The organism is Pseudomonas sp. HMSC065H01, assembly GCF_001815235.1.
GTDB lineage: Bacteria > Pseudomonadota > Gammaproteobacteria > Pseudomonadales > Pseudomonadaceae > Pseudomonas > Pseudomonas aeruginosa.
Genome location: NZ_KV819937.1, coordinates 113,848 through 169,065, shown reverse-complemented (window position 1 = coordinate 169,065; position 55,218 = coordinate 113,848). Strand labels below are relative to the sequence as shown.

Below are 55,218 nucleotides of genomic sequence, written 5' to 3'. Positions count from 1 at the left end.
GACAACGGCCCGGGCATTCCGGCCGAGCTCCAGGAAACCATCTTCTACCCCATGGTCAGCGGCCGTCCGGACGGTACCGGACTCGGCCTGGCCATCGCCCAGAACATCATCAGCCAGCACCAGGGGCTGATTGAATGCGAGAGCCACCCCGGCCATACCGTGTTCAGTCTGTTCCTGCCCCTGGAACAAGGAGTGCATTGACCATGAGCCGATCAGAGACCGTCTGGATCGTCGACGACGACCGCTCCATCCGCTGGGTACTGGAAAAGGCCCTGCAACAGGAAGGCATGACCACGGTGAGCTTCGACAGCGCCGACAGCGTCATCGGCCGCCTCGGCCGGCAGCAGCCGGACGTGATCATCTCCGATATCCGCATGCCCGGCGCCAGCGGCCTCGACCTGCTGGCGCAGATCCGCGAACTGCATCCGCGCCTGCCGGTGATCATCATGACCGCGCATTCCGACCTCGACAGCGCGGTGGCCTCCTACCAGGGCGGCGCCTTCGAATACCTGCCCAAGCCGTTCGACGTCGACGAGGCGGTCTCCCTGGTCAAGCGCGCCAACCAGCACGCCCAGGAGCAGCAGGGCCTGGAGCTGCCGGCGAACCAGGCGCGCACGCCGGAGATCATCGGCGAGGCGCCGGCGATGCAGGAGGTATTCCGCGCCATCGGCCGCCTCAGCCATTCCAACATCACCGTGCTGATCAACGGCGAATCGGGTACCGGCAAGGAGCTGGTCGCCCATGCCCTGCATCGCCACAGCCCGCGCGCAGCCTCGCCATTCATCGCGCTGAACATGGCGGCGATCCCCAAGGACCTGATGGAATCCGAGCTGTTCGGCCATGAGAAGGGCGCCTTCACCGGGGCCGCCGCCCAGCGCCGCGGACGCTTCGAGCAGGCCGATGGCGGCACCCTGTTCCTCGACGAGATCGGCGACATGCCGGCCGACACCCAGACCCGCCTGCTGCGCGTCCTGGCCGACGGCGAGTTCTACCGGGTCGGCGGGCACACGCCGGTGAAGGTCGACGTGCGGATCATCGCCGCCACCCACCAGAACCTGGAAAGCCTGGTGCGCGACGGCAAGTTCCGCGAGGACCTGTTCCATCGCCTGAACGTGATCCGCATCCACATCCCGCGGCTGGCCGACCGCCGCGAGGACATCCCGGCGCTGGCCCGGCACTTCCTCAGCCGCGCCGCCCAGGAGCTGGCGGTGGAACCCAAGCTGCTGAAGGCGGAAACCGAGGAGTACCTGAAGAACCTCGGCTGGCCGGGCAACGTCCGCCAACTGGAGAACACCTGTCGCTGGATCACCGTGATGGCCTCCGGCCGCGAGGTGCACATCGACGACCTGCCGCCGGAGCTGCTGACCCAGCCGCAGGACAGCGCGCCGGCGGCGAACTGGGAACAGGCCCTTCGCCAGTGGGCCGACCAGGCGCTGGGCCGCGGCCAGTCGAACCTGCTGGACAGCGCCGTGCCGGCCTTCGAACGGATCATGATAGAAACCGCCCTCAAGCACACCGCCGGCCGCCGCCGCGATGCCGCCGTGCTGCTCGGCTGGGGCCGCAATACCCTGACCCGCAAGATCAAGGAGCTGGGGATGAACGTCGATGGAGCCGACGACGAAGGCGACGACTGAAGCGCCACTGCTCCCATGAGCGACCCAACGGGGCCTTCGGGCCCCGTTTTTCATGGTCCGTCGCGCGCCCGTGCCAAGCGAGACGCCGCCCCAGCCTCGGCAGGGCGCCCGCCCGGAACCACCGGTCAAATCGTAGCGTAGGGCGAATAACCGCATCGCGGTTATCCGCCGATTGTGCAGGGCCGCGGCGGATAACGCCTATGGCGTTATTCGCCCTACCGTCCGCGGCACAGCCCCAGCCTCGGCAGGGCGCCCGCCCGGCACCACCGGTCAAACCATGGCGTAGGGCGAATAACCGCATCGCGGTTATCCGCCGGTTGTGCAGGGCAGCGGCCCTTGCCCGGATTTTGGGCAGCGTGCACCAGCAGGCGACAAATCGGCATCAATCGCTGGCGGAAAAGCCCGCTCCGTCATTTTTTCGCAATCGACTTCCCACAAACCCCTGGGATGCCGCCAAGCCCTTGATCCACGGGCTTCCAGAGGCATTCATCACCAGCTCGCCCACAGACTTATCCACAATCCTTCAGGAAAGCGAGCGCGCCGCCAGCGCGCTCATGAGAATTGGCACAGCCCCTGCATTGGAGCAGATAACGAAGATTTCGGGGGCCTCGGTACAGGCAGGCTGGGGAATCCCCTCTTTTACACCCGGCGGCAGACGCAGCATCCGCGCGCAACCACCACACCCGTTTCGGGGACCTCGGTACAGGCAGGCTGAGAACTCCCCTCTTTTATGCCCGGCGGTAGCGCAGCGATCCGCGCCTCCGCCCTCCCGTTTGGGGACCTCGGTACAGGCAGGCTGAGAATTCCCCCTTTTATTCCCGGCCGTCGCGCTCCTGCAGTTCGACGACCAGGCGCCAGCCCTCGCCATCCTCCGACCACTGCCAGCGCCCCTGCAAGGGGCGGGTCGAGACCAGGCTCAACAGCAGCGCCTTTCCCTCCTCGCGGACGCGCCAGCGCAACGGCTGGCCCAGCCATCGCCCGTCTCCATGCTGCGCCGCGCCCCGGGCGACGATGCGCAACGTCAGGGCACCCTCCACCCGTGCCGCCGTAACCGCAGCCTGGCGATCGAAGCGCAGGACCAGGCCCTGCTCGCTCTCCCCGACCGCCAGCAGTTGCGGCGCAGACGTCGGCAGCGAAGCGGGACCGAACAACCTGCCGAGCATCAGCCCGAACAACAACCCGGCAAGCACCAGCGCACCCCAGACTTTCCAGCGCTGGCGCCGCAGATCGTCGATGGCGGAGGTAGAATGCCGCCCGTTATCTGCTCCGGAGCCCTGCATGTTCCACGTCATCCTGTTTCAACCGGAGATACCTCCGAATACCGGCAACATTATCAGGCTCTGCGCCAACGCCGGATGCAGTCTGCACCTGATCGAGCCGCTCGGTTTCGAACTGGACGACAAGCGCTTGCGCCGTGCCGGCCTCGACTACCACGAATACGCCAGCGTACGCCGCTACCCGGATCTGCAGAGCTGCCTCGAGGCCCTCGGCCAGCCACGCCTGTTCGCCTTCACCACCAAGGGGTCGCGGGCCTTCCACGAAGTGGCCTACCAGCGCGACGATGCCTTCCTCTTCGGCCCGGAAAGCCGCGGACTGCCGGAGGACGTGCGCAACGCCCTGCCAACCGATCGGCGCCTGCGCCTGCCGATGCGCGAAGGCTGCCGTAGCCTGAACCTGTCCAACACGGTGGCGGTGACCGTCTACGAAGCCTGGCGCCAGCTCGGCTTCGCCATGGACTGAGCCGGCCGACAGGCATGAAAAAGCCCGCGCAAGGCGGGCTTCTTCGCAAGCGCTGGGCTTACTGGACCGACGGCGTCGGGATCTCGCCGGAGGCCTGCATGCGGGCGATTTCCTGGGCGTAGAGGGCGTCGAAGTTCACCGGCGACAGCATCAGCGCCGGGAACGAACCGCGTACCACCAGGTTGTCCAGGGCTTCGCGAGCGTACGGGAAGAGGATGTTCGGGCAGAACGCGCCGAGGGTATGGCTCATGCTCGACGGATCGAGGTTCTTGATCAGGAAGATGCCGGCCTGCTGCACTTCGGCGATGAAGGCAGTGGTGTCCTCGCCGTTCTTCACGGTCACCGATACGGTCAGGACCACTTCGTAGAAGTCGCCGTCCAGCTGCTTCTGGCGAGTGTTCAGGTCCAGGCTGATGGACGGGTTCCATTCCTGGCGGAAGATTTCCGGTGACTTCGGCGACTCGAACGACAGGTCGCGCAGGTAGATGCGCTGCAGGGAGAACTGGGGTTGCTGCTCGTCGGCAGCGCCGTTGGTAGCTTGCTCGGTCATTTTCGGGCCTTCCCTTGGGTCAATTCATGAATGGTTTCAGGCAGACAGCAGCGCGTCCAGCTTGCCGGCGCGCTCCAGTGCATGAAGGTCGTCGCAGCCGCCGACATGGTTCTCGCCGATCCAGATCTGCGGCACGGTGGTCGATCGCGCCTTGCGTGCCAGCTCGGCGCGCAGTTCGGGCTTGCCGTCGCAGGCGATCTCCTGGAAGTCCACGCCCTTGCGTTGCAGCAACTGCTTGGCGCGGATGCAGTACGGACACCAGGCGGTGGTGTAGATCACGACGGGCGGCATGTCACTTCACCAGCGGCAGGTTGTCGCCGCGCCAGCTGCCGATCCCGCCGGACAGCTTGGCGGCGTTGAAGCCGGCCTTCTTCAGGACGCCGCCCCAGGTACCGGAGTGCTGGCCCATGGCGTCGACCAGGATGATGGTCTTGCCCTTGTACTTTTCCAGCTCGGTCATGCGGCTGTTCAGCTTGTCGGCCGGGATGTTCAGCGCGTCGACGATGTGCCCGCTGGCGAACTCCTTGGCCGGACGGATATCCAGGACCACCGCCTGGTCGGCATTGACCAGCGCGGTCAGCTCGCGGGTCGACAGGCTCTTGCCGCCCTTGCGCAGCTCGTGCAGCAACAGCAGGACCAGCAGGACCAGCAGCGCCGCGACCAGCAGGTAGTGGTTGGTGGCGAACTCGATCAGACGGGAAACGAATTGCATGGTGACGGATATCCAGGGCGTAAAAATGCCGGCCAGTATACAGACCGCGCCGGCCAGGGGGGAACCCGCCGGGCGGCGCCCCGCTCGGCTCCAGGAAATGGCGTCGCGGGAAACTTCACGGTTAGAATGCCGGTCCTTTTCTGTGAAGCTGGCCAGTTCCGGCCCGGGCACGGTTCGGGCGGGACAGAGGGAGCGAGGATAGCGGCATTCGGTTGCGGATCGGCGTCATCGGTTTAATCAATCAGCCTCTTCCTACGTCTTGAACGACAATGTTCCCACTAAATTTGGTCAGTTTCTGAACCCCGCGGAAATAGAGCCGGACATATGACTGCCACGCCCAAACCCCTGGTCCTGATCATCCTGGACGGCTTCGGCCACAGCGAAAGCCCTGACTACAACGCCATCTACGCCGCGAAGAAGCCGGTCTGGGATCGCCTCCTGGCAACCCAGCCGCACGGCCTGATCTCAGGCTCCGGCATGGACGTCGGCCTGCCCGACGGCCAGATGGGCAATTCCGAGGTCGGCCACATGAACCTCGGCGCAGGCCGCGTGGTGTACCAGGACTTCACCCGCGTCACCAAGGCCATCCGCGACGGCGAATTCTTCGAAAACCCGGTGATCGCCGCGGCGGTCGACAAGGCCGTCGCCGCCGACAAGGCGGTGCACATCCTCGGCCTGCTCTCCCCGGGCGGCGTACACAGCCATGAAGACCACCTGGTGGCAATGGCGCAGATGGCCGCCAGGCGCGGCGCCGGCAAGATCTACCTGCATGCCTTCCTGGATGGCCGCGATACCCCGCCGAAAAGCGCGCAGCCGTCGCTGGAGCGTCTCGACGCCACCTTCGCCGGGCTCGGCAAGGGCCGCATCGCCTCGATCATCGGCCGCTATTTCGCGATGGACCGCGACAACCGCTGGGACCGCGTCCAGGCCGCCTATGAACTGATCGTCGACGGCAAGGCCGAGTTCACCGCCGACTCCTCGGTGGCAGCCCTCGAGGCCGCCTACGCCCGCGGCGAGAGCGACGAATTCGTCAAGGCCACCGCGGTGGTCCCGGCCGGCGCCGAAGCGGTGCGGGTCGAGGATGGCGACGCGGTGATCTTCATGAACTTCCGCGCCGACCGCGCCCGCGAGCTGAGCCGCGCCTTCGTCGAGCCGGCATTCAATGAGTTCCCCCGCGAACGAGCCCCGCAACTGGCAGGTTTCGTCATGCTGACCCAGTACGCGGCGAGCATCCCGGCGCCCTGTGCCTTCCCGCCGGAGCCGCTGACCAACGTCCTCGGCGAATACCTGGCCAAGCATGGCAAGACCCAGCTGCGCATCGCCGAGACCGAGAAGTACGCCCATGTGACCTTCTTCTTCTCCGGCGGCCGCGAGGAACCCTACGAGGGCGAGGAGCGCATCCTGATCCCCTCGCCGAAGGTCGCCACCTACGACCTGCAACCCGAGATGAGCGCGCCGGAAGTCACCGACCGTATCGTCGAGGCCATCGAGCAACAGCGCTACGACGTGATCGTGGTCAACTACGCCAACGGCGACATGGTCGGCCACACCGGCGTGTTCGAGGCCGCGGTCAAGGCCGTGGAGTGCCTGGACACCTGCATGGGCCGTATCGTCGAGGCGCTGGACAAGGTCGGCGGCGAAGCCCTGATCACCGCCGACCACGGCAATGTCGAGCAGATGGAAGACGAGTCCACCGGCCAGGCGCACACCGCGCACACCTGCGAACCGGTGCCCTTCGTCTACGTCGGCAAGCGCAAGCTGAGCATCCGCGAAGGCGGCGTGCTGGCCGACGTGGCGCCGACCATGCTGACCCTCATGGGGCTGGAGCAGCCGGCGGAAATGACCGGTCGCAGCATCGTCACCCTCGGCTGATCCGCGAACGACGAACTCCCGCGCAGGGCGGATAACCGCGTCGCGGTTATCCGCCGCTTCTGCAGGCCATCGACGGATAACGCCTGCGACGTTATCCGCCGTAGCGGGCCGGGCGCCGCGCCCTGTTTCCTCGACGCCACCTTCCCCGCTTTAACGCTGCCGATCGGCCGACAGGCCTGGCCACGCGGCGTCGAGACGTGTGCCGCGGTTTTCATTTTCCGCGTCTTCCCCCTGCCTCCCGCTACGTCGCCGAGGCCCGTGCTAGCCTTGCCCGCGCTGTCTTTTCCATCTGCCCTACAAGGATTTCCGCCGATGTGGTTCCTCCTCGCCACCTCGCTCCTCGCCCTGTCCTTCCAGCGCCTGCTGGCCCTCGTCTTGCTGCTCGCGACCTGCTGCCTCGCCTTCTACGACGGGGTTCTCGCTCCGCCTGCGGTCGCCGCCCTGGCTGCACTGGGCGTCCTCGCCCTGTTGCGCCGGCGCCTGGCGGCACGCCGCGCCTGGGCCCTGGGCCTGGAGCTGCTGCTGGTCGCCGGCGCGGTGGGCCTGTTCCTGCACCTGCTACCCGGCTTCGCCAACCCCAGGATCCTGGACAAGGCGGTGGTCGGCCCGCAGAGCCTGCCGTTCACCATGTACTTCAACTTCGACAAGGCACTGGTGCCGTTCCTGCTACTGGCCTGCCTGCCGAGCCTGTTCCGCGACGAAGCCCGCGCTCCCGGCCGCCCCTGGTACTGGCTGCTGCTCGTGGCGGCGGTGCCGGCGCTGCTTCTGCTGGCTGTCGGCGTCGGCCTGCTGCGGCCGGAACTCCACGCGCCGGCCTGGCTCTGGCAGTTCGTCCTGGCCAACCTGTTCTTCGTTTCCCTTGCCGAGGAAGCGCTGTTCCGCGGCTACCTGCAGCAACGCCTGGGCCAATGGCTGGGCCCCTGGCCCGCCCTGGCGCTGGCCTCGGCGCTGTTCGGCCTGGCGCACTTCGCCGGCGGCCCGCTGCTGATGCTGTTCGCCGGCCTCGCCGGGCTGATCTACGGGTTGGCCTGGCTGTGGAGCGGCCGCCTGTGGGTGGCGACGCTGTTCCACTTCGGGCTGAACCTGACGCATCTGCTGCTGTTCACCTACCCGCTCTACAGACCCGCCTGATGCCCGTGGCCTTCGTAGTCGACGACATCCGCCGCTGCCATCCGGCTGAAATACGTGGAAGCGCCCCACAGCGCGCGGTGCGGGGCGTTTTTTTTAACGGCGGCCACGGGCATACTAGGCCGGTCCAATTCCCAGGTGCCCGCCACCCCATGCTCCGCCTCCTTCCTCTCCTGCTATCCCTCGCCTGTCTCGCTCCGGCCTTCGCCGACGAGCGCGCCGACACCCAACGCCAGCTGGAACAGACGCAGAAGGACATCGGCGAGCTGAAGAAGCTGCTGGACGGCATCCAGCAGGAAAAGAGCGGCGTGCAGAAGCAGCTGAAGTCCACCGAGACCGAGATGGGCGACCTGGAAAAACAGATCAAGGCCCTGCAGGACGAGCTGGACAAGAGCGAAGCCGAGCTGAAACGGCTGGATGGGGAGAAAAAAAAACTCCAGGACGCGCGCATTGAGCAGCAGCGCCTCCTCGCCATCCAGGCCCGCGCGGCCTACCAGAGTGGACGCGAGGAATACCTGAAGCTGCTGCTGAACCAGGAACACCCGGAAAAATTCAGCCGCACCCTCACCTACTACGACTACATCAACAAAGCCCGTCTCGAACAGCTCGCCAGCTTCAACGAAACCCTCCGCCAGCTGGCCAACGTCGAGCAGGACATCTCTGCGCAGAAAGCCGAACAACTGAGCAAGCAAGGCGAGCTGGACAGCCGCCGCGAGGCGCTGGCAGCGACCCGCAAGGAGCGCCAGCAAGCCCTGGCCAAGCTGAACAGCGACTACCGCGAACGCGACCAGAAGCTCAAGTCCCGCCAACAGGACCAGGCCGAGCTGGCCAAGGTACTGCGGACCATCGAGGAAACCCTGGCCCGCCAGGCCCGCGAAGCCGCCGCCGCGGCGGAGCGCGAGCGCCAGCGCGCGCTGGCCGCCGAACGCGAGCGTGCGCGCCAGCAGCAGGCCGCCCCCGGACGAGTCACCAGCCCACCGCGCGAACCTGCGCCGGGCCCGCTGGTCTCAAGCACTGGCGCGGTCTACGGCGGCGCGTTCGGCTCGGCCCGCGGCAAGCTGCCGTGGCCGGTGAATGGCCGCGTCGTGGCGCGCTTCGGCAGCCAGCGCGGCGACGATCCGCGGGCGAAATGGGACGGCGTACTGATTTCGGCGAGCGCCGGCAGCACCGTCCGCGCGGTGCACGGCGGACGCGTGGTATTCGCCGACTGGTTGCGCGGAGCCGGCCTGTTGGTCATCCTCGACCACGGTGGCGGCTACCTCAGCCTTTATGGCCATAATCAAAGCCTGCTGAAAGACGCCGGCGACACCGTGAAGGCCGGAGACCCGATCGCCACCGTTGGAACCAGCGGCGGCCAGAGTAGCCCGGCCGTGTACTTCGCCATTCGCCATCAGGGCCGCCCGGCGGACCCTACTACCTGGTGCCGCGCACAGGGATAGGCGCCGAACTCGTGATTAGGAGCTGAACATGCTGCATTGCTTCCGTCCCACCACCCTGGCGCTGGCCCTGCTGCTCGGCGCGGGCGCGGCCCAGGCTGCCGACGCCCCGGCCGACGCCGCGCCACTGGCCAACGGTAGCAGTGCCCCGCTGCCCCTCGACGAGCTGCGTACCTTCGCCGAGGTTCTCGACCGGGTGAAGGCCGCCTATGTCGAGCCAGTGGACGACAAGACCCTGCTGGAAAACGCCATCAAGGGCATGCTCAGCAACCTCGACCCGCACTCCGCCTACCTCGGCCCGGAGGACTTCGCCGAGCTGCAGGAAAGCACCAGCGGCGAGTTCGGCGGTCTGGGCATCGAGGTCGGCAGCGAAGACGGCTTCATCAAGGTGGTCTCGCCGATCGACGACACCCCCGCGGCCCGCGCCGGCATCCAGCCCGGCGACCTGATCGTGCAGATCGACGGCAAGCCGACCAAGGGCCAGTCGATGACCGAAGCGGTCGACAGCATGCGCGGCAAGGCCGGCTCCGCGATCACCCTGACCATCGTCCGCGATGGCGGCAGACCGTTCGACGTCGAACTCAAGCGCGCCATCATCAAGGTCAAGAGTGTCAAGAGCCAGGTCCTCGAACCCGGCTACGCCTACCTGCGCATCACCCAGTTCCAGGTCAACACCGGCGAGGAAGTGGTCAAGGCGCTGAACCAGCTGCGCAAGGACAACAAGGGCCGTCTCAAGGGCCTGGTCCTGGACCTGCGCAACAACCCCGGCGGCGTGCTGCAGTCCGCCGTCGAGGTAGCCGACGCCTTCCTCACCAAGGGCCTGATCGTCTACACCAAGGGCCGCATCGCCAACTCCGAGCTGCGCTTCAGCGCCGACCCGGCCGATCCCAGCGACAAGGTTCCGCTGGTGGTGCTGATCAACGGTGGCAGCGCCTCGGCGGCGGAAATCGTCGCCGGTGCCCTGCAGGACCAGAAGCGCGCGATCCTGATGGGCACCGACAGCTTCGGCAAGGGCTCGGTGCAGACCGTGCTGCCGCTGAACAACGACCGCGCCCTGAAGCTCACCACCGCGCTCTACTACACCCCCAACGGGCGCTCCATCCAGGCCCAGGGCATCGTTCCGGACATCGAAGTCGGACGCGCCAAGGTGACCCAGGAGCGGAGCAGCTTCGAGGGCTTCAAGGAAGCCGACCTGCAGGGCCACCTGGCCAACGGCAACGGCGGCGCCGACCGCCCCACCGGCAAGCGTGCCGCGCCGAGCGAGCGCCCGCAGGATTCCGACTACCAGCTCAGCCAGGCCCTTAGCCTGCTGAAAGGCCTGAGCGTCACCCGCGGCAACTGATGTCGGCGTTTCGCGTTGCCCTGCTGGGCCTGTGCCTGCTGTTCAACCAGGCCCAGGCCCGCCAGGACCCCGTCCCCTACCAGCGCCCGCCGCTGCTGACCGTGGTCATCGATGACCTCGGGCAGAACCTGGCACGCGACCGCCGGGTTCTCGACCTGCCCCCCGGCGTAACCCTGGCGATCATCCCGGAAACCCCGCATGCCGCCGAACTGGCCCGCGAGGCGCACCAGCGCGGGCGCACGGTGATCCTGCACATGCCGATGGACCCGGCCGGCGGTCCCTACGCCTGGCGGCCGGAGCTGACCCAGGAAGAGCGTGCGCGGCGGCTGGACGCGGCGCTGGCCAAGGTGCCGTTCGTGCAAGGCCTGAACAACCACGAGGGCAGCCGCATGACCGCGGTGCGCCCGGCGATGGCCTGGCTCGCCGAGGAACTCCAGCGTCGCGGCCTGTACCTGGTCGACAGCCGCACCAGCGCCGCCACCGTGGCCGCCAGCGAGGCGCAGCGGATCGGCCTGGCGAGCGTCTCGCGCGATGTGTTCCTCGACAACGAAGCCACACCGGAAGCGGTCTCCGCACAACTGCAGGCCGGCGTCGCCCTGGCCCGCAAGCAGGGTTCGGCGTTGCTCATCGGCCACCCGCACAAGGCCACCCTCGACGTGCTGGCGCGGGAGCTGCCGAAGCTGCGCGCCCAGGGCATCGAGCTGGTACCGCCGCAGATGCTCATCGGCGAGCGCGGCAACCGCAACGTCAACCCACGCCAGGCGCCGCACTGAAGCCGGGTTTACCGGCGTCGCGGCAGCGGTTAAGGTGACGTCCTCGTCATTCCTGCACGGACGCACCGATGGCCCGCCCTTCCCCTCCCATGCCCCTGCTCGCCGCCGCCCTGCTGGTCGCAGGCGCGATTCCCCTCGGTTTCATCTGGATCCTCACCAGCGCCAAGTTCGAGATAGGCGGCGCCAGCCCCGGCGAGAGCACCGTCGGCAAGGTCGAGAACATCGACCAGCGCGCCATGGAGCAATTCTGCACCGGCGTGCGGGCGACGCCCGCCGGCACCTGGCTGGTAGGCCGGCGCGAGGTCGGCCGCGACGAGCAGGCTCTGCCCGAGGGCGTCATCGACCTGGACCTGGTGGCGGCCGCCCAGCCCAGGGAAGAAGAGTCCGAACCCCACCTCTTCAACTTCCTCAACGGCATGCTGCTATCCGGCGGCGATCCGGAAACCACCTATGTCTCGCGCCTGGGCGCGGACGGCGTGTTCCACGAAGTGGCGCGGCTCGGCGAGACCGCCTGCCTGGAAGTCACGCCGGACGGTTCCAGCGTCTTCCTGCTCACCGGCCTGCGGCGCCCGGGCAAGGACAACGGTCAGCGCGAGCAGACAGTGGTGCTGCGCAGCGACGACCAGGGCAAGAGCTGGCGGCGGCTCGAGGAAGGCTTCATGGCCGAGGCGAATCGACTGGGCTGGGCTCTCGCACCGCGCTTCCACGGCAAGGACGAAGTCTGGGTCTGGGGTGATTTCGAATACGGCGGTGCCGATGGCGGCCAGGAACCCGGCCAGCCGAGCGGGCTGTTCTATTCGCCCGACCGCGGCGCCAGTGTCGAGTCGATCGCCACCTCCGCGCCGCTGCTGGTCGACCTCGCCTACGCCCGCGAGTTGGCGCCGAACGGCGTCAGCTGGGGCGACTACAACGGCAAGCACGGGCAGATCAAGGCACACGTCGCCCAACTGGACGCGGAGCGCGCCGCGATCTGGGTAAGCCAGACCTTCCGCTATGGCCCACCCGAGGGGCGCTACCTGACCAGCTCGATATTGGTCACCACCCAGGCCGAACTGCGCCGCGAGGGCGGACGCTGGCAGATGGGCGCGATCCGGCGCACCGACGGCGTGGCCGTCGAGCGCCTGGAACAGAACATGGACGGTCGGGTGATCGCAGTGCTCGACCACCCCGACGAATCGCGCTCGCTGATCGCCGAGCTCGATCGCGACGCGCTCGAATGGAAGATCACCGGCAAGCTGCCCAGCCCGTTCTGGCCCCTGCCGTCCAGTTCCGGGCTGCGCGAGTTCTACATGGGCAGGAATGTGCTGCTGGCCAACACCATGAGCCACTACGAAGTGCCGCTGTGGCTGTATCCCGACGAAGAGCCGGCGAGCGTCTCCGCCAACGCGGTGTACTACTCGGACGACTGGGGCTCATCCTGGCGCCGCCTGGACATCGCCGGCTACCTCGGCGTGCTCGGTTTCGACGAGGCGCACGACCGGGTGTTCTGGGCCCGCGGCAACTGGTACGACAGCCGCGACCTCGGCGTCCAGGCCTACGACCTGAACTGAGCCCCCTCGCCGCGCCGGCGGAGGGGCGCCCGCCAGTCAGAGGTAGTTGGCGACGGCTTCGTCGACGAAGCCTTCCTGGCGCATCTGCTCCAGGGCCTTTTGCAGGCGCTCCACCACCTCGTCCGGAGTGTCCTTGTTCAACGCCAGGTAGAGCTTGGCCTCGTTGAAACGCAGCACCGTCTGCAGGCCGGACACGCCTTCCTGCTTGGCCAGGTAGCGGCCGACCGGATCGGTGGTGGCCCACAGGTCGATCTGCCCGCCGGTAAGCTTCTTCACGTTTTCCTGGTCGCGCAGGGCGTTGATCACCGGGATGCCCTGGGCCTCCAGGTGCTGGCTGACCGCGTCGTTCTTGTAGGCGCCGAGCTTGTAGCGGGCGGCGTCCTTGAGATTCTTCACGGCGATCTTGCTGCCGGCCGGCGCCAGCAACACCCAACTGGTGTCGGCCAGCGGGCCGACCCATTTGAACTGCGGCACCCGCTCGGGGGTGTAGGTCATGGAGAAGAGCCCGTAGCCGGGCTTGTCCAGGGTCAACCGGTACAGGCGGTCCCAGGGGAAGCGCAGGCTCAGGGAATAGCCGATGCCGGCGCGCCTGAACATCTCCCGGACGATGTCGGCACTGATGCCGTCGATGCCGTCGTCGCGGGCGAAGTTCTTGTCGTCCACCGCCATGTTGAAGGGCGGGAAGTTCTCGGTCAGCAGCACCACCTTGTAGTCGGCGGGCAATTCGGCACGGGCCGCGGAGGCCCCCAGCAACACCCCCAGGATCAGGGTCTGGATCAGGACTTTCAGCATGGTCACACCGCTCGCTTGGTTATCGTTATTGGCTAGCGGCATCCCTGCGTCAGGACGAAATACCTGGCTCGTCGGCCTTCCATGGCATTGCCGGCGGGGCCGGCAAAGGCGTTTCCCCGCCCGGCCCCCTGTTGGCCGGACGGAGCGAATCAGAGATAGCTGTTGAGGATGTCCTCGACGAAGCCTTCCTTGCGCATGCCGTCCAGGGCTGCCTGGAGCTTCTGCACCACTTCGTCGGGAGTCTCGCGGTTGAGCGCCAGGTACAGCTGGTCGCTGTTGAAGCGCAGCACCGTCTTCAGGCCGGTCACGCCTTCCTGCTTGGCCAGGTAGCGCCCGGCGGGATCGCCGCTGGCCCAGAGGTCGATCTGGCCCTTGACCAGCTTCTGCGCGTTTTCCTGGTCGCGTAGCGCCAGGTCGGCCTCGAAACCGTTCTTGCCGAGGAACTCGGCGATGGCATCGCCCTTGTAGGCGCCGATCCGGTATTTCTTCGCCTCGTCCAGGCTGCCCAGGGTGATCGGGCTGTCGCCCTTGGCCAGCAGCACCCAGTCGTCCGGGCCGATCGGACCGACCCACTTGAACTTGTCCTCGCGCTCGGCCAGGCGGGCGGTGACGAACACCCCGTAGCCGGGCTTCTCCAGCGCCAGCTTGTAGATGCGGTCCCAGGGGAAACGCAGGGTCAGGCTGTACTTGATGCCGGCGCGCTTGAACATCTCGCGGACGATATCCACGGCGATGCCGTCGATGTTGTCTTCCTGGGCGAAGTTCTTGCCGTTGATCGCCATGTTGTACGGCGGGAAGTTCTCCGTGAGCAGGACCATGCTGTAGTCGGGATCGGTTTCGGCGCGCGCGCCGCCGACCAGCAGCAGGGTTGCGAGCAGCGCGAAGAGCAGGCTTCTTTGCATTGTTGTCATCCTGTCAGGGGCCTGGAGCGAGGCAGAATAACCAGCGCCGCGCCGCCAGGCCAGCCTTTTGCCAGCATCGCCGGCGAGGCGTCAGTAGCGCTCGCGGATCTGCTTCAACAAGCCTTCGCTGCGCAGCGCGTCGACCGCCGTTTGCAACTTCTGCACCAGCTCGTCCGGGGTGTCCTTGTTCAGCGCCAGGAACAGCTCGGCGGTATGGAAACGCTGGACCACCTTCACCTCCTTGAGGCCCTCGCGCTGGGCGACGTAGCGCCCGCTCGGATCGGCGGTGACCCAGAGATCGATCTGCCCACTGGCCAGCTTGTCGACGTTCTCGTTGTCGCGCAGCGCCAGTTGCACCTGCAGGCCGCGGTCGACCAGGTGCTGACTGATGGCGTCGTTCTTGTAGCCGCCGATCCGGTAGCGCGCGGCGTCTTCCAGGCTGTTCAGGTGGATGCTGCTGTCGCCGCGGGCCATCAGTACCCAGTCGTTGACCGCCAGCGGGCCGACCCACTTGAACTTGTCCTCGCGCTCCGGCGTACGGGCGGTGGAAAACACGCCATAGCCGGGCTCGCTCAGCGCCTGCTGGTAGACCCGGTCCCAGGGGAAGCGCAGGATCAGCTGGCACTCGATCTGCGCGCGCTCGCAGGCGGCGCGCACGGTATCGGTGCTGATGCCGCTGATGCCATCGTCCTTGGCGTAGTTGCCGCCGTTCACCGCCATGTTGAACGGCACCAGGTTCTCGGTCAGCAGGACCAGGGTTTCGGCGCGCGCCAGGGCGCTAGCGCATAGCAGGGCCAGGCTGCCGACGCAGCCGAGAGCCAGACGGAAGATGGACATGGAGGACTCCCTGTCGGTCGCAATGTTTGTCGTTATGGCAGGGCATCGGCGCTCTAGCGGCACCTGATGCGGGGGGCGAGACTGTACCTGAAAGAAAGCCGCGCGAGTGTCGACTCGCGCTCAGGAATGGCTAGCCGATCACCGGCCCTGTGCGCTGCGGCGCAACGCGCCTCAGCGCACCACGATACCGCGGCTGGCCAGGTAGGCCTTGGCTTCCGGCACGGTGTACTCGCCGAAGTGGAAGATGCTCGCCGCGAGCACCGCGTCGGCCTTGCCCTCGAGGATGCCGGCGGCCAGGTGCTCCAGGTTGCCGACGCCGCCGGAAGCGATCACCGGCACGTTCACCGCCTCGCTGATGGCGCGGGTCACGCCCAGGTCGTAACCGCTCTTCACGCCGTCCTGGTCCATGCTGGTCAGGAGAATCTCGCCAGCGCCCAGGTCTTCCATCTTCTTCGCCCAGAGCACGGCATCCAGCCCGGTGGGCTTGCGCCCGCCATGGGTGAAGATTTCCCAGCGCGGCGCCTCGCCCGGGGCGGAAACCTTCTTCGCGTCGATGGCGACCACGATGCACTGCGAGCCGAAGCGGTCGGCGGCCTCACCGACGAACTCGGGGTTGAACACCGCGGCGGTGTTGATCGAGACCTTGTCCGCGCCGGCATTCAACAGGTTGCGGATGTCCTGCACGCTGCGTACGCCGCCGCCCACGGTCAGCGGAATGAACACCTGGCTAGCCATGCGCTCGACGGTATGCAGGGTGGTGTCGCGCCCGTCGACGCTGGCGGTGATATCGAGGAAGGTGATCTCGTCGGCACCCTGCTCGTCGTAGCGGCGAGCGATCTCGACCGGGTCGCCGGCGTCGCGGATGTTCTCGAACTTGACGCCCTTGACCACTCGGCCGTTGTCCACGTCGAGGCAGGGGATGATGCGTTTTGCCAGTGCCATGCGGTTCGCCTCAGGCCTTGAAGTTGTCGCACAGCGCCTGGGCTTCGGCCACGTCCAGGGTGCCTTCGTAGATCGCCCGGCCGGTGATGGCGCCGATGATCCCCGGGGTGCGGGCGTCCAGCAGCTTCTGGATGTCGCCGAGATTGTGGATGCCGCCGGAGGCGATCACCGGGATCCGCGTGGCATTGGCCAGCGCGGCGGTAGCCTCGACGTTGCAGCCCTGCATCATGCCGTCCTTGGAAATATCCGTGTAGACGATGGCGGACACCCCGTCGGCCTCGAAGCGACGAGCCAGGTCGATCACCTGGACTTCGCTGACCTCGGCCCAGCCGTCGGTGGCGACGAAACCGTCCTTGGCATCCAGGCCGACGATGACCTTGCCCGGGAAGGCGCGGCAGGCCTCGCCGACGAACTCAGGCTGCTTGACCGCCTTGGTGCCGATGATGACGTAGCTGACGCCGGCGCGAACGTAATGCTCGATGGTTTCCAGCGAGCGGATGCCGCCGCCGATCTGGATCGGCAGGTCCGGGTAGCGACGGGCGATGGCGGTGACCACCTCGCCGTTGACCGGCTTGCCTTCGAAAGCGCCGTTCAGGTCCACCAGGTGCAGGCGGCGGCAACCGCCATCGACCCATTTGGCGGCCATCGCCACCGGATCGTCGGAGAAGACCGTGGCGTCTTCCATCAGGCCCTGGCGCAGACGCACGCAGGCGCCGTCTTTCAAGTCGATCGCGGGAATGATCAGCATCGGTGAACCCTGTTCAAGTCTGTATTCGGTGGACAGGCGCGCGGAAACTCAACTCTTTTCCAGCGCCCAGACATCGCTCTCGATGCTTTCGAACCGTTCCTTCAGGTACGACTGCACGTCGAGGATGGCCTTGTTGTAGAAGTACGGGGCGAACTCGCGGGCGAAGAAATCGAGCAGTTCCTCGGCTTCGAAGGAACCCAGCTCCAGTTCGAAGCGGTCCTCCATGAAGCGCTTGATCGCCAGTACCGCGTCCTGAGTCTGCGCGGCGTCCAGCTGGAGGATCGGCGTATTGCTCTTCGCCCTGGCCATGACCTACCAGCGCCCGTCCCAGGCCACGAAGTTCTGCAGCAGTTGCAGGCCGTGGGTATGGCTCTTTTCCGGGTGGAACTGCACGGCGAAACGCGAGCCTTCGGCCAGCGCGGCGGCGAAATCGACGCCGTAGTGCCCGTGCCCCACCACCTGGCGCGGGTTACCGGCCTCGATGTAATAGCTGTGCACGAAGTAGAAGCGCGCCTGGTCGGGAATCTCGTGCCACAACGGGTGCTCCACCGCCTGGCTCACCTGGTTCCAGCCCATGTGCGGCACCTTCAGGTGCTCGCCGGCTTCGTGCAGGTCCTTGCCGAAGAAGCGCACCTGGCCGGGGAACAGACCGATGCAGTCGACCCCGTCGTTCTCCTCGCTGCGCTCCAGCAATGCCTGCATGCCGACGCAGATGCCGAGGAACGGGCGGTCCTGGCTGACCTCGCGGACCAGGGCGTCGAAGCCCAGGCGGCGGATCTCGGCCATGCAGTCGCGGATCGCGCCAACCCCGGGGAACACCACCCGGTCGGCCTCGCGGATCACCGCCGCGTCGCTGCTAACCAGCACCCGGCCGGCACCGACGTGCTCAAGGGCCTTGGCCACCGAGTGCAGGTTGCCCATGCCGTAGTCGATCACGGCTACCGTCTGCATCACAGGCACCCTTTGGTCGACGGCATCTGCCCGGCCATCCGCTCGTCCAGCTCGATGGCCATGCGCAGCGCGCGGCCGAAGGCCTTGAACACGGTCTCGATCTGGTGGTGGGTGTTGTGCCCGCGCAGGTTGTCGATGTGCAGGGTCACCTGGGCGTGGTTGACGAAGCCCTGGAAGAATTCCATGAACAGGTCGACGTCGAAGCCGCCGACGCTGGCACGGGTAAAGGGAACGTGCATCTGCAGGCCGGGCCGCCCGGAGAAGTCGATGACCACCCGCGACAGCGCCTCGTCGAGGGGCACGTAGGCGTGGCCGTAGCGGCGGATGCCCTTCTTGTCGCCGATGGCCTTGGCGAAGGCCTGGCCGAGGGTGATGCCGATGTCCTCGACGGTGTGGTGATCGTCGATATGCAGGTCGCCCTTGCACTCGATGTCCAGGTCGATCAGGCCGTGGCGGGCGATCTGGTCCATCATGTGGTCAAGGAAGGGAACCCCGGTATCGAACCGGGCCTTGCCGGTCCCATCCAGGTCGATGGAGACCTTGATCTGGGTCTCCAGGGTGTCGCGCGCGACGGATGCCTTGCGTTCGGCCATCACCAGCTCCACAGCTAACACTGCACGTAATTATAAGAGGGCCAGCATTATAGGCAGGCCCGGGCTGGCGCTGCCAGCCGCGACCGTCGGCGCGAATCGCCCCACGGGCGGCGGGCCAGGCCTTACACTGCGCTCCTTTCTTCCCGCCGCGGAGAGCCGCATGCCCGTGATCGTCGAAACCCTCGCCCAACCCAGCGCCCAGGATCGCCTGGACCTGGCGAAGATCTACGCCGACGCGCCGGACTGGCTGTTCGCCCCGCATGCCGACGGCGCGGCGCTGGTCGCGGCCGGGCTGGCCGCCGGCGAGCTGATCGCCGGGCGCTTCAACGACCGCCTGCTGGGTGCCGCCCTGCTGCGGCGCGGCGACGACGCCTGGCAGCTGTCGCACCTTTGCGTGCGCGGCATCACCCGCGGCCGCGGGGTCGGCCGACGCCTCCTCGACGAGGCCCGGCGCCTGGCTGCCGAAGCCGGCAAGCCGCTGCGCCTGGTCGCCCCGGACGGGCACCTGGAGGCCCGTGCCCTCGCGGCACGCCACGGGCTGCCGCTGGACAGCCTCTGATATGCTCGGTGGCGGTCCCCGCCACGGAGCTTCGCCATGTCCTTTTCCTCCGCCGAACGCGCCGCCCTGCTTGCCCTCAAGGGGGTCGGCCCGACCGTGCTGCAACGCCTGGAGCAGATGGGCCTGGACAGCTTCGTCCGGCTGCGCGACTGCGACGCCGCGAGTATCCTCGCCCAGGGCGCGGCCCTGACCGGCTCCAGTTGCTGGAAGAACAGCCCGCAGGCGCGGGCAGCGATCGTCGCCGTGCTGCAGCGCGCAGCCAGCGACGCATGAACGACGTCGACGTACTGGTAGTCGGCGCCGGCGCCCTCGGCCTGGCCTGCGCCGCGCGCCTGGCCGAAGCCGGCCACGGCGTACTGGTGGCGGAGCGCGAACGGCTGGTCGGTAGCCACACCTCCAGTCGCAACTCCGAAGTGATCCACGCCGGCCTCTACTACCCGCCCGGCTCGCTCAAGGCCGATCTCTGCCTGGAAGGCCGCGAACGCCTGTACGCCTGGTGCGCCCGCCACGGCGTCGGCCACCGGCGCATCGGCAAGCTGCTGGTGGCGGTGGAGGAAAACGAGCGCGAGAGGCTCCAGGCCCTGGCGGCCAACGCACGCGCCTGCGGGGTCGACGACCTGATGCCGCTGGACGGCACCACGCTGCGCGCGCTGGAGCCCCAGGTCCGCGGGGTCGCCGCCCTGCTCTCGCCGAGCACGGGAATCATCGACAGCCACGCCTACCTGCAATCGCTGCAGGCCGTCGCCGAACGCCACGGCGCACAACTGGCGCTGGACACCCGGGTCGACCGCCTGGAGCGCCACGCCGGCGGCTGGCGCGCCGAAGGACAGAGCGTCGGCGAAGCGTTCCGGTTGCGCGCGGGCTGGGTGGTCAATGCCGGCGGCCTGTTCGCCCAGGCGCTGGCGCAACGCACCGAAGGCCTCGATCCGCGCCTGGTGCCGGCGCTGCACCTGTGCCAGGGGCGCTATTTCTCCTACAGCGGCCGCTCGCCGTTCCGCCACCTGGTCTACCCGATGCCCGAGGCGCGCACCGCCGGGCTCGGCATCCACGCCACCCTCGACCTCGGCGGCCAGTTGCGCTTCGGTCCCGACGTGAATTACGTGGACAACCTCGACTACCGCGTCGACGAATCCCTCCGCCCCGCCTTCGCCCAGGTCATCTCGCGCTACTTCCCCGGCATCGATCCTCGGCGCCTGGCCGCCGGCTACGCCGGCATCCGGCCCAAGCTCGGCGGGCCGGGGGAACCCGCCGCCGACTTCATCATCCAAACCCCTGCCGAACACGGCCTGCCCGGCCTGGTCAACCTGTTCGGCATCGAGTCGCCCGGCCTCACCGCCAGCCTGGCGCTCGCCGAACGGGTCGCTCGCGCACTCTGAGACGAGGTTTCGCCGCGCGCAGGGTCGGCCTGGCAAAACGGCGTTGTTATACTCGCCCGCACATTCACCGCTGCCAGTACAAAGGATTCGTCCATGAAAGCATTCGGCAAGGTCCTGGGGCTGTTCTTCCTGGGACTCTTACTGCTCGTCGTGGCCCTGGGCTTCGCCCTGACCCACCTGTTCGATCCCAATGACTACAAGGACGAAATCCGCCAGATCGCCCGCGACAAGGCCAACCTGGAGCTGGACCTGAAGGGCGACATCGGCTGGAGCCTGTTCCCCTGGCTGGGCCTGGAGCTGCACGACACCAGCATCGCCAGCGCCGCCACGCCGACCAAGCCGTTCGCCGACTTGCAGATGCTCGGCCTGTCGGTGCGGGTCCTGCCGCTGCTGCGCAAGGACGTGCAGATGAGCGCGATCCGCGTCGAAGGCCTGAGCCTGGACCTGGTCCGCGACAAGCAGGGCAAGGGCAACTGGGAAAACATCGGCAAGCCGGCCCAGCCCCAGGCCCCGGCCGCTCCTTCCGCCACCCCGCCGGCAGCGGACGGCAAGGGCGCCCAGGCGCAGGCACCGGAGCAGGCGCCGCAGAACGACAGCCCGCGCACCCCGATCAAGCTCGACATCGACAGCCTCAATGTCAACAACGCCCGCGTCACCTACACCGACGAAGCCAGCGGCAAGCAGTACAACGTCGAGGGCATCGAGCTGAGCACCGGCGCCATTCGCGAAGGCAGCAGCATTCCGCTGAAGCTCAACGCCTACCTCGGCACCAACCAGCCGGTGGTACGGGTCAAGACCGAGCTGACCGGCAACCTGCGCTTCGACACCGCGCTCAGGCGCTACCAACTGGAAGACGCCAGGCTCTCCGGCGAAGCCTCGGGCGAGCCGCTGCAAGGCAAGACCGCCACCTTCTCCGCCCAGGGCCAGTTGCTGCTCGACCAGTCGGCGCAGATCGCCGAGTGGAACGGCCTGAAGCTGAGCGTCAACCAGTTGCGCGCCCTCGGTGAACTGAAGGCCCGCGAGCTGGACAAGGACACCAAGTTCAGCGGCGGCCTGTCGATCGCGCCGATGAACCTGCGCGAGTTCCTCGCCGGCATCGGTGTGACCCTGCCGGCCATGGCCGATGCCAACACCCTCGGCAAGTTCGAGCTGAACACCCGCCTGGCCGGCAGCCGCAACAGCCTGAATCTCGAAGACCTCAAGCTGGGTCTGGACGACACCGCCTTCAGCGGCCGCTTCGGCATCGCCGATTTCGCCAGGCAATCGCTGCGCGCCCAGCTCAAGGGCGACAAGCTCGACCTCGACCGCTACCTGCCGGCCAAGGCCAAGCAAGCCCAGGATGCCGCCAGCGCCACGCGCAAGGCGGAAGTCGACGCCACCGTGGCCAGTGCCGCCCAGGGCAACACGCCGCTACCGGAAAAACCGACCAGGCAGGCCTGGAGCGACGCGCCGCTGCTGCCCATCGCGACCCTGCGCAAGCTCGACCTGGACGTGGCGCTGAACTTCGGCCGGCTGACCGTCGAGAAGCTGCCGATCGACGACGCCAGCCTGAAGCTGCGCGGCCAGGGCGGCGTGATCAGCCTCGACGACATGCGCGGCGGGCTGTACAACGGCCGCTTCAACGCCAAGGCCAACCTCGATGTACGCCAGGACAGCGCCGTGCTGACCGCCACCAAGCACATCGCCAACGTGCCGGTGGAGCGCCTGCTCGAAGCCCAGGGCAAGAAACCGCCGGTGAAGGGGTTGCTCGACCTCGACGCCGACATCCGCACCAGCGGCAACAGCGAGAAATCCTGGATCGACCATCTCAACGGCAACGCACGCTTCAGCCTGATCAACGGCGTGCTGCCCGACGCCAACCTGGAGCAACAGCTCTGCCAGGGCATCGCTACCCTCAACCGCAAGGCCCTTGCCGGTACTCACGGCGGCAAGGACACGCCTTTCCGCGAGCTCAAGGGCAGCCTGAACTTCACCAACGGCGTGGCCAGCAACCCTGACCTGAAAGTGGCCATTCCCGGCCTGGCGGTCAGCGGCCACGGCGATATCGACCTGCGCGTGCTGGGCATGGACTATCGCATCGGCGTGGAGATCCAGGGCGACAAGAGCGACATGCCGGACCCGGCCTGCCAGGTCAACCAGCGCTACGCCGGCATCGAATGGCCGCTGCTCTGCCGCGGCCCGCTGGAACTCGGCGCCAAGGCCTGCCGCCTGGACAAGGAAGGCATGGGCAAGGTCGCCGCGAAACTGGCCGGCAATCGCCTCAACGAAAAACTCGAAGAGAAGCTCGGCGACAAGGTCAGTCCGGAGCTGAAAGACGCACTCAAAGGGCTGTTCAACCGCAAATGACACCTGAAGGCTTCAACGGCGCGGTCCTCGACTGGTACGACCGTCACGGTCGCAAGGATCTGCCCTGGCAGCAGGGCATCACCCCCTACCGGGTGTGGGTCTCGGAAATCATGCTGCAGCAGACCCAGGTCAGCACCGTGCTCGGTTACTTCGACCGTTTCATGGCAGCGTTGCCCGACGTCGAGGCACTGGCCGCGGCGGCCGAGGACGAAGTCCTGCACCTGTGGACCGGGCTCGGCTACTACAGCCGTGCGCGCAACCTGCACAAGACCGCGCAGATCGTGGTCGAGCGGCATGCGGGGGAGTTCCCCCGCGACGTCGAGCAACTCGCCGAACTGCCCGGTATCGGCCGCTCCACCGCTGGAGCCATCGCCAGCCTGTCGATGGGCCTGCGCGCACCGATCCTCGACGGCAACGTCAAGCGCGTACTGGCGCGCTACCTGGCGCAGGACGGCTATCCCGGCGAACCGAAGGTGGCCAGGGCGCTGTGGGAAGCCGCCGAACGCTTCACCCCGCACGCACGGGTCAACCACTACACCCAGGCGATGATGGACCTCGGCGCCACCCTCTGCACGCGCAGCAAGCCCAGTTGCCTGCTTTGCCCGCTGGTCTCCGGCTGCCGCGCGCACCTGCTCGGCCGCGAAGCCGATTATCCGCAGCCCAAGCCGCGCAAGGCGTTGCCGCAGAAGCGCACGCTGATGCCGATCCTGGCCAACCGCGACGGCGCCATACTGCTCTACCGGCGGCCTTCCAGCGGACTCTGGGGCGGGCTCTGGAGCCTCCCCGAACTGGACGACCTCGACGGCCTCGAACCGCTCGCCGCGCGCCATTCCCTGGCCCTCGGCGAGCGCCGCGAACTGAGCGGCCTGACCCATACCTTCAGTCATTTCCAGCTCGCCATCGAGCCCTGGCTGGTGGCGGTGGAAGGCGCTCCGCGCGCCGTGGCCGAGGGCGACTGGCTCTGGTATAACCTCGCCACCCCGCCGCGCCTGGGCCTCGCCGCTCCGGTGAAGAAGCTGCTCAAGCGCGCAGAACAGGAACTCGGACGCGGCACGGCCGCGTGAATGCCGGGCCCGCGGGCCCGGCGGCAACTGCAGGAGAACGACCATGAGCCGCACCGTGATGTGCCGCAAATACCACGAAGAGCTGCCCGGCCTCGACCGCCCGCCGTATCCTGGCGCGAAGGGCGAGGACATCTACAACAACGTGTCGCGCAAGGCCTGGGACGAGTGGCAGAAGCACCAGACCATGCTGATCAACGAGCGTCGCCTGAACATGATGAACGCCGAGGACCGCAAGTTCCTCCAGCAGGAGATGGACAAGTTCCTCTCCGGCGAGGACTACGCCAAGGCCGACGGCTACGTGCCGCCATCCGCCTGACCCCCACCCCGCCCGACGGAGGCCGCCATGACCCCATCCCTCTCTGGCCTGCCTCCGATCCGCACCGCGCTGATCGGCTACGGCTTCGCCGGCAAGACCTTCCACGCCCCGCTGATCCGCGCGGTACCGGCGTTGTGCCTGGAGCACGTGGTCTCCCGCGACCCTGGGCGGGTGCACGCCGACCTGCCCGAAGCCCGGGTCAGCGCCGATCCGGATGAGGCCATCGAGGCCGCCGACATCGACCTGGTGGTCATCGCCTCGCCCAATGCCACCCACGCCAGCCTCGCCGAACGGGCCTTGCGCGCCGGCAAGCACGTGGTGGTGGACAAGCCGTTCACCGTCACCCTGGCCGAAGCCCGGCGCCTCGCCGACCTCGCCCGTGAACGGCCTGGGCAGGTCCTCTCGGTGTTCCAGAACCGGCGCTTCGACAGCGACTTCCTCGCCGTGGAGGCCGCCCTGCAGGCCGGCAGCATCGGCCCGGTGCGCTACTTCGAGTCGGCCATCGAGCGCTTCCGTCCGCAGGTCCGCGACCGCTGGCGCGAACACGACCTGCCCGGCTCCGGGCTGTGGTTCGACCTCGGCCCGCACCTGCTCGACCAGGCACTGTGCCTGTTCGGCGTACCGCAGCGTGTGCACGGACACCTGCGCCGGCTGCGCGAGGGCGCGCTGACCGACGACTGGTTCGAGGTCCTGCTCGATTATCCGCACTGCCAGGTAGCGCTGCGCGCCAGCATGCTCGCCGCCAATCCGGCGCCACGCTTCAATGTGCACGGCGACCACGGCAGCCTGCTCAAGGCCGGCGCCGACATCCAGGAAGCGCAACTGCTCCAGGGACTGCACCCCGGTTCCGCCGGCTGGGGCCGCGATCCCGACCTGCTGCAGCACATCGATGGCCAGGGCCTGCGCCAGTCGCTGGTCACCCCGGCAGGCGACCAGAGCCGCTACTACCAGGCGCTGGCCGCCGCCATCCGCGGCCAGTCGCGCAACCCGGTGTCGGCGCAACAGGCCTGCGCGCTGATGGCCCTGCTGGAGTTGGCACGACGCTCCGCCGAGGAAGGCCGAAGCCTGCCGGTGGAGCTGCGCGACGAGGAACGCCAGGCCTGGAACTGAGGCCCGGCAGTCCGGCGGAAACCGCGAGGGGATCGTAAGGCGTTAAAAAACAAAAAAAATTTCTTCGCCGGTGTTGACACTGCCGCGCTAAACCCGTTTAATTGCGCCCCGTTGCCCAGGTAGCTCAGTTGGTAGAGCAGGGGATTGAAAATCCCCGTGTCGGCGGTTCGATTCCGTCCCTGGGCACCATGAATACGACGAAAAGGCTCACCTCCGGGTGGGCCTTTTTGCTTTCCGCCGTTCGCCTAGACGTGCTGCCCGCCGTTGACGTGGATTTCCGCGCCATTCACGTAGGATGCGCCGCTGGTGCAGAGGAAGTAGATCAGCGAAGCGATCTCCTCCGGCCGGCCGAGGCGGTGCAGCGGGATGCTGCGCTCGACGATCTCCTCGGTGCCCGGCGACAGGATCGAGGTGTCGATCTCCCCCGGCGCGATGGCGTTCACCCGCACCCCATGCGGGCCGAAGTCGTGGGCCATCTCGCGGGTCAGCGCGGACAACGCCGCCTTGGAAGTGGCGTAGGCCACCCCGGCGAACGGATGCACCTTCGAGCCGGCGATGGAGGTCACGTTGATCACCGTTCCCTGCGCCGCCTTCAGCTCGGCGAACAGGCCGCGCGCCAGCAGCGCGGTGGAGAACAGGTTGACGTTGAACACCCGCAGCCAGGTGGCGTAGTCGGTTTCCAGCACACCGAGGCGCTCGCCGCCTTCGCCCTTGGGCGAGATGCCGGCATTGTCCACCAGCGCGTGGAGCCGGCCGTCGCCAAGCTTCTCGCGGATCAGTTCCAGGCTGGCCTCGACGCCGGGAATGTCCTCCAGGTCCAGATGGATGTGGTTTTCCTCGCCGTCCGCCCAGGGACATTCGCTGGCCCAGCTCTGCCGCGACGCGGTGAACACCCGCCAACCCGCGGCATTGAAGTACTTCACCGTGGCATGCCCGATACCGCGGCTCGCCCCGGTCAGCAACAGGGTCTTTCTCTCCGCCATACGCCCTCCGTGAAGGCCTGCTGGAATGAACGCGACTCGCACAGCCTACAAGGAATGACGAATCGCCGCGGCGGATCTTTCGCCCATCCCGGCGAACGGCCGAGCGTGAGCCAGGCAGTGCCGATAGACTAGGCGGACCTTGTCCGGACCCCCGATCGATGCTGAAGAAAAGCTTCAACTCCCTGCTCACCACCTGGCTCGCCGGCCTGCTGGTGATGCTGCCGCTGGTACTCACCCTAGCCTTGCTGGCCTGGGTGGTCAGCTTGCTGAACCGCTTCGTCGGGCCATCCAGCCTGATCGGTCGCGGCTTCGCCGCCATCGGCCAGCCGCTCGCCGGCGATTCGCCACTGGCCTACCTGCTCGGTACCGCGCTACTGCTGGTAGCCATCTACCTGCTTGGCCTCGGCGTACAGCTAGGCCTGAAGCGGCCGCTGGCCAACCTGTTCGACCTGACCCTGCGGCGCACCCCGCTGATCGGCAACCTGTACAACCTGGCCGACCGTTTCGTCGGCCTGCTGGACAAGAAGCAGGACGCCGACATCGCCGCGATGAGTCCGGTGTGGTGTTTCTTCGGCGGCGACGGCGCCGCCGTGCTGGCGCTGATGCCCAACCCCGAAGCGGTGGAACTGGACGGCCGCGCGCACTACGCGATCCTGGTGCCGACCGCGCCGATCCCGGTGGGCGGCGGCCTGCTCTACGTTCCGGTGGAATGGGTGAAACCGGCACAGATCGGCATGGACACCTTCACCAGCATCTATGTGTCGATGGGCATCACCCCACCGCCGCCGCTGGCCGCCGCCAAGGTGCTGGCGGAGCCGCGCGCGGAGCAGCCGCCGGCGGCTCCATAGGCGGTCCCGCATGCCCGGGAACGGGGCGCGCACCGACCTCCAGGCTCTGCTTCAGGTCAGGGTTCGCCAGGAGTTTTCTTCGAAAGCCGACAGTTTTGTTCCTACGCGACAGCGCACTGCAGCGATGCGACAAGATGCCGCCAACCCCGCTCCAGAGGCACGCAGCCTGCTTGGCTCCGGTTGAAGCGCTGTGCTAGCTTGCCTTCGCCAGGAAGGCCCTTCCAATCCGAATAACAAGAGGAAAATCCATGGCCGAGGCCACCCCCGCACTGGAAATCCGTAACCTGCACAAGCGCTACGGCGACCTCGAAGTGCTCAAGGGCATCTCCCTCACCGCCCGCGACGGCGACGTGATCTCCATCCTCGGATCGTCCGGCTCGGGCAAATCCACCTTCCTGCGCTGCATCAACCTGCTGGAGAACCCGCACCAGGGCCAGATCCTGGTCTCCGGCGAAGAGCTGCGCCTGAAGAAGAGCAAGAACGGCGACCTGGTCGCCGCCGACAGCCAGCAGATCAACCGGCTGCGCAGCGAACTCGGTTTCGTCTTCCAGAATTTCAACCTGTGGCCGCACATGAGCATCCTCGACAACGTGATCGAGGCGCCACGTCGCGTACTGGGCAAGAGCAAGGCCGAAGCGATCGAGATCGCCGAGGGCCTGCTGGCCAAGGTCGGCATCGCCGACAAGCGCCACAGCTATCCCGCGCAACTTTCCGGCGGCCAGCAGCAGCGCGCGGCCATCGCCCGGACCCTGGCCATGCAACCCAAGGTGATCCTGTTCGACGAGCCCACCTCGGCGCTCGACCCGGAAATGGTACAGGAAGTGCTTAACGTGATCCGTGCGCTCGCCGAAGAGGGCCGGACCATGCTGCTGGTCACCCACGAAATGAGCTTCGCCCGCCAGGTTTCCAGCGAGGTGGTATTCCTCCACCAGGGCCTGGTAGAAGAGCAGGGAACGCCGCAACAGGTTTTCGAAAACCCCCAGTCGGCGCGCTGCAAACAGTTCATGTCCAGCCACCGCTAACGGAGCAACACCGCATGAAGAACTATAAGAAGATCCTGCTGGCCGCCGCTGCAACCCTGGCCTTCGCCCTCGACGCCAGCGCCGCCGACAAGCTGCGCATCGGCACCGAAGGCGCCTACCCGCCCTTCAACGGCATCGATGCCAGCGGCCAGGCGGTCGGCTTCGACCTCGACATCGGCAAGGCGCTGTGCGCCAAGATGAAGACCGAGTGCGAGGTGGTGACCTCCGACTGGGACGGCATCATCCCGGCGTTGAACGCCAAGAAGTTCGACTTCATCGTCGCGTCCATGTCGATCACCGACGAGCGCAAGCAGGCAGTCGACTTCACCGATCCTTACTACACCAACAAGCTGCAGTTCGTCGCGCCGAAGAGCGTCGACTTCAAGACCGACAAGGACTCCCTGAAGGGCAAGGTGATCGGCGCCCAGCGCGCCACCATCGCCGGCACCTGGCTGGAAGACAACATGGCCGACGTGGTCACCATCAAGCTCTACGACACCCAGGAGAACGCCTACCTCGACCTCTCCTCGGGGCGCCTGGACGGCGTGCTGGCCGACAAGTTCGTGCAGTACGACTGGCTGAAGAGCGACGCCGGCAAGGAGTTCGAGTTCAAGGGCGAACCGGTGTTCGACAACGACAAGATCGGTATCGCCGTGCGCAAGGGCGACCCGCTGCGCGAGAAGCTCAACGCCGCGCTGAAGGAAATCGTCGCCGACGGTACCTACAAGAAGATCAACGACAAGTACTTCCCCTTCAGCATCTATTGATGCCAAGCCAGGCCACCGCCGGGCGCGTCCCGGCGGTGGCCGCCTTCAGGCCTGACTTCTCATGATTCTCGACCTGCATGGGTTCGGCGAGCAACTGCTCGCCGGTACCTGGATGACCCTCAAGCTGTCGCTGGCGGCGGTCTGCGTGGGGCTGTTGCTCGGCCTCCTCGGCGCCATCGCGAAGACTTCGAAGTACGCGGCCCTGCGTTTCCTCGGCGGCACCTACACCACCATCGTCCGTGGCGTGCCGGAAACGCTCTGGGTACTGATGATCTATTTCGGCACGGTGAGCGGCCTGAACGCCCTCGGCGACCTTTTCGGCAAGCCGGACCTGGCGCTCTCGCCGTTCGCCGCCGGCACCCTGGCCCTCGGCCTGTGCTTCGGCGCCTACGCCACCGAGGTGTTCCGCGGCGCGCTGTTGTCCATTCCGCGCGGCCATCGCGAGGCCGGCCAGGCGCTCGGCCTGTCGCCCGGTCGGATATTCTGGCGCATCGTCCTGCCGCAGATCTGGCGGGTCGCCCTGCCCGGCCTCGGCAACCTGTACCTGATCCTGCTGAAGGACACCGCGCTGGTGTCGCTGATCACCCTCGACGAGATCATGCGCAAGGCGCAGGTCGCCTCCAACGCGACCAAGGAACCCTTCACCTTCTACATGACCGCGGCCGCCATCTACCTGAGCCTCACGGTCGTCATCATGGTCGCCCTGCACTTCCTCGAACGTCGCGCCGGCCGTGGTTTCGTGAGGAACGAGCTATGAGCGAGTGGGAGCTGATCCTCAAGTGGATGCCGAAGATGCTCCAGGGCGCGGCGCTGACCCTGGAGCTGCTGGCGATCGCGGTGGTCGCCGGGCTCGCCCTGGCCCTGCCGCTGGGCATCGCCCGCGCCTCGCGGCACTGGTACGTGCGCGCGGTGCCGTACGCCTACATCTTCTTCTTCCGCGGCACGCCGCTGCTGCTGCAACTGTTCATCGTCTACTACGGCCTGGCGCAGTTCGAGGAGGTGCGCAAGAGCGCCTTCTGGCCCTACCTGCGCGATCCGTACTGGTGCGCGCTGCTGACCATGACCCTGCACACCGCCGCCTATATCGCCGAGATCCTCCGCGGCGCGATCCACTCGGTGCCGGTCGGCGAGGTGGAGGCCGCCCGCGCCCTCGGCATGTCGCGGCGCCAGGCGCTCTGGCACATCATCCTGCCGCGCGCGGTGCGCATCGGCCTGCCGGCCTACAGCAACGAAGTGATCCTGATGCTCAAGGCCAGCGCGGTGGTCTACACCGTGACCCTGTTCGACATCATGGGCATGGCCCGGACCATCATCGCCCGCACCTACGAATCGATGCTGTTCTTCTGCCTGGCCGGCGCGCTGTACCTGGTGATCACCATCGTGCTGACGCGGATCTTCCGCCTGATCGAACGCTGGTTGCGGGTCGACGCCACCCAGGGCCGCTAAGCGGGCGCTTTCCGATGCCTGCGGGGCGGCTATAATCGCCGCCCCGTTTTCCCGCTGCCGCTTGCATCGTGTCCGAAACCTTCCCGTTCCTCACTGGCGACGCCCTGTCGCAGCGCTTCCTCGCGCTGGACGCGTTCCTCCTCGAACACCAGCGGCTCTGGCGACCCCGCCCGTTCAGCGAACCGACCCTGGCGTGGGAAGCCGAACACGCCGAGCTGGCGTCCTGGCTGCGCGGGCGCAGCCTCGAACAGGCCGACGCGGAGCACAACCAGCCCACCCGCCTGGCCGCGCCCGCGCCTTATCCGCAGCTCGCCGCCCAAGCCACGGCGCTGGGCGCGGTCGGCGAACTGCCATTGGCGGAACGCCCGCAGGCACCGAACCGCTTCAACGTCGACGTACCGGGACGCAAGTGGCAGCAGATCGGCCTGTTCGCCGGGCGCCTGCAGTTCGCCCGGCCGGTCGTCCACTGGCTCGACTGGTGCTCCGGCAAGGGCCATCTGGGCCGCCTGCTGGCCCATGCGGGGCAACCGCTGACCTGCCTCGAACACGATCCCGCGCTGGTCGCCGACGGACAGCGCCTGAGCGACCGCCTGGGGCTCTCCGCCCACCACCTCCGCCAGGATGTGCTGGCCGCGGACTGCGCCGAGCGCCTGCTTCCCGGGCATACGCCAGTGGCCCTGCACGCTTGCGGCGAACTACACCTGCGCCTGCTGCGCCTGGCCAGCCAGGCCGGCTGTCGCCAACTGGCGGTGGCGCCATGCTGCTACAACCGCATTCCGGGGCCTTTCTACCAGCCGCTCTCGCAAACAGCAGGCCGATCGCTGCTCGCGCTATCGCTTGACGACCTGCGCCTGCCCCTGAGCGAGACAGTCACCGCCAGCCAACGGGTCCGTCGCCAGCGCGACCAGTCGATGGCCCGGCGCCTGGGTTTCGACCTGCTGCAGCGCGAGCTACGCGGAATCGACCAGTACCTCAGCGTGCCTTCCCTTCCGGTGGCCTGGCTGGAACGTCCATACGCCGACTACTGTCGCGAACTCGCCGCCCTCAAGGGACTTCCCGAACCGGCCGCGCGCGACTGGCAGGCGCTGGAAGCGGCCGGCTGGAAGCGCCTGGCGATGGTTCGCAACCTGGAACTGGTGCGCGCCCTGTTCCGCCGCCCGCTGGAACTCTGGCTGCTGCTGGACCGCTGCCTGTATCTGGTCGAACAGGGCTATAGCGTCCGCCTGGGCGAGTTCTGTCCGACCTCCCTGTCTCCGCGAAACCTGCTGATCCTTGCGGAGCGCAGCTGATACGGGTGTTCCGGATGGTTGCCCACACAACCTGTGGATAAGTCTGGTGACAAGTTCTGGGAAACATCTGCCGAGGGGCCCGTATCCAGGGGCGGGCAATGCTGTTCAAAAAATGAACAGAAAAAATAAAATCCATATAAAACAATATCTTGATAACAACCTAAATAACCGCAGCGACTCTTAGAGCGTTTTCTTCCTATCCCTTGCCCGCTTGTGCATAAGCCTGGCTTTCCGGTTAATCCGAAAGTGGACTTCAGCACCGACAATAGTTGCAAAACGGCATCGTATGACGTTCGAAGGAACGGATTGTTCTTTTATTGCAACGGTTGACCTCTTGTTAATCGCTGCCTAGGCAGTATTATTTTGAAACACTTTCCCTGCCTAGACAGCGATCCCCCATGGGCCACTACAGCGCTTCCGACTTTCCCTTCAAGGGCTCCATTGGCCAGCTCATCGGCGTCAGTGCCGCGACCAAGGACCGCATCCTCGAGAAGCACCTCGCCGCGCTGGACATCACCGCCGCCCAGTTCAAGGTGCTGATCTTCGTCGGTCTCAACCGTGCCAACAGTCCGGTCGAACTGTGTCGCGAGCTGTCGGTGGACAGCGGCTCGATGACGCGCATGCTGGCGCGCCTGGAGAAAAAAGGGCTGCTGCTGCGTGGTCGCTGTCCCGAAGACCGCCGTTGCCTGCGCCTGGATCTCAGCGAAGCGGGACGGAAGGTCCAGGAGCAGCTTCCGCTGATCGCCTCGGCGGCGATGAACGAGCTGGTCGCCTGCCTGAGCACGGAAGAATTGCAGACGCTGACCCATCTGCTGACCAAGGTTCTGCTACACGCCGGCTGCCCGCGGGCCAGCCTGCAGGAGTCCTGATCCATGCCGTTCCCTCCTCTCCATCCCTGGCCGCAGCGATTGGCGCTGGCCTCGGCGATACTGCTGGCCGCCGGCTGCGTCACTTCCGAAGGCCTGGAACCGAACGCCCGACTGCAACCGGCAGGCGCCCTCCAGGCGGGCAGGAGCCTGGACGGCGTAGCCCTTTCGCCAGCGGCCTGGCCGCGCCAGGACTGGTGGACCGGGCTCGGCGACCGGCAGCTCGACCAACTGATCGGCGAAGCCCTGCAAGGCACCCCCGACCTGCAGATCGCCGAGGCGCGTGCGCGCCAGGCGGCGGCAACGGCCCAGGCGCAAGATGCCGCGCGCCAGCCGACGCTGGACGCCAAGGCCAGCTACTCCGGCATCCGCGCGCCGACCAGCGTGGCCCCGGCACCGCTCGGCGGCCGCTATTCGGCGATCAAGTACCTGTCGCTCGGCTTCAACTACGACTTCGACCTCTGGGGCGGCGAGCGCGCCGCCTGGGAAGCCGCCCTCGGCCAGGCCAATGCCGCGCGGATCGACAGCCAGGCCGCGCGCATCGGCCTCTCGGCAAGCATCGCCCGCGCCTACAGCGACCTCGCCCACGCCTTTACCGTGCGCGATCTCGCCGAGGAAGAACTGAAGCGCTCGCAGCGCATGACCGAGCTGAGCCAGAAGCGCATGAGCGCCGGGCTCGACAGCAAGGTCCAGCTGCAACAGACGCAGACCCAGCTGGCTACCGCCCGCCAGCAGCTCAGCGCCGCCGAGCAGGACATCGCCAGCGCCCGCATCGCCCTCGCCGTGCTGCTGGGCAAGGGGCCCGATCGCGGTCTCGAACTGCAGCGCCCGCAACCGCTGAACCCGGCCAGCCTGAGCCTGCCCTCGGTGCTCCCGGCGGAGCTGCTCGGCCGCCGCGCCGACATCGTTGCCGCGCGCTGGCGGGTCGAGGCGGCGCGCCGCAACATCGACTCGGCGAAGACCGAGTTCTATCCCAACCTCAATCTCGGCGCGATGGCCGGCCTCGCCGCCCTGCACACCAGCGACGTGTTGCAGGCGCCGAGCCGCTTCTTCCAGGTGGCGCCGGCGATCTCCCTGCCGATCTTCGACGGTGGCCGCCGCCGCGCCAACCTGGCCGAACGCGACGCCGACTACGACCTGGCCGTCGGCCAGTACAACAAGACGCTGGTCCAGGCCCTCGGCGAGGTCAGCGACGACCTCGGCAAGTTGCGCTCGCTGGCGCAGCAGGTGGTCGACCAGCGCCAGGCCCGCGATATCGCCAGGTCCAACTTCGACCTGGCCATGCGTCGCTACGGCGAAGGCGTCGGCAGCTACCTCGACGCCCTCAGTGTGCAACAGCAACTGCTGGTCGCCGAACGCCAGCTGGCCAGCCTGGAGAGCCAGCAGATCGATCTTTCCGTCCAGCTGGTCCAGGCCCTGGGCGGCGGTTTCCAACCCGATTCCCGCTCCGCTGCGCTCGCTACCGCGAAAGCGCCGGCAGAATGAACGAGGCACCCACCATGACTACCGCCAACAGCGAAACCCCCGCCGGCAACCCGAAGCGCAAGCGCTGGTTGCTGATCCTGCTCGCCGTGATCGTTCTCGCCACCCTGGCCAGCGTGGCCTGGGAGTTCTTCTACGGCCGCTGGCACGAGGACACCGACGACGCCTACATCAACGGCAACGTGGTACAGATCACCCCGCAGATCGTCGGCACCGTGGTCAGCATCGGCGCCGACGACGGCGACCTGGTGCGCAAGGGCCAGGAACTGGTCAGGTTCGATCCCAGCGACGCCGACATCGCCCTCCAACGCGCCGAGGCCAACCTGGCCCACACCGTGCGCCAGGTGCGCGGGCTGTTCAGCAACGTCGACGGCTATCGCGCCGAGGTCGCCACCCGCAAGGTCGCGCTGGCCAAGGCCGAGGCCGACTACAAGCGGCGCAAGAACCTCGCCGACGACGGGGCCATTTCCCAGGAGGAACTGGCCCACGCCCGCGACGCCCTGGACAGCGCGAAAGCCTCGCTGACCAGCTCGGAACAGCAGTTGAACACCAATCGCGCGCTGGTCGACGACACCCAGATCACCTCCCATCCGGACGTCAAGGCCGCCGCCGCGCAACTGCGCCAGGCCTACCTGGACGACGCCCGCTCGACCATCGTCGCGCCGGTCACCGGCTACGTCGCCAAGCGCAGCGTACAGGTCGGCCAGCGCGTGCAACCGGGCACTGCGCTGATGGCCGTGGTCCCGCTGGACCAGATCTGGATCGACGCCAACTTCAAGGAAACCCAGCTCAAGCACATGCGTATCGGCCAGCCGGTGGAGATCCGCTCCGACCTCTACGGCAGCGACGTGCGCTACAGCGGCACCGTCGACAGCCTCGGCGTGGGAACCGGCAGCGCGTTCTCCCTGCTGCCGGCGCAGAACGCCACCGGCAACTGGATCAAGATCGTCCAGCGGGTGCCGGTGCGCATCCATATCGATCCGCAAGAATTGCAGAAGCATCCGCTGCGCATCGGCCTGTCGATGGACGTCAAGGTCGACCTGCACGACCAGAGCGGCCCGGCCCTGGCCCAGCAGCCACCGCGCGAAGCGCTGTTCTCCACCGATGTCTACCAGCAGCAACTGGCCTCGGCCGACAAGCTGATCGAACGCCTGATCGAAGCCAACCTCGCCGAAGACCACGGCAAGACCGCCCAGCGTTGAGCCCGCCAGCATGAGCGAAAGCAGCAGCTTCTCCCCGCCCAGCCTGGTGATGGCGACCATCGGCCTGTCCCTGGCGACTTTCATGCAGGTGCTCGACACCACCATCGCCAACGTCGCCCTGCCGACCATCTCCGGTAACCTCGGGGTGAGTTCGGAACAGGGCACCTGGGTGATCACCTCGTTCGCCGTGAGCAATGCCATCGCCCTGCCGCTGACCGGCTGGCTGGCCCGGCGGGTCGGCGAGGTGCGCCTGTTCATCGCCGCCGCGCTGCTGTTCGTACTCGCCTCGTTCCTCTGCGGCATCGCCCAGTCGATGCCTTCTCTGGTCGGCTTCCGCGCCTTGCAGGGCTTCGTCGCCGGGCCGCTGTATCCGATCACCCAGACCCTGCTGATCTCCATCTACCCACCGGCGAAGCGCGGCATGGCCCTGGCCCTGCTGGCGATGGTCACGGTGGTGGCGCCGATCGCCGGGCCGATCCTCGGCGGCTGGATCACCGACGACTACAGCTGGCCGTGGATTTTCTTCATCAACGTGCCGGTCGGCCTGTTCGCCGCCTTCGTCGTCTACCAGCAACTGAAGGCACGCCCGGTGACGATCAAGAAGGCGCCGATGGACTACGTCGGCCTGATCGCCCTGGTGATCGGCGTCGGCGCCCTGCAGATCGTCCTCGACAAGGGCAACGACCTGGACTGGTTCGAGTCGAACTTCATCGTCGGCGGCGCGCTGATCGCGGCGATCGCCCTGGCCTTCTTCATCATCTGGGAATTCACCGACCGCCATCCGATCGTCAACCTGCGCCTGTTCGCCCACCGCAACTTCGCCGCCGGCACCCTGGCGCTGGTGCTGGGCTATGCCGCGTTCTTCGGCATCAACCTGCTGCTCCCGCAATGGCTACAGACCCAGATGGGCTACACCGCCACCTGGGCCGGGCTGGCCGCCGCGCCAATCGGCATCCTCCCGGTGTTCCTCTCGCCGCTGGTCGGCCGCTACGCCAACCATTTCGACCTGCGCATGCTCGCCGGCCTGTCGTTCCTGGCGATGGCCATCACCTGCTTCATGCGCGCCAACTTCACCACCGAGGTCGACTACCAGCACATCGCCATCGTGCAGTTGATCATGGGGCTCGGCGTGGCGTTCTTCTTCATGCCGATCCTGAGCATCCTGCTCTCCGACCTGCCCCCCGACCAGATCGCCGATGGCTCCGGCCTGGCCACCTTCCTGCGCACCCTCGGCGGCAGCTTCGCCGCCTCGCTGACCACCTGGATCTGGAACCGCCGCGCCACCCAGCACCACGCCTACCTCAGCGAAAACATCAGCCTCTACGACCCGGCCACCCACGAAACCCTCGCCCAGCTCGGCGGCAACACCCAGGCGAACGCGGCGCTGCTCGACCGGATGGTGCAGAGCCAGGCCTACATGATGTCCACCATCGACTACTTCACCATGCTCGGCTGGCTGTTCCTCGCCCTGCTGGTGATCATCTGGCTGGCCCGCCCGCCGTTCGGCGCCAAGCCCGGCGCGGCCGCCTCCGGGCACTGAGGACGAACGGCATTCGGGCAGGAAAATCAGTGGTTTACTCCTGGCGGCGGCTGGCTATAATGTCGCCCTCTTCGCCGGTATAGCTCAGCTGGTAGAGCAACTGACTTGTAATCAGTAGGTCCCGGGTTCGACTCCTGGTGCCGGCACCATTCAAGGTTCCATAGAAAGCTTTCAAATCTCTGGAACCCCCGAAAAACCCGCCTTCTGGCGGGTTTTCTCGTTTTGGCGTTCCGTCGGATTCCGAGGGTAGCCAGCGCTAATAAGGGTAGTTCTAAGGATAGAGGTCCGTTTCGATATCGGAGACTACCCTTATGGCCCGCAGCACTGCCCCGCTTACAGACACCACCTGTCGCACGGCAAAGCCCAGAGAGCGCGAGTACAAGCTCTTCGACGGCAACGGTCTTTACCTGCTTGTGCAACCCAACGGCCGCAAAGGCTGGCGGCTCAGGTACGTGAAACCCGATGGCCGCGAAGGCCTGACCGCCCTCGGCAGCTACCCGGTGGTCGGGCTGGGCGACGCACGCCGCAAGCGCTTCGAGATCAAGCAGCAGCTCGCCAACGGCATAGATCCCATCCAGTACAAGCAACAAACCAAGACCCAAGCCGTGATTAACGGCCGCACCTTCGAAAGCGTTGCGCTCGACTGGCATGCGAGCATGGTGCCGAAGTGGGCGCCCGGCCACGCCAAGACTGTACTTAGCCGATTGAAGACCCACGTATTCCCTTTGATCGGTGCCAAAGCAATCGTTGAGTTGTACACCCACGACCTCATGCAGCCACTGGAAGCCGTGACGAAACGCGGCACCATCGATGTGGCACTCCGGATCAAGAACTACCTGCAAAGCATCATGCGTGAAGCCAAACGGCTGCGACTGATTACGGCGAACCCGGCTCACGACCTCGATGGCTCGATCAAGACACCACGGTTAACTCATCGACCCGCACTACCCCTATCGCGGCTTCCAGAGCTATTGGCATCCATCGAGGACTACAGAGATCGCCCGCTCACCCGCCTCACGGTGATGCTGTCGTTGCATGTATTTGTACGCTCCAGCGAACTGCGCTTCGCTCGTTGGAACGAGTTCGACCTCAAGCGCGGCATCTGGGAAATCCCCGACACCCGCCCGGCGCTGGACGGCGTGCCGTTTTCCACAAGGGGTACGAAGATGGCCGGGGACATTCACGTTGTACCCTTATCGCCGCAAGCAGTGGCCTTGCTTGAGCAGATCCACGCGATCACCGGCAAGTTCGAGCTGGTGTTCGCGGGAGATGCCAAACCGTGGAAACCGATGTCTGAGAACACGGTGAATGCCGCGCTAAGGACGATGGGCTATGACACCAAAGTGGATATCTGCGGCCACGGGTTCCGAGCCATGGCATGCAGTGCGCTGGTCGAGTCCGGGCTGTGGTCGGAGACGGCTATCGAACGGCAGATGAGCCACAAGGAACGCAACAACGTGCGCGCCGCCTACACCCACAAGGCCGAGTTCCTCGAAGAGCGCCGGATGATCATGACCTGGTGGAGCCGGTTTCTGGAGGCGAACCGCGAGGACCATGTGACGCCGCATGAGTTTGCCAAGCAAACGGGCGAGAACGTCACGCGCCTTCGCAGTGCCAAGAGGACCGAGTAACCCGCCGCGCCACCACCTCAACTTGCTGTGAAGTTACCCACAGCACCGCATGAAGCTCCTCCGCGCGGGTCCTTTCAAACGGGGCTGCAAAGCCGCCCCGTTTGAAAGGACCATACCTAAGAAAAAAACTGCTGGCACAGCTTACGTCTGTGGAAAACCACTGATGTCCACCGGGGGATAGTTTTATCCATAGGCGCTAAATCCCTGATATCGCGCTGCTTGACGAATATTGTCCACAAGCGTAGACCGGGAGTCGCAAGAGCTGTCGATGACAGCACCCAGGTGGCCCGAACCTTAAAGGTCACGCCGCTCCCGCGGTGGTTCACCCGCAAGTACGATTCGCGTCCGGCAGCTCGTACGGTCACTACCCATGTGATGGATGCCAACTCAATATCGTTGCCCCTGCGGCAACCACCCTACCCATCTGCTCAGCAGCAACCTATCCGGTTGGCCATTTCGCGTGCGCCAACCTGCGCCCGTCTCTTTCTCCTGGAAAGAGACGGGCGCGTCTAACACTGCTGCAGCCCCCATCGCATTTGGCTTTGCGGCAACTTCACTCGTGACAATCGGCGTGACAAACGCCGATGTCACCAGCAACAGCGCTGTAGATGATGGTGCCGCAGACCAAGGAATGGACTGCACCTGACTGACAGTCAGGCATGCCCCGGTCATCGTATCGCTGCGTTCACCCGGCTCAGGATCTTTAGGCGCTGGTCTCGTCAGCCAGTGCTGCCTCCACCCGCCCACCGGTAACGGTGTTTAGGAGGCCAGATCATGAGATGCCCTTGCTCCCGGTCGTAAGGAGCCGCCAGTCCTGCGTAGTGGACATTCCCCACAGGTCGCAGGGGCCTTGATCCCTGATAACACTCAGCATTCTTGGCGGGATGACATGGGGCGAGGATCGGAGAACGGTAGATGAGGTGACTGACATGGCTTTGGTGGGTAGACGCGATGGTCGCAATTTCGGTTATGGCAGGCAATTGAGCTACGCAGGGCCGCAGGCGCTTAAGGACATGTTCGGCGGCGGCCACTACGGCACGGTCAAGGCGCACTGTGATCGGTGGCAGGCATTCGTGAAGTGGTGCCGCTCCGAACAGGGACCGGGTATCAACGATGCGCGGCAGGTTGATCGGAAGGTGTTGGCCGACTATGCGGCGTATCTACACGACATCGTTAGGCGCGGTGACCTTGCTGTTAGCACCGCACAAAACCGCATATCCAGCGTTAACAGGACCATGGCAGCGCTTCGCGGTGATCAGTACGTGAAACTGCCCAGTCCGAGCAAGGCATTGGGTATGCAGCGCACCGGGGTTCGACAGTCAGTGCCGCAAGGCCAGGATCGCGAGCACGTGAAGCAGATCGTCAACGCACTTTGCATCCAACATCATCAACGCGCTGCCGCGATTGTGCTGTTGGCGCGAGCCACCGGCATGCGCTTGCGTGAGGCCATCTTGGCTGACCTGCCACGGCTTAGCCGTGAGGCTGACGGTCTAGGAAAGCTTAACATTCAGGAAGGCACCAAAGGCGGTCGCGCCGGTGCTTCGGCGCCGCGTTGGATTCCGGCAGACAGCCATGTTCGAGATGCACTTAAGTTTGCACGCCAGATTTCGCCTGCGGGTAGCCGCAACCTGATAGCGCCAAACGAAAGCTACCTGAATGTTCTGCAAGAAATCATCAGCCCTGCGCGGGGCATCCTGCATGCACACAACCTGAAAGGCTTCCATGAGCTACGAGCGGCGTACGCATGTGAGCGTTATGAGCAAATCACCCAACACCGCGCGCCTATCAACGGCGGCCAATGCCGCCAGGTTGACAGCAACCTTGATCTTGAGGCCCGAAGGCAGATCAGCTATGAGCTGGGGCACGGTCGGATCGATGTGGTCGCTGCCTACATCGGAGGACGGATATGAGTAAGTCATTCGATATGGAACTGTTCTTGGCTGGCGTGCTGACCGGGTCGCGCGCAACGCAGCAACGTCATGTGCGCCAGGCGAAGACGATTCAGGTTGCAATCGCAGAGCGCTGGCAGCGGGAAACCCCATGGACTTGGCAAAAGAAGCATGTGGTGTGGTTTCTTGAGAATCGCTTGAGCGATCACAGTCATGCAACGCAGTATTACTACGTGCTGACGGTCCGACTGCTAGCGCGACGCCTAGAAACGTCATGGGTTTTCAAGCTCTGATGGGGACCTGTTCCTGATAATCAGGATCGGCTGCTATCGAGCCTTTGAGGCAAAAAATCAAAATATAGCATCCGCTAAAAATTTAGCTGGCGCTAATCTATTAGCTGGTGTTATGTTTTGCCTAGATCGTCACACCAGACCTGTCAGCCATTAGCCGAGATCACCAATGCTCAAACGCCACCGAGAAACCCTAGAAAACCGGCTTGAGGAGATACAGACGTGGGGCTGGACTCAACTGACCTGGGGTGAACTCTACCTCTGGTACGCGGCTGAACGGCTCTCAGTGAAAACTTATAAGCATATTTTGGAAAGTTATCGCGAGCTTCGCGATGACGAGGATGCCAGCCTGCTAGTAACCACGGTGGCAGGAGGACTAATTTTTACGCCCCCCGCACAAACCTCTCAAATTGAAGATGTCATTGAACACGGCTTCGACAACGCGCCCAAGATCGGATGAATCTGAGACTAAACTCACCTCCAGATTATCCTAAGGAACAAAACTACGGAGTTATCTAATGAAACCTTATAGCCTGAGCGTAAAAATTGACCTTCGAGAATTTGTGACGAAAGACAAGGTGTTTAAACTGGCCGCAGACGTTGTTCGGTCTGGGGTGAAAAACGAACATGGCTACAGGGCAACGAAAGGTTTGACAGATAATCGTCTTAGTAGGTGGCCTGTAGCTATCCGGTTCAAAACAGCAAAGAATCGCACTGACTTCTGCAACAACATAAAACAATTACTGCATCCGACAATTATAAAAAAACTGGGCCTCCAACTCACCCTCCCAAACATTAAGAAAACAGAACCTGTAAAGTATCTACGGGCATGACAACCCACTGCCCCTGTGACTCATAACCTTACAAAAATCAAATAAGAATTAAAATACCAAACGTATAGAAATACCTGGAAGCCGCGCTTCAAACATGGACCGCTTTCAGTGCAACTTATCGCTAAAAAATATATCAATGCGAATTTACTCATGGAGTGCGTGTAATGTCTCTACCTCCGATACTTGTCGCACAGAATCAGGTTTCAACTGGTGTAGATCAATTTACCACAGCGCTCACCGGATACCTAAACCATTTAGGTCTTCCTACTAACAACGTCTTAGTGCCAGTTCATGAGCGGCAGCGTGTCATCGGCAACCTACCGGACGTAATTAATAGTATTGATTTGAGCAAACGCGCCGAGTCACTATACATTTCGAAATTTATCGCCGCCTGTGGCGCGGGTCTATTTGACGCAGCATTAAATTTCATTTGGGATGAAACAGTCGTAAGTCTGCGCAATAAGGTGGCCCGCTTTGATCTAGAGTACTTCTACGACAGCGTCATTACAGACGCGACGCGCAGGAGCAAACTCCGCGATGAGGATGACTTAGTAAAAATTGAAGAATGGGAGCTTGTGCGTGGCTGTCACGTAACGGGCATCCTATCTGATATAGGATATCGTCATTTAGACTATATTAGAGACATGCGAAACTGGGCGAGCGCCGCACATCCAAATCAAAATGAGCTTAGTGGTCTACAATTAATCTCATGGCTCGAAACCTGCCTTCGAGAGGTGATCGCTAAGGAACCTGAGCCTGCGGCAATCGAGGTCAAGCGTTTTTTGCACAGCGTCAGAACGCAGATCCTTACAGAGCAGGACGCTCAGCATATCCGAGCGGGAATGGAGCGTCTCCCGGTAGATATAATTAAATCTCTTTTGAGAGCAATATTTGGAATGTACACCGCGGACAATACATCAACGCAGGTGAAAACCAATATCCGTTTTATCGGCAGTAAGTGCTGGGCTCTAGCGCCGGATGACACCCGCTATGAATGCGGGTTCCGTTTCACTACATTTGCTGCAAACGGGGAGAACGGGCGGAAAGCACTTGCTCATGAGTTCCTAAAAGGAGTGGACGGACTTGGGTACCTCTCGCCAGACTCGCTGGCGGTAGAGATGTCAGTATGCATCAACGCATTGTTTAACGCTCATAGTGGTTTCAACAATTTTCACAATGAACCAGCTCATGCACGGAATCTTCTAGCCTACGTCCCAGCAAATGGTCAAATCCCCGAAAGCGTCCGCGTTCCGTATGTAAAAACTCTAATTATGGCTAGAGTCGGTAATGGATACGGCGTTTCTGACATGGCTATACCTAATTATCAATCTATGATCGCCCGGTTTGGCGAGGACGAATTCAAAGAATTTGTAAAACTCATAATTGATCGCCAATTTCAGGCCCGCTTGACACTGCGAAATTGTTCCACTCGATTTAAGGAACTTGCAGCTAGTTTCTTGCCGCTGACTGCAAACCAAATTACCCACGGAGCACTCACTTCTATCATAGGGAGCACTGACCAGCACTTGCCGAATTTGGGGCGTGAAACAGCTTATACCCGCATAGTCTCTGCTTATTGACTAAGTACGGGTACCCTCCTCTCGTGATCTGAAACACTCATGGCAGGACGGATAGCAGTGGTAGCAAGCATCTGTTCGCCTTCAGAGGGCTGTGGGCGAAAGACGGCGGAGAGGTCGTGGGTGCCTTGCGTTTTGCGCTATCCAGTCCTGTGTAGCCATACTTCCGACTCTGGAGGGCCAGGGTGGCGCAAATCGCGATAGTCCTGCTGCCCCACTTGCCCCCCCGACATGGCCTTTAAGTGAAATCCACTCTGGTATTTCATCGAGTGTCAGCTCTGCGTCGGATGCAGCCGGTGCGGCAGGCCGCAACCGATTTGTAGTACCCCCTCCAACAGGACCGGATGGAATTTTGAAATAATTAGAATTTAAAATTAAGGCCTCTATCTATCTCTCGCCTCAGTTCTTGCAATGTAGTAAGTAAACTTTTATCAGCATCGATCCACATTGCAGTTTTTGTTTTTGCCACCAGTACTCCACCAATATAAAAGTATAAGATATCATCGTTCGGATCGATGTAGCCATTTACAGGATCCAATGTCAAAACCCGGCCAAGCCCCCACTTTTTTTCTAGCGGGCAAAGAAATTCATAGTTATCCTTATTGAGCTCCTTGGACTTGAGGCTGTCTTTTAAATCTAGGAAATCCGACAACAAAAGATCTTTTAAAACGCCTTCCTTAAGAAGGGAGGATTGGTCGTTTCTGATTTCGAAATACGAGAATATTCGCTCTTCGCCTGTAAACTTCTCGATATTGTTTGTCAAGTATGGGACTGCATTGTGCTTAAGGAAGTTGTTTATATCTATGTAAATATTGTGCTTTAGGCCCATGGAATTAGCGGCATTGCACAACAGGGGGCGCATGTAGAAATAATACTGCTCCACTTTAGGGTTTACCTTAATTCGATCCTCTTCCTCATCGTAAGCTAGCTCGAAGGTACTATCCTCTAGTGCACCATACTCCTTTAATGTATGACTTATAGCCCTCCCTAGAAAGCCAATCCAATAGTCATCTCCTATGAGCGATTTGAAGTTTTTATTATTTTCAGTCGCTTCTGCGTATTGCTTGAGGATGGTATCGATTGTTGTTGAGTCTTTTTCAGACTTGGGTATAGAGGCTTTTTCAATTATGAAGGTATTGCTGAGCGAGCGATATTGTACTTTCTTAATTTTTTCCTCTGGAACTCCTAGCTTCAACATGCAGCAGATACTGTAGTAGTCGATCAGGGAGGCCATGGAGTTTAGCAACGCATCAGAAAGTGCTTGATTTAATATCGCATTATCTTCATCAAGCTCTTGCCCCGGATTTACGTATTCATTGAGATATCGTAAATTAGTCTCATGTCTTTTTTGGAATAGCGCATTTACTTTTTTTAATTGATAGCGTATGTTTTTCTCGATATCGCCTGCCAAAATCTCATGCTTCATAATTTCTAGCCCCAGAAATCTATAAACATATAAGAGACTGCAAAATTGGGAATAGCTTACACGCAAAAAACAATCCTACTTGATTCGATACCAAGGAGAGCCACTTGTACCTTCAGGGTGCCCATGCGCTGGGTAAATTTTATCATCTTTAATACGTAACCATGGACTGCCACTGGTTCCTTCTGGATGCCCATGAGCGGGGTAAAGTTTATGGTCTTTGATCCGAAACCATGGAGAACTACTGCTACCTTCTGGATGTCCATGAGCTGGATAGATCTTATCTTCTCTGACCCGGAACCAGGGAGATCCACTGCTCCCAACTGGATGTCCGTGAGCAGGATATAATTTTATTTCCATTGCGATTACCACCCTTGGGGTGAACGATCAAATCGTGGTGGGCCGGACTATTAAGCAGCATTCTAACTACTTCGGCGCGTCTGAACCGCTGATCTTGCTTTGCGGTTCCATCGAAGATGCTCGGCTGATAACGAATTCCTTTTGATCAACTCCTCTTCAACTGACAGGCGCATCGAGTCCGGCTCGACCAAAATTGCAGTGACGCCAAGTTGATCCCCGGACTGTATCGCTGCGCGAACTTCTTTCAACTTTGATTGAGTGCCCGCAGGGGTCGAGAATAGATGCTGCGCTACCCGCGACCATCCTGACCTGTGGCTGCGCTGTCCGATGTACATTAGCTCCCAAGTTGCGTCCGGCCCCGTGCGTTTCCATAGCGCATAGACATTTATGGGCGTTTTTCTGAGCGATGGAGATAGTACGTTTTTCTCAAAAGCCTCCCTATCAACATAGTCGATAAGACACGGAACGGTCGCAAGCAGCCGCTCTTGGGCAGATGCAATCAAGGTGCTGATGTCGATGCGAAGAGGGTCCATACGGCTCCAACTGCAAGCAGGGAACAATTTAGCGTAATTCTTAAGCTATACAAGGCCACTTTCGACCCTTGCCTTTCTCGACTATTGAGCCAAGAAACACGAAGCAAGCAGAAGAGAAGGCGGCAAGATCTCGCCTGAGGTTACGAAATCGCAAGAGCGATGTCCATGGAGATTTAAGCAGTAGCCAGTACAGTCCGGAAATGTCGAATTTTGGCTGTAATGGGTTGATTATTAAATCCACCTTTTACGCGATGCCATCAGTCAGACTCCAGGCGATAGCTAGATGGCGCGAGCTTTTGAAGCTGGGGCAGGAATGCGTATCAAGCGTGCCCAGCGTCACCAAAATCCAGTCGCCAAGTTCGCCTTCACAGCGAGGCCAAAACAAGGTCGAACCTGACTCTGCGCAGACTCGCGCAAGCGTAACCGCTCTAGCAACGGTAGTCTTTCGTCGTGTACTGTCGCTTATCGTAGTAGGAGAACGAACCACGGATTCAGGAAAGCATGAGAGACATCCATGCACTAAGGGCAATCGATCCCACCATAGCCTTCCGCCTGTACCAATTCTTAGAAAGCCCTAGGGGTTCCAGGATAGTTTTAGAGATGGACATCTCATTAACTAAAAATAAAATACATACAAATCAGATATTTAGAAAATTTTTCGACTCCTGGTGCCGCACCACGAATCCCCGAAAAGCCCCGCCTCGCGCGGGGCTTTTTTGTTTTATCCTCCTACCTGCCGCCCGATGATGGCACTTCGCATAGAATGCCGGGTCAGATGCACCTACCAGATCTGGGGTTGGCAGGATCGCCATTTTTCCCGTACTAATCGTCGTCTTCACGATCGATTGGTACACCTTGGCGGGACGTGTCGAAGCAGCCCTACGGACAACCACTGCTTGAACAAGGTATGACTCATGACGATTCTCGTGACCGGCAGCGCCGGCTTCATCGGCGCCAATTTCGTGCTCGACTGGCTGGCCCTGCATGACGAGCCGGTGGTCAGCCTCGACAAGCTCACCTACGCCGGCAACCGGCAGAACCTCGCCAGCCTCGACGGCGACGCCCGGCACACCTTCGTCGCCGGCGATATCGGCGATAGCCAGCTGGTAGCCCGCCTGCTCGCCGATCACCAGCCGCGGGCGATCCTCAACTTCGCCGCGGAATCCCATGTGGACCGCTCGATCCACGGCCCCGAGGACTTCATCCAGACCAACATCGTCGGCACCTTCCGCCTGCTGGAAGAAGTGCGCGCCTACTGGGGCGCGCTGGAGCCGGAAGCGAAGGCGGCATTCCGCTTCCTCCATGTCTCCACCGACGAAGTCTATGGCTCGCTGGCACCGAGCGATCCGGCCTTCACCGAGAACAACCGCTACGAGCCGAACAGTCCCTACTCGGCGTCCAAGGCGGCCTCCGACCACCTGGTGCGGGCCTATCACCACACCTACGGGCTGCCGGTGCTGACCACCAACTGCTCGAACAACTACGGCCCGTACCACTTCCCGGAAAAGCTCATCCCACTGGTGATCCACAACGCCCTGGCCGGCAAGCCGCTGCCGATCTACGGCGACGGCCAGCAGATCCGAGACTGGCTCTACGTCAAGGACCATTGCAGCGCCATCCGCCGGGTCCTCGAAGCCGGGCAACTGGGCGAGACCTACAATGTCGGCGGCTGGAACGAAAAGGCCAACCTCGACGTGGTCGAGACCCTCTGCGCCATCCTCGACCAGGAGCAGCCGCGCGCCGACGGCCGCAGCTATCGCGAGCAGATCACCTTCGTCAAGGATCGTCCGGGCCATGATCGCCGCTACGCCATCGATGCCACGCGCCTGGAGCGCGAGCTGGGCTGGAAGCCGGCGGAAACCTTCGAGACCGGCATCCGCAAGACCGTGCGCTGGTACCTGGACAACCAGGACTGGGTGGCCAACGTAACCAGCGGTGCCTACCGCGAGTGGGTGGGTAAGCAGTACGCATGAACCGGATCCTTCTCCTCGGCGCCAACGGCCAGGTCGGCTGGGAGCTGCAGCGCGCCCTGGCGCCGCTGGGCGAACTGCTGGTCTGCGACCGCCGGCGCGCCGATCTCGCCGACCCCGAAGGCCTGGCGCGACTGGTTCGCGCCGAGCGGCCGCAGTTCATCGTCAACGCCGGCGCCTACACCGCGGTGGACAAGGCCGAGAGCGATGCCGACAACGCCCGCCTGATCAATGCCCGCGCCGTCGCGGTACTGGCCGAGGAGGCCGCGGGCTGCGGCGCCTGGCTGGTGCATTACTCCACCGACTATGTGTTCGACGGCGCGGGCAACGCGCCTTTCGCCGAGGACGCGCCGACCGGCCCGCTGAGCGTCTACGGGCAGACCAAGCTGGAAGGCGAGCAGGCCATCCGCGCCAGCGGCTGCCGCCACCTGATCTTCCGCACCAGCTGGGTCTACGCCGCGCGCGGCGGGAACTTCGCCAAGACCATGCTGCGCCTGGCCGGGCAACGCGACGAACTCAAGGTCGTGGCCGACCAGTTCGGCGCGCCGACCAGCGCCGAGCTGATCGCCGACGTCACCGCCCAGGCCCTGCAGCGCCTGCGCTGGGACGCCGAGCTGGCAGCACGGGCCAGCGGCACCTACCACCTGGTCGCCAGCGGCGAGACGTCCTGGCACCTCTATGCGCGCTTCGTCATCGAACAGGCGCTGGAGCGGGGCTGGGAGTTGCAGGCGACGCCGCAGCGGGTCCTGCCGATCGCCACCGAGGACTACCCGGTGCCGGCGAAGCGTCCGGCCAATTCGCGCCTCGACAACCGCAAGCTGCAACAGGTCTTCGGCCTGGTACTGCCAGACTGGCGCTACCATGCCGGACGCATGATCCAGGAACTGAGCGAGCAGGGACCACTATGAAACGCAAGGGCATCATCCTCGCCGGAGGCTCGGGCACCCGCCTGCACCCGGCAACGCTGGCCATCTCCAAGCAGTTGCTGCCGGTGTACGACAAGCCGATGATCTACTACCCGCTCAGTACCCTGATGCTGGCGGGCATCCGCGAGATACTGATCATCTCGACCCCACAGGACACCCCACGCTTCCAGCAGTTGCTGGGCGACGGTTCGAACTGGGGCCTGGACCTGCAATATGCCGTGCAACCGTCGCCGGACGGCCTGGCCCAGGCCTTCCTGATCGGCGAGTCGTTCATCGGCAACGACCTCAGCGCGCTGGTCCTGGGCGACAACCTCTATTACGGCCACGACTTCCACGAGTTGCTCGGCAGCGCTTCGCAGCGCCAGACCGGCGCCAGCGTCTTCGCCTACCACGTGCTGGACCCGGAGCGCTACGGCGTGGTCGAGTTCGACCAGGGCGGCAAGGCCATCAGCCTGGAAGAGAAGCCACTGGAGCCGAAGTCGAACTACGCGGTCACCGGCCTGTATTTCTACGACCAGCAGGTGGTGGACATCGCCAGGGACCTGAAGCCTTCGCCGCGCGGTGAGCTGGAGATCACCGACGTCAACCGCGCCTATCTGGAGCGCGGCCAGCTCAGCGTGGAGATCATGGGCCGCGGCTACGCCTGGCTGGATACCGGCACCCACGATTCGCTGCTCGAGGCCGGCCAGTTCATCGCCACCCTGGAGAACCGTCAGGGTCTCAAGGTGGCCTGCCCGGAAGAGATCGCCTACCGGCAGAAGTGGATCGACGCCGCGCAACTGGAAAAACTCGCCGCGCCGCTGGCCAAGAACGGCTACGGCCAATACCTCAAGCGCCTGCTGACCGAGACCGTGTACTGATGAAAGCGACCCGCCTGGCAATCCCCGACGTCATCCTCTTCGAACCCCGGGTGTTCGGCGACGATCGCGGATTCTTCTTCGAAAGCTACAACCAGCGCGCCTTCGAGGAGGCCTGCGGTCATCCGGTCAGCTTCGTCCAGGACAACCATTCGCGTTCCGCCCGTGGCGTCCTCCGCGGCCTGCACTACCAGATCCGGCAAGCCCAGGGAAAACTGGTGCGCGCCACTCTCGGCGAGGTATTCGACGTGGCCGTCGACCTGCGTCGCGGCTCGCCGACCTTCGGCCAGTGGGTAGGCGAACGCCTGAGCGCGGAGAACAAGCGCCAGATGTGGATTCCGGCCGGCTTCGCGCACGGCTTCGTGGTGCTCAGCGAATACGCCGAGTTCCTCTACAAGACCACCGACTTCTGGGCGCCGGAACACGAACGCTGCATCGTCTGGAACGATCCCGAGCTGAAGATCGACTGGCCGCTGCAGGATGCCCCCCTGCTTTCGGAGAAGGACCGCCAGGGCAAGGCATTCGCCGACGCCGACTGCTTCCCCTGAACGGCAGGGAGCGACCGGACTCGGCGCAAGGCGTGATAATTTAGGGCATCCCGTCCGGGATGCCCCGGATACTCGCAGCCACGGCAGGTTCGTTCGTCTTGAAAGCCTATTTCCATCGCTGGCGCTCGCTGGTCATCCTCGCCCTGCTTCTCGCGCCCTTGCTCTGGCCCCTGCAATATTTCGCCGAGCGCTACTACAGCGAGCAGTTGGCCGAGCAGAACCGCCAGACGCTCGACCTCTACGTCGCCAACCTGCTCGGCACGCTGCGCCGCTACGAAGAACTGCCGCAGATCCTCGGCGGCCTGCCGGTGCTGCGCCAGGCCCTGCAACAACCTGGCGACCCGTTGCTGCAGAAGATCGCCAACGAGGCGCTGGCCGACATCCGCCGACGCACCGGCGCCGACGTGATCTACCTGCTGCAACCGGACGGCACCACCCAGGTCGCCTCCAACTGGGCCCAGGCGGACAGTTTCGTCCACCGCAACTTCGCCTTCCGCCCCTATTATCGCGAGGCCATGCAGGGCCGCCTGGCGCGCTTCTTCGGCCTGGGCACCACCTCGATCAAGCGCGGCTACTACTTCGCCAGTGCGGTGAAGGAAGGCTCGCGGATCATCGGCGTGCTGGTGGTGAAGGTCGATCTCGAACACATCGAACGGCTCTGGGGCAATTCCCCGGAGCAACTGCTGGTGATAGACAACTACGGCGTGGTGATCCTCTCCTCGCGCGAGGATTGGCGCTTCCATGCCAGTCGGCCGCTGAGCGCGGCGGAGCGCGACGAGATCCACGCCAACATCCCCTACCCGGTGCAGGACCCGAAGCCCCTGCGCCTGCAACAGAGCGCCTGGCTCAGCCAGAGCCGGACGCTGCCGGAAACCGGCTGGACGGTGAGCATCTACGCCCCCCGCACCCTCATCGAACGGCCGGTGCGCAGCGTCCTGCTGATCGGCGGCGCGACCCTGCTCGCCCTGCTCCTGCTGCTTACCCTGCTGACCCTCAGCCGCCGTCACTACCTGGACCGCATCGCTCTCGAGGCCGAGGCCAAGCGCCAGTTGGAAGAGCGCGTACTGGAACGCACCCGCGAGCTGGAGAACGCCAACGCGCAGTTGCAGCAGGAAGTCCACGAACGCGAGCAGGCCCAGCGCGAGCTGATGCGCGCCCAGGACGAAGTGGTCCAGGCCGGCAAGCTCACGGCCCTCGGCACCATGTCGGCGAGCATCAGCCACGAACTCAACCAGCCGCTGGCGGCGATCCGCAGCTACGCCGACAACGCCCGGGTGCTGCTCGACCACCAGCGCACCGAGGACGCCCGCGGCAATCTCGAGCAGATCAGCGACCTCACCACCCGCATGGCCTCGATCATCGCCCACCTCAAGGCCTATGCCCGCGGTGCGCGCCGGGCGCCGGAGAACGTGCAGTTGCAGCCGGCGATCGAGGACGCCCTGTCGATGGTGGCCAGCCGGCGGCGGGCGATGAACGTCGAACTGCTGCGCGACGTGCCGGACGCCCCGCTGTGGGTCCAGGCCGGCGAGACCCGCTTGCGGCAGATCCTCGGCAACCTGCTCACCAATGCCCTCGACGCGCTCGCCGAGAAAGCTCCGCCGCGGCGCCTGTGGGTGATCGCCAGCCAGGACCAGCACGGCGTGACCCTGACTCTGCGCGACAACGGCCCGGGGTTTTCCGAGGACGCCCTGGCCCACGCCCACGAACCCTTCTTCACCACCAAGACCACCGCCAAAGGGCTCGGCCTCGGCCTGGCCATCTGCGATAACCTATTGCGCGCCCTCGGCGGCCGCCTGGAAATGGGCAACCATCTCGAAGGCGGCGCCGTGGTGCGCCTGCACTTGCTGCCGGGAGTTCCCGGCGTCGCCGCCATGCCCCAGGAGGAAACCCGCGCATGAGTCCCTTCGCGCCATTCGATGCCCAGACCCAGGTCCTGCTGATCGACGACGATCCGCACCTGCGCCAGGCCCTGCGCCAGACGCTCGACCTCGCCGGGCTCAAGGTCGCGACCCTGGACGACGCGCGCCAGCTGGATACCGCGCAGTGCAAGGACTGGCCCGGGGTGGTGGTCAGCGACATCCGCATGCCCGGCATCGATGGCATGGAACTGCTCCGCCAATTGCACGAACAGGACGCCGACCTGCCGGTGATCCTGATCACCGGCCACGGCGACGTGCCGCTGGCGGTCCAGGCCATGCGCGGCGGCGCCTATGACTTCCTGGAAAAGCCCTTCCCCAGCGACGCCCTGCTCGACAGCGTGCGCCGCGCCCTGGAGGTGCGCCGGCTGGTCCTGGAGAACCGCACCCTGCGCCTGGCCCTGGCCGAACGCCACGAGCTGCATGGGCGCCTGATCGGACGCTCGGCCGGCATGCAGCGCCTGCGCGAGCAGGTCGGCTCGCTGGCGGCGATCCAGGCCGACGTGCTGGTCCTTGGCGAAACCGGCGCCGGCAAGGAGGTGGTCGCGCGGGCCCTGCATGACCTGTCGAGCCGACGCGACGGACCGTTCGTCGCGATCAACGCCGGCGCCCTCGCCGAATCGGTGGTGGAAAGCGAACTGTTCGGTCACGAGGCCGGCGCCTTCACCGGCGCGCAGAAGCGCCGCATCGGCAAGTTCGAGTACGCCAATGGCGGCACCCTGTTCCTCGACGAGATCGAGAGCATGAGCCTGGACGTGCAGGTCAAGCTGTTGCGCCTGCTGCAGGAACGGGTAGTCGAGCGGCTCGGCTCCAACCAGTTGATCCCGCTGGATATCCGCATAATCGCGGCAACCAAGGAAGACCTGCGCCAGGCCGCCGACCAGGGCCGCTTCCGCGCCGACCTCTATTACCGCCTCAACGTCGCCAGCCTGCGCATTCCACCGCTGCGCGAGCGCGGCGAAGACATCCCGCTGCTGTTCCGCCATTTCGCCGAAGCCGGCGCCATGCGTCATGGCCTGACGCCACGCGAACTGGACGCCGGCCAGTCGGCGCGGCTGCTGGCCTACGACTGGCCGGGCAACGTGCGCGAATTGCAGAACGCCGCCGAGCGCTTCGCCCTGGGTCTCGGCCTGAGCCTGGACGACGGAGTCCTGCCCGACGCCGCCGACGAGCCGCACAACCTCAGCGCCAAGGTCGAGGCCTTCGAGCGCTCGCTGATCGCTGCCGAACTGGAACGCCCGCACAATTCGCTGCGCAGCGTCGCCGAGGCCCTCGGTATCCCGCGCAAGACCCTGCACGACAAGCTGCGCAAGCACGGCCTGCCGTTCAACACGCCTGGCGAAAATCCGCCAGATGATGGCGAATGAATGGCGGATTACCGCCAACCGTTCGCCATCCGCGCCCGCAGCATCTCCCCTGCGTACCCTTGCCCGACTGGCACAGGGCTTGCTCACGGCTTCCCGAGCGTTCCAACAAGCAGAAGACCAGGCGCTTTTCCGATTCACGCAGCATCTGCCGCTGCGCTGCCTAGACTTCCCTTGTTCGGCCACGCCGAGAGGACACCCGTCCTCTTCATAAAAGACAGACAAGAACAAAGAGGAAGTCTCATGCTCAAGCACACCGCGAAGGCGCTCGTCTGCGCACTTTCCCTGACCGTCGCCGGAATCGTCCAGGCAGCCGACCCGATCGTCATCAAGTTCTCCCACGTCGTCGCCGAGCACACGCCCAAGGGCCAGGGCGCGCTGCTGTTCAAGAAACTGGTGGAGGAACGCCTGCCGGGCAAGGTCAAGGTGGAGGTCTACCCGAACTCGTCGCTGTTCGGCGACGGCAAGGAGATGGAAGCCCTGCTGCTGGGCGACGTGCAGATCATCGCGCCGTCGCTGGCCAAGTTCGAGCAGTACACCAAGAAATTGCAGATCTTCGACCTGCCGTTCCTGTTCGACAACATCCAGGCGGTCGACCGCTTCCAGCAGAGCCCGCAGGGCAAGGAGCTGCTGACCTCGATGCAGGACAAGGGCATCACTGGCCTCGGCTACTGGCACAACGGGATGAAGCAGTTGTCCGCCAACAAGCCCCTGCGCGAGCCGAAGGACGCCCGCGGCCTGAAGTTCCGCGTGCAGGCCTCCAAGGTGCTCGAGGAACAGTTCAAGGCGGTGCGCGCCAACCCGCGCAAGATGAGCTTCGCCGAGGTCTATCAGGGCCTGCAGACCGGCGTGGTCAACGGTACCGAGAACCCCTGGTCGAACATCTACTCGCAGAAGATGCACGAAGTGCAGAAGTACATCACCGAGTCCGACCACGGCGTGCTGGACTACATGGTGATCACCAACACCAAGTTCTGGAACGGCCTGCCGGAAGACGTGCGCGGCGTGCTGGCCAAGACCATGGACGAGGTCACCGTGGAGGTGAACAAGCAGGCCGAGGCGCTCAACCAGGGCGACAAGCAGCGCATCGTCGAGGCCAAGACCAGCGAGATCATCGAACTCACTCCCGAACAGCGGGCCGAATGGCGCAAGGCCATGCAGCCGGTGTGGAAGAAGTTCGAAGGCGAGATCGGCGCCGACCTGATCAAGGCCGCCGAAGCCGCCAACCAGGCCCAATAAGAAGAAGAGGGAAAGCCCATGCACGCGCTCGCGCGCGTCTGGGCGCGCCTGGAGGAAGGCCTGATCGCCTTCCTCCTCGCCGCCATGACGCTGGTTACCTTCGTTTATGTAGTCCTCAATAACCTCTATACGCTGCTCTACGATCTCGCCGATCTCTGGGAGGGCGGCAACGAGACGCTGCTCGCCATCGGCGATGGGGTCCTCACCCTGGCCCAGGAGATGACCTGGAGCAACGCCCTGACCAAGGCCCTGTTCGCCTGGCTGATCTTCCTCGGCATCGCCTACGGCGTACGCACCGCCGGGCACCTCGGCGTGGACGTGCTGGTGAAGCTGGCCTCGCGACCGGTACAGCGAGTGCTCGGCGTGATCGCCTGCCTGGCCTGCCTCGGCTACGCCGGCCTGCTCTGCGTGGCCAGCTACGACTGGGTGAAGACCCTGTTCATCGCCGGCATCGGCGCCGAGGACCTCGACCACTTCGGCATCCGCCAATGGCACATCGGCCTGATCGTGCCGGTCGGCTTCGCCCTGGTGTTCATCCGTTTCGCCGAGATCCTCGTGCGCATCCTGCGCAACCGCCAGACCGGACTGGGACTGGCCGACGAGGCTGCCGACGCGCTGAAGCTGACCGAGCACGAGGAGCCCAAGGCATGACCATTCTGTTCCTCTTCCTGCTGCTCTTCCTGCTGATGTTCATCGGCGTGCCGATCGCCGTCTCCCTGGGTCTCTCCGGCGCACTGACGATCCTCCTGTTCAGCCCGGACTCGGTACGCTCGCTGGCGATCAAGCTGTTCGAGACCTCCGAGGCCTACACCCTGCTGGCGATCCCGTTCTTCCTGCTCTCCGGCGCGTTCATGACCACCGGTGGCGTGGCGCGGCGCCTGATCGACTTCGCCAACGCCTGCGTCGGACACATCCGTGGCGGCCTGGCGATCGCCGCGGTGCTCGCCTGCATGCTCTTCGCCGCGCTATCCGGCTCGTCTCCGGCAACGGTGGCGGCAGTGGGTTCGATCGCCATCGCCGGCATGGTCCGCTCGGGTTATCCACAGGCGTTCGGCGCTGGGATCGTCTGCAACGCCGGCACCCTCGGCATCCTCATCCCGCCATCGATCGTGATGGTGGTCTACGCCGCCGCCACCGAGACCTC

54 protein-coding genes, 2 tRNA genes and 1 pseudogene (1 of these 57 only partly in view) are annotated in these 55,218 nt (G+C 64.4%); 43 read left to right on the top strand and 14 right to left on the bottom strand.

What is annotated here, in order from left to right; translation table 11 throughout:
* Nucleotides 1-201, top strand: partial view of a two-component system sensor histidine kinase NtrB gene (gene ntrB, locus HMPREF3014_RS30365; RefSeq protein WP_003096033.1) — the final stretch only. It extends 876 nt beyond the left edge of the window; the window shows 201 of its 1,077 coding nt (coding positions 877-1,077); the start codon falls outside the window, past its left edge; the stop codon is at nucleotides 199-201.
* Between the two features lie 2 nt (nucleotides 202-203).
* Nucleotides 204-1,634 (top strand): two-component system response regulator NtrC, encoded by a 1,431-nt coding sequence (gene ntrC / locus HMPREF3014_RS30360; protein WP_003104661.1) that lies wholly within the window; start codon nucleotides 204-206, stop codon nucleotides 1,632-1,634.
* Nucleotides 1,635-2,446: 812 nt separating this feature from the next.
* On the opposite strand, the gene HMPREF3014_RS30355 is transcribed toward ntrC, so the two are convergent.
* Nucleotides 2,447-2,914 carry a hypothetical protein gene (locus HMPREF3014_RS30355; RefSeq protein ID WP_004347488.1) on the bottom strand — a complete coding sequence of 156 codons (468 nt, stop codon included), beginning with the start codon at nucleotides 2,912-2,914 and terminating at the stop codon, nucleotides 2,447-2,449.
* Here HMPREF3014_RS30355 and trmL point away from each other — a divergent pair.
* On the top strand, nucleotides 2,913-3,374 hold the full coding sequence (gene trmL / locus HMPREF3014_RS30350) for a tRNA (uridine(34)/cytosine(34)/5-carboxymethylaminomethyluridine(34)-2'-O)-methyltransferase TrmL (RefSeq protein ID WP_003104666.1): 462 nt from the start codon (nucleotides 2,913-2,915) through the stop codon (nucleotides 3,372-3,374). The genes HMPREF3014_RS30355 and trmL overlap by 2 nt on opposite strands.
* 58 nt (nucleotides 3,375-3,432) lie before the next feature.
* On the opposite strand, the gene secB is transcribed toward trmL, so the two are convergent.
* The 3 genes from secB to HMPREF3014_RS30335 are packed head-to-tail and all read right to left on the bottom strand — an operon-like array spanning nucleotide 3,433 to nucleotide 4,636.
* Nucleotides 3,433-3,924: a protein-export chaperone SecB gene (gene secB / locus HMPREF3014_RS30345; RefSeq protein ID WP_003096050.1), complete on the bottom strand. Its 492-nt coding sequence runs from the start codon at nucleotides 3,922-3,924 to the stop codon at nucleotides 3,433-3,435.
* A 36-nt stretch (nucleotides 3,925-3,960) separates the two neighbouring features.
* Nucleotides 3,961-4,215, bottom strand: a complete 255-nt coding sequence (grxC, locus tag HMPREF3014_RS30340; protein ID WP_023087890.1) for a glutaredoxin 3 — start codon at nucleotides 4,213-4,215, stop codon at nucleotides 3,961-3,963.
* A 1-nt stretch (nucleotide 4,216) separates the two neighbouring features.
* Complete coding sequence (locus HMPREF3014_RS30335; RefSeq protein ID WP_003096058.1) at nucleotides 4,217-4,636, bottom strand: rhodanese-like domain-containing protein; 420 nt, start codon at nucleotides 4,634-4,636, stop codon at nucleotides 4,217-4,219.
* A 324-nt stretch (nucleotides 4,637-4,960) separates the two neighbouring features.
* Between HMPREF3014_RS30335 and gpmM the strand changes: the two genes are divergently transcribed.
* The 6 genes from gpmM to HMPREF3014_RS30305 all read left to right on the top strand — a co-directional run bounded on the left by gpmM (nucleotide 4,961) and on the right by HMPREF3014_RS30305 (nucleotide 12,737).
* A complete protein-coding gene (gene gpmM, locus HMPREF3014_RS30330) occupies nucleotides 4,961-6,508 on the top strand; it encodes a 2,3-bisphosphoglycerate-independent phosphoglycerate mutase (RefSeq protein WP_010793679.1) in 1,548 nt (515 codons plus the stop codon).
* Between the two features lie 312 nt (nucleotides 6,509-6,820).
* Nucleotides 6,821-7,639, top strand: a complete 819-nt coding sequence (locus HMPREF3014_RS30325) for a CPBP family intramembrane glutamic endopeptidase (protein ID WP_009314444.1) — start codon at nucleotides 6,821-6,823, stop codon at nucleotides 7,637-7,639.
* A gap of 149 nt (nucleotides 7,640-7,788) precedes the next feature.
* Complete coding sequence (locus tag HMPREF3014_RS30320) at nucleotides 7,789-9,075, top strand: murein hydrolase activator EnvC family protein (protein WP_003123645.1); 1,287 nt, start codon at nucleotides 7,789-7,791, stop codon at nucleotides 9,073-9,075.
* Nucleotides 9,076-9,103: 28 nt separating this feature from the next.
* A complete protein-coding gene (gene cptA / locus HMPREF3014_RS30315) occupies nucleotides 9,104-10,414 on the top strand; it encodes a proteolytic complex protein CptA (RefSeq protein ID WP_003123646.1) in 1,311 nt (436 codons plus the stop codon).
* Nucleotides 10,414-11,187, top strand: coding sequence for a divergent polysaccharide deacetylase family protein (locus tag HMPREF3014_RS30310; protein ID WP_003096069.1), 774 nt, complete (start codon nucleotides 10,414-10,416; stop codon nucleotides 11,185-11,187). The genes cptA and HMPREF3014_RS30310 overlap by 1 nt, the downstream gene beginning before the upstream one ends.
* Nucleotides 11,188-11,255: 68 nt before the next feature.
* Nucleotides 11,256-12,737, top strand: coding sequence for a hypothetical protein (locus HMPREF3014_RS30305; RefSeq protein WP_003123647.1), 1,482 nt, complete (start codon nucleotides 11,256-11,258; stop codon nucleotides 12,735-12,737).
* A gap of 36 nt (nucleotides 12,738-12,773) precedes the next feature.
* Here HMPREF3014_RS30305 and HMPREF3014_RS30300 read toward each other — a convergent pair whose 3' ends face one another.
* The 8 genes from HMPREF3014_RS30300 to hisB form a co-directional block, all read right to left on the bottom strand.
* Entirely contained in the window at nucleotides 12,774-13,529 is a 756-nt protein-coding gene (locus HMPREF3014_RS30300) for a substrate-binding periplasmic protein (RefSeq protein WP_003096075.1), read from the bottom strand.
* 149 nt (nucleotides 13,530-13,678) lie between these two features.
* Nucleotides 13,679-14,431 carry a substrate-binding periplasmic protein gene (locus HMPREF3014_RS30295; protein WP_003106330.1) on the bottom strand — a complete coding sequence of 251 codons (753 nt, stop codon included), beginning with the start codon at nucleotides 14,429-14,431 and terminating at the stop codon, nucleotides 13,679-13,681.
* A 90-nt stretch (nucleotides 14,432-14,521) separates the two neighbouring features.
* On the bottom strand, nucleotides 14,522-15,268 hold the full coding sequence (locus tag HMPREF3014_RS30290; protein WP_003106332.1) for a substrate-binding periplasmic protein: 747 nt from the start codon (nucleotides 15,266-15,268) through the stop codon (nucleotides 14,522-14,524).
* Nucleotides 15,269-15,439: 171 nt separating this feature from the next.
* Nucleotides 15,440-16,210 carry an imidazole glycerol phosphate synthase subunit HisF gene (gene hisF, locus HMPREF3014_RS30285; RefSeq protein WP_003106334.1) on the bottom strand — a complete coding sequence of 257 codons (771 nt, stop codon included), beginning with the start codon at nucleotides 16,208-16,210 and terminating at the stop codon, nucleotides 15,440-15,442.
* Between the two features lie 10 nt (nucleotides 16,211-16,220).
* Nucleotides 16,221-16,958 (bottom strand): 1-(5-phosphoribosyl)-5-[(5-phosphoribosylamino)methylideneamino]imidazole-4-carboxamide isomerase, encoded by a 738-nt coding sequence (gene hisA / locus HMPREF3014_RS30280; RefSeq protein ID WP_003106336.1) that lies wholly within the window; start codon nucleotides 16,956-16,958, stop codon nucleotides 16,221-16,223.
* A gap of 48 nt (nucleotides 16,959-17,006) precedes the next feature.
* On the bottom strand, nucleotides 17,007-17,267 hold the full coding sequence (locus tag HMPREF3014_RS30275) for a DUF2164 domain-containing protein (protein ID WP_003112624.1): 261 nt from the start codon (nucleotides 17,265-17,267) through the stop codon (nucleotides 17,007-17,009).
* A 3-nt stretch (nucleotides 17,268-17,270) separates the two neighbouring features.
* Nucleotides 17,271-17,909 (bottom strand): imidazole glycerol phosphate synthase subunit HisH, encoded by a 639-nt coding sequence (hisH, locus tag HMPREF3014_RS30270; RefSeq protein WP_003096087.1) that lies wholly within the window; start codon nucleotides 17,907-17,909, stop codon nucleotides 17,271-17,273.
* Nucleotides 17,909-18,502 carry an imidazoleglycerol-phosphate dehydratase HisB gene (hisB, locus tag HMPREF3014_RS30265; protein ID WP_003096088.1) on the bottom strand — a complete coding sequence of 198 codons (594 nt, stop codon included), beginning with the start codon at nucleotides 18,500-18,502 and terminating at the stop codon, nucleotides 17,909-17,911. The genes hisH and hisB overlap by 1 nt, the downstream gene beginning before the upstream one ends.
* 160 nt (nucleotides 18,503-18,662) lie before the next feature.
* Here hisB and HMPREF3014_RS30260 point away from each other — a divergent pair, with 160 nt between their 5' ends.
* The 8 genes from HMPREF3014_RS30260 (at nucleotide 18,663) to HMPREF3014_RS30225 (ending at nucleotide 25,462) form a co-directional block, all read left to right on the top strand.
* Nucleotides 18,663-19,061, top strand: coding sequence for an acetyl-CoA sensor PanZ family protein (locus HMPREF3014_RS30260; protein WP_003112623.1), 399 nt, complete (start codon nucleotides 18,663-18,665; stop codon nucleotides 19,059-19,061).
* Nucleotides 19,062-19,097: 36 nt separating this feature from the next.
* Complete coding sequence (locus HMPREF3014_RS30255) at nucleotides 19,098-19,334, top strand: hypothetical protein (protein ID WP_003112622.1); 237 nt, start codon at nucleotides 19,098-19,100, stop codon at nucleotides 19,332-19,334.
* Entirely contained in the window at nucleotides 19,331-20,437 is a 1,107-nt protein-coding gene (locus HMPREF3014_RS30250; protein WP_003112621.1) for an NAD(P)/FAD-dependent oxidoreductase, read from the top strand. The genes HMPREF3014_RS30255 and HMPREF3014_RS30250 overlap by 4 nt, the downstream gene beginning before the upstream one ends.
* Before the next feature lie 93 nt (nucleotides 20,438-20,530).
* Entirely contained in the window at nucleotides 20,531-22,783 is a 2,253-nt protein-coding gene (locus tag HMPREF3014_RS30245; RefSeq protein WP_003105535.1) for an AsmA family protein, read from the top strand.
* Nucleotides 22,780-23,847, top strand: a complete 1,068-nt coding sequence (gene mutY, locus HMPREF3014_RS30240; RefSeq protein WP_003110600.1) for an A/G-specific adenine glycosylase — start codon at nucleotides 22,780-22,782, stop codon at nucleotides 23,845-23,847. The genes HMPREF3014_RS30245 and mutY overlap by 4 nt, the downstream gene beginning before the upstream one ends.
* A gap of 43 nt (nucleotides 23,848-23,890) precedes the next feature.
* Nucleotides 23,891-24,163, top strand: coding sequence for an oxidative damage protection protein (locus HMPREF3014_RS30235; RefSeq protein WP_003096100.1), 273 nt, complete (start codon nucleotides 23,891-23,893; stop codon nucleotides 24,161-24,163).
* Between the two features lie 27 nt (nucleotides 24,164-24,190).
* On the top strand, nucleotides 24,191-25,273 hold the full coding sequence (locus tag HMPREF3014_RS30230; RefSeq protein WP_003112619.1) for an oxidoreductase: 1,083 nt from the start codon (nucleotides 24,191-24,193) through the stop codon (nucleotides 25,271-25,273).
* A 113-nt stretch (nucleotides 25,274-25,386) separates the two neighbouring features.
* A tRNA-Phe gene (locus HMPREF3014_RS30225) sits at nucleotides 25,387-25,462 on the top strand.
* A gap of 56 nt (nucleotides 25,463-25,518) precedes the next feature.
* Here HMPREF3014_RS30225 and HMPREF3014_RS30220 read toward each other — a convergent pair.
* Nucleotides 25,519-26,256 (bottom strand): SDR family NAD(P)-dependent oxidoreductase, encoded by a 738-nt coding sequence (locus HMPREF3014_RS30220; RefSeq protein ID WP_003096148.1) that lies wholly within the window; start codon nucleotides 26,254-26,256, stop codon nucleotides 25,519-25,521.
* Between the two features lie 158 nt (nucleotides 26,257-26,414).
* Between HMPREF3014_RS30220 and HMPREF3014_RS30215 the strand changes: the two genes are divergently transcribed.
* From HMPREF3014_RS30215 to HMPREF3014_RS34205, 17 genes are all read left to right on the top strand, one after another.
* Entirely contained in the window at nucleotides 26,415-27,104 is a 690-nt protein-coding gene (locus HMPREF3014_RS30215; protein WP_003105540.1) for a DUF502 domain-containing protein, read from the top strand.
* Between the two features lie 248 nt (nucleotides 27,105-27,352).
* A complete protein-coding gene (locus tag HMPREF3014_RS30210) occupies nucleotides 27,353-28,126 on the top strand; it encodes an ABC transporter ATP-binding protein (protein WP_003096153.1) in 774 nt (257 codons plus the stop codon).
* Nucleotides 28,127-28,140: 14 nt separating this feature from the next.
* Entirely contained in the window at nucleotides 28,141-28,893 is a 753-nt protein-coding gene (locus tag HMPREF3014_RS30205; protein WP_003096156.1) for an ABC transporter substrate-binding protein, read from the top strand.
* 61 nt (nucleotides 28,894-28,954) lie between these two features.
* Nucleotides 28,955-29,650, top strand: coding sequence for an ABC transporter permease (locus HMPREF3014_RS30200; protein ID WP_003105543.1), 696 nt, complete (start codon nucleotides 28,955-28,957; stop codon nucleotides 29,648-29,650).
* On the top strand, nucleotides 29,647-30,339 hold the full coding sequence (locus tag HMPREF3014_RS30195) for an ABC transporter permease (RefSeq protein WP_003096163.1): 693 nt from the start codon (nucleotides 29,647-29,649) through the stop codon (nucleotides 30,337-30,339). Before HMPREF3014_RS30200 ends, HMPREF3014_RS30195 begins: the two co-directional genes overlap by 4 nt.
* A gap of 68 nt (nucleotides 30,340-30,407) precedes the next feature.
* Nucleotides 30,408-31,628, top strand: coding sequence for a methyltransferase (locus HMPREF3014_RS30190; RefSeq protein WP_009877222.1), 1,221 nt, complete (start codon nucleotides 30,408-30,410; stop codon nucleotides 31,626-31,628).
* A 398-nt stretch (nucleotides 31,629-32,026) separates the two neighbouring features.
* Nucleotides 32,027-32,497, top strand: a complete 471-nt coding sequence (locus tag HMPREF3014_RS30185) for a MarR family winged helix-turn-helix transcriptional regulator (RefSeq protein WP_003110596.1) — start codon at nucleotides 32,027-32,029, stop codon at nucleotides 32,495-32,497.
* A gap of 3 nt (nucleotides 32,498-32,500) precedes the next feature.
* A complete protein-coding gene (locus HMPREF3014_RS30180; protein ID WP_023087891.1) occupies nucleotides 32,501-33,979 on the top strand; it encodes an efflux transporter outer membrane subunit in 1,479 nt (492 codons plus the stop codon).
* 14 nt (nucleotides 33,980-33,993) lie between these two features.
* A complete protein-coding gene (locus HMPREF3014_RS30175; RefSeq protein ID WP_003105511.1) occupies nucleotides 33,994-35,178 on the top strand; it encodes an HlyD/EmrA/EmrK family protein in 1,185 nt (394 codons plus the stop codon).
* A gap of 10 nt (nucleotides 35,179-35,188) precedes the next feature.
* Nucleotides 35,189-36,718, top strand: a complete 1,530-nt coding sequence (locus HMPREF3014_RS30170; RefSeq protein WP_003146487.1) for a DHA2 family efflux MFS transporter permease subunit — start codon at nucleotides 35,189-35,191, stop codon at nucleotides 36,716-36,718.
* 73 nt (nucleotides 36,719-36,791) lie between these two features.
* Nucleotides 36,792-36,867: transfer RNA gene (locus HMPREF3014_RS30165), tRNA-Thr, on the top strand.
* A gap of 162 nt (nucleotides 36,868-37,029) precedes the next feature.
* Nucleotides 37,030-38,349: a tyrosine-type recombinase/integrase gene (locus HMPREF3014_RS30160; protein WP_023087892.1), complete on the top strand. Its 1,320-nt coding sequence runs from the start codon at nucleotides 37,030-37,032 to the stop codon at nucleotides 38,347-38,349.
* 929 nt (nucleotides 38,350-39,278) lie between these two features.
* Complete coding sequence (locus HMPREF3014_RS30155) at nucleotides 39,279-40,259, top strand: integrase domain-containing protein (protein ID WP_023087893.1); 981 nt, start codon at nucleotides 39,279-39,281, stop codon at nucleotides 40,257-40,259.
* The gene (locus tag HMPREF3014_RS30150) at nucleotides 40,256-40,531 is read left to right on the top strand and encodes a hypothetical protein (protein WP_023087894.1); all 276 of its coding nucleotides are present in this window, start codon (nucleotides 40,256-40,258) and stop codon (nucleotides 40,529-40,531) included. Before HMPREF3014_RS30155 ends, HMPREF3014_RS30150 begins: the two co-directional genes overlap by 4 nt.
* Nucleotides 40,532-40,697: 166 nt before the next feature.
* Complete coding sequence (locus HMPREF3014_RS30145) at nucleotides 40,698-40,988, top strand: hypothetical protein (protein WP_023087895.1); 291 nt, start codon at nucleotides 40,698-40,700, stop codon at nucleotides 40,986-40,988.
* A gap of 58 nt (nucleotides 40,989-41,046) precedes the next feature.
* Nucleotides 41,047-41,361, top strand: a complete 315-nt coding sequence (locus HMPREF3014_RS34545) for a hypothetical protein (protein ID WP_124014414.1) — start codon at nucleotides 41,047-41,049, stop codon at nucleotides 41,359-41,361.
* Between the two features lie 164 nt (nucleotides 41,362-41,525).
* Entirely contained in the window at nucleotides 41,526-42,941 is a 1,416-nt protein-coding gene (locus HMPREF3014_RS34205) for a hypothetical protein (protein ID WP_023087896.1), read from the top strand.
* Between the two features lie 358 nt (nucleotides 42,942-43,299).
* On the opposite strand, the gene HMPREF3014_RS30140 is transcribed toward HMPREF3014_RS34205, so the two are convergent.
* Complete coding sequence (locus HMPREF3014_RS30140; RefSeq protein WP_003146504.1) at nucleotides 43,300-44,364, bottom strand: hypothetical protein; 1,065 nt, start codon at nucleotides 44,362-44,364, stop codon at nucleotides 43,300-43,302.
* A gap of 1,804 nt (nucleotides 44,365-46,168) precedes the next feature.
* Here HMPREF3014_RS30140 and rfbB point away from each other — a divergent pair.
* The 9 genes and pseudogenes from rfbB to dctM all read left to right on the top strand — a co-directional run.
* Nucleotides 46,169-47,227 carry a dTDP-glucose 4,6-dehydratase gene (gene rfbB / locus HMPREF3014_RS30130; protein WP_003105513.1) on the top strand — a complete coding sequence of 353 codons (1,059 nt, stop codon included), beginning with the start codon at nucleotides 46,169-46,171 and terminating at the stop codon, nucleotides 47,225-47,227.
* On the top strand, nucleotides 47,224-48,132 hold the full coding sequence (rfbD, locus tag HMPREF3014_RS30125; protein ID WP_023087898.1) for a dTDP-4-dehydrorhamnose reductase: 909 nt from the start codon (nucleotides 47,224-47,226) through the stop codon (nucleotides 48,130-48,132). The genes rfbB and rfbD overlap by 4 nt, the downstream gene beginning before the upstream one ends.
* Nucleotides 48,129-49,010, top strand: coding sequence for a glucose-1-phosphate thymidylyltransferase RfbA (rfbA, locus tag HMPREF3014_RS30120; RefSeq protein ID WP_003105518.1), 882 nt, complete (start codon nucleotides 48,129-48,131; stop codon nucleotides 49,008-49,010). The genes rfbD and rfbA overlap by 4 nt, the downstream gene beginning before the upstream one ends.
* Nucleotides 49,010-49,555, top strand: coding sequence for a dTDP-4-dehydrorhamnose 3,5-epimerase (gene rfbC / locus HMPREF3014_RS30115; RefSeq protein WP_003096184.1), 546 nt, complete (start codon nucleotides 49,010-49,012; stop codon nucleotides 49,553-49,555). The genes rfbA and rfbC overlap by 1 nt, the downstream gene beginning before the upstream one ends.
* Nucleotides 49,556-49,614: 59 nt before the next feature.
* Entirely contained in the window at nucleotides 49,615-51,453 is a 1,839-nt protein-coding gene (dctB, locus tag HMPREF3014_RS30110; RefSeq protein WP_003123664.1) for a two-component system sensor histidine kinase DctB, read from the top strand.
* Nucleotides 51,450-52,838, top strand: a complete 1,389-nt coding sequence (gene dctD / locus HMPREF3014_RS30105) for a two-component system response regulator DctD (RefSeq protein WP_003096187.1) — start codon at nucleotides 51,450-51,452, stop codon at nucleotides 52,836-52,838. Before dctB ends, dctD begins: the two co-directional genes overlap by 4 nt.
* Before the next feature lie 240 nt (nucleotides 52,839-53,078).
* Entirely contained in the window at nucleotides 53,079-54,074 is a 996-nt protein-coding gene (gene dctP / locus HMPREF3014_RS30100) for a C4-dicarboxylate TRAP substrate-binding protein DctP (protein ID WP_003105525.1), read from the top strand.
* A gap of 18 nt (nucleotides 54,075-54,092) precedes the next feature.
* Nucleotides 54,093-54,725, top strand: a complete 633-nt coding sequence (gene dctQ / locus HMPREF3014_RS30095; protein WP_003105527.1) for a C4-dicarboxylate TRAP transporter small permease protein DctQ — start codon at nucleotides 54,093-54,095, stop codon at nucleotides 54,723-54,725.
* A pseudogene (gene dctM, locus HMPREF3014_RS30090) lies at nucleotides 54,722-55,218 on the top strand (C4-dicarboxylate TRAP transporter large permease protein DctM); the annotation flags it as partial. The gene dctQ and the pseudogene dctM, both read left to right, overlap by 4 nt.

Bases quoted from the DNA above. Each gene is read 5' to 3' on its own strand.
- ntrC (WP_003104661.1), top strand. From the start codon at position 204: ATGAGCCGATCAGAGACCGTCTGGATCGTCGACGACGACCGCTCCATC.
- trmL (WP_003104666.1), top strand. From the start codon at position 2,913: ATGTTCCACGTCATCCTGTTTCAACCGGAGATACCTCCGAATACCGGC.
- HMPREF3014_RS30355 (WP_004347488.1), bottom strand. From the start codon at position 2,914: ATGCAGGGCTCCGGAGCAGATAACGGGCGGCATTCTACCTCCGCCATC.
- secB (WP_003096050.1), bottom strand. From the start codon at position 3,924: ATGACCGAGCAAGCTACCAACGGCGCTGCCGACGAGCAGCAACCCCAG.
- grxC (WP_023087890.1), bottom strand. From the start codon at position 4,215: ATGCCGCCCGTCGTGATCTACACCACCGCCTGGTGTCCGTACTGCATC.
- HMPREF3014_RS30335 (WP_003096058.1), bottom strand. From the start codon at position 4,636: ATGCAATTCGTTTCCCGTCTGATCGAGTTCGCCACCAACCACTACCTG.
- gpmM (WP_010793679.1), top strand. From the start codon at position 4,961: ATGACTGCCACGCCCAAACCCCTGGTCCTGATCATCCTGGACGGCTTC.
- HMPREF3014_RS30325 (WP_009314444.1), top strand. From the start codon at position 6,821: ATGTGGTTCCTCCTCGCCACCTCGCTCCTCGCCCTGTCCTTCCAGCGC.
- HMPREF3014_RS30320 (WP_003123645.1), top strand. From the start codon at position 7,789: ATGCTCCGCCTCCTTCCTCTCCTGCTATCCCTCGCCTGTCTCGCTCCG.
- cptA (WP_003123646.1), top strand. From the start codon at position 9,104: ATGCTGCATTGCTTCCGTCCCACCACCCTGGCGCTGGCCCTGCTGCTC.
- HMPREF3014_RS30310 (WP_003096069.1), top strand. From the start codon at position 10,414: ATGTCGGCGTTTCGCGTTGCCCTGCTGGGCCTGTGCCTGCTGTTCAAC.
- HMPREF3014_RS30305 (WP_003123647.1), top strand. From the start codon at position 11,256: ATGGCCCGCCCTTCCCCTCCCATGCCCCTGCTCGCCGCCGCCCTGCTG.
- HMPREF3014_RS30300 (WP_003096075.1), bottom strand. From the start codon at position 13,529: ATGCTGAAAGTCCTGATCCAGACCCTGATCCTGGGGGTGTTGCTGGGG.
- HMPREF3014_RS30295 (WP_003106330.1), bottom strand. From the start codon at position 14,431: ATGCAAAGAAGCCTGCTCTTCGCGCTGCTCGCAACCCTGCTGCTGGTC.
- HMPREF3014_RS30290 (WP_003106332.1), bottom strand. From the start codon at position 15,268: ATGTCCATCTTCCGTCTGGCTCTCGGCTGCGTCGGCAGCCTGGCCCTG.
- hisF (WP_003106334.1), bottom strand. From the start codon at position 16,210: ATGGCACTGGCAAAACGCATCATCCCCTGCCTCGACGTGGACAACGGC.
- hisA (WP_003106336.1), bottom strand. From the start codon at position 16,958: ATGCTGATCATTCCCGCGATCGACTTGAAAGACGGCGCCTGCGTGCGT.
- HMPREF3014_RS30275 (WP_003112624.1), bottom strand. From the start codon at position 17,267: ATGGCCAGGGCGAAGAGCAATACGCCGATCCTCCAGCTGGACGCCGCG.
- hisH (WP_003096087.1), bottom strand. From the start codon at position 17,909: ATGCAGACGGTAGCCGTGATCGACTACGGCATGGGCAACCTGCACTCG.
- hisB (WP_003096088.1), bottom strand. From the start codon at position 18,502: ATGGCCGAACGCAAGGCATCCGTCGCGCGCGACACCCTGGAGACCCAG.
- HMPREF3014_RS30260 (WP_003112623.1), top strand. From the start codon at position 18,663: ATGCCCGTGATCGTCGAAACCCTCGCCCAACCCAGCGCCCAGGATCGC.
- HMPREF3014_RS30255 (WP_003112622.1), top strand. From the start codon at position 19,098: ATGTCCTTTTCCTCCGCCGAACGCGCCGCCCTGCTTGCCCTCAAGGGG.
- HMPREF3014_RS30250 (WP_003112621.1), top strand. From the start codon at position 19,331: ATGAACGACGTCGACGTACTGGTAGTCGGCGCCGGCGCCCTCGGCCTG.
- HMPREF3014_RS30245 (WP_003105535.1), top strand. From the start codon at position 20,531: ATGAAAGCATTCGGCAAGGTCCTGGGGCTGTTCTTCCTGGGACTCTTA.
- mutY (WP_003110600.1), top strand. From the start codon at position 22,780: ATGACACCTGAAGGCTTCAACGGCGCGGTCCTCGACTGGTACGACCGT.
- HMPREF3014_RS30235 (WP_003096100.1), top strand. From the start codon at position 23,891: ATGAGCCGCACCGTGATGTGCCGCAAATACCACGAAGAGCTGCCCGGC.
- HMPREF3014_RS30230 (WP_003112619.1), top strand. From the start codon at position 24,191: ATGACCCCATCCCTCTCTGGCCTGCCTCCGATCCGCACCGCGCTGATC.
- HMPREF3014_RS30220 (WP_003096148.1), bottom strand. From the start codon at position 26,256: ATGGCGGAGAGAAAGACCCTGTTGCTGACCGGGGCGAGCCGCGGTATC.
- HMPREF3014_RS30215 (WP_003105540.1), top strand. From the start codon at position 26,415: ATGCTGAAGAAAAGCTTCAACTCCCTGCTCACCACCTGGCTCGCCGGC.
- HMPREF3014_RS30210 (WP_003096153.1), top strand. From the start codon at position 27,353: ATGGCCGAGGCCACCCCCGCACTGGAAATCCGTAACCTGCACAAGCGC.
- HMPREF3014_RS30205 (WP_003096156.1), top strand. From the start codon at position 28,141: ATGAAGAACTATAAGAAGATCCTGCTGGCCGCCGCTGCAACCCTGGCC.
- HMPREF3014_RS30200 (WP_003105543.1), top strand. From the start codon at position 28,955: ATGATTCTCGACCTGCATGGGTTCGGCGAGCAACTGCTCGCCGGTACC.
- HMPREF3014_RS30195 (WP_003096163.1), top strand. From the start codon at position 29,647: ATGAGCGAGTGGGAGCTGATCCTCAAGTGGATGCCGAAGATGCTCCAG.
- HMPREF3014_RS30185 (WP_003110596.1), top strand. From the start codon at position 32,027: ATGGGCCACTACAGCGCTTCCGACTTTCCCTTCAAGGGCTCCATTGGC.
- HMPREF3014_RS30180 (WP_023087891.1), top strand. From the start codon at position 32,501: ATGCCGTTCCCTCCTCTCCATCCCTGGCCGCAGCGATTGGCGCTGGCC.
- HMPREF3014_RS30175 (WP_003105511.1), top strand. From the start codon at position 33,994: ATGACTACCGCCAACAGCGAAACCCCCGCCGGCAACCCGAAGCGCAAG.
- HMPREF3014_RS30170 (WP_003146487.1), top strand. From the start codon at position 35,189: ATGAGCGAAAGCAGCAGCTTCTCCCCGCCCAGCCTGGTGATGGCGACC.
- HMPREF3014_RS30160 (WP_023087892.1), top strand. From the start codon at position 37,030: ATGGCCCGCAGCACTGCCCCGCTTACAGACACCACCTGTCGCACGGCA.
- HMPREF3014_RS30155 (WP_023087893.1), top strand. From the start codon at position 39,279: ATGGCTTTGGTGGGTAGACGCGATGGTCGCAATTTCGGTTATGGCAGG.
- HMPREF3014_RS30150 (WP_023087894.1), top strand. From the start codon at position 40,256: ATGAGTAAGTCATTCGATATGGAACTGTTCTTGGCTGGCGTGCTGACC.
- HMPREF3014_RS30145 (WP_023087895.1), top strand. From the start codon at position 40,698: ATGCTCAAACGCCACCGAGAAACCCTAGAAAACCGGCTTGAGGAGATA.
- HMPREF3014_RS34545 (WP_124014414.1), top strand. From the start codon at position 41,047: ATGAAACCTTATAGCCTGAGCGTAAAAATTGACCTTCGAGAATTTGTG.
- HMPREF3014_RS34205 (WP_023087896.1), top strand. From the start codon at position 41,526: ATGTCTCTACCTCCGATACTTGTCGCACAGAATCAGGTTTCAACTGGT.
- HMPREF3014_RS30140 (WP_003146504.1), bottom strand. From the start codon at position 44,364: ATGAAGCATGAGATTTTGGCAGGCGATATCGAGAAAAACATACGCTAT.
- rfbB (WP_003105513.1), top strand. From the start codon at position 46,169: ATGACGATTCTCGTGACCGGCAGCGCCGGCTTCATCGGCGCCAATTTC.
- rfbD (WP_023087898.1), top strand. From the start codon at position 47,224: ATGAACCGGATCCTTCTCCTCGGCGCCAACGGCCAGGTCGGCTGGGAG.
- rfbA (WP_003105518.1), top strand. From the start codon at position 48,129: ATGAAACGCAAGGGCATCATCCTCGCCGGAGGCTCGGGCACCCGCCTG.
- rfbC (WP_003096184.1), top strand. From the start codon at position 49,010: ATGAAAGCGACCCGCCTGGCAATCCCCGACGTCATCCTCTTCGAACCC.
- dctB (WP_003123664.1), top strand. From the start codon at position 49,615: ATGCCCCGGATACTCGCAGCCACGGCAGGTTCGTTCGTCTTGAAAGCC.
- dctD (WP_003096187.1), top strand. From the start codon at position 51,450: ATGAGTCCCTTCGCGCCATTCGATGCCCAGACCCAGGTCCTGCTGATC.
- dctP (WP_003105525.1), top strand. From the start codon at position 53,079: ATGCTCAAGCACACCGCGAAGGCGCTCGTCTGCGCACTTTCCCTGACC.
- dctQ (WP_003105527.1), top strand. From the start codon at position 54,093: ATGCACGCGCTCGCGCGCGTCTGGGCGCGCCTGGAGGAAGGCCTGATC.